Origin of the sequence: Methylophaga marina (assembly GCF_030296755.1) — a bacterium.
Taxonomy (GTDB): domain Bacteria; phylum Pseudomonadota; class Gammaproteobacteria; order Nitrosococcales; family Methylophagaceae; genus Methylophaga; species Methylophaga marina.
The window spans coordinates 2,768,015-2,825,685 of sequence record NZ_AP027741.1; the positions used below are offsets into that span (position 1 = coordinate 2,768,015).

Consider the following 57,671-nt stretch of genomic DNA (forward strand, 5'->3'; position numbering starts at 1 on the left):
ACTCTGCTGAGCCATTCAGATAGGCATTCGTCAAGCCACGATGTTGAGGCAATTGTTGATAGAGTGGTGTGATGGTTTTTATGTATTCCAAGCCTGATTGTTCTTTATGGCTTTCATTAACGATGTTGTTTAATTGGTGAATCAGTAGCAAAAATGTCACCGTGATAGGAATAAGCAGAAGCACTGTTATCAGTGACATTTTTTTGGGGTAGCTTAGCGAATTCATGAGTTTGGTCGCCAGATTCATTAGGGTCACCCTAAATTGTATGGATATTCAAAATTTTTATTGGCATATAGTTCGTTTTCTTTAGTATGTGATGAGTGACTTTGTCGCCTCTCCACAGTGAGCATATCAAGTTGTTATTGCTAAGCCGTCTATTGCAAGGTGTTAATAGTGGCTGTCATTTGATGACGTATTCTGGAGTGATAAATTACCACTTAAGTAATCGACATTATTGCCGTAAAGTGATGAATGGAATATTGTGGTCCTGGATTGACCTAAATTTACAACGATTAGAAAGGATATCTAGTAATTCGGGTTTCTTTCTTTTTAGACAGTGAGTGATTGGATTGATAAAGGACTTAGTTACACCGTATCAGACTAGGGTTGTGCCAAGTTATGGTTTGCTAGTCGTATTTTTGTCGTTGCTCACTATCTTCCCTCCCGTCTTTGCTATGCAGCAGTATGAGAGCGAGCAGGTTACTGCCTGGCAATATCGCTGGGGTGATTCCGAATTTGTAAATGGTGAGCCTGAGTGGATTGTCACACCTGAACTACATAGTAGTGATTGGAAAGATATTGATTTCCCTTGTATGCCGCCTGATCGAGGGCAATATAATACCGTTTGGTTTAAGGCAACATTGCCGGATTCTGATCATGATTATTTGCATCCTGTTCTTTACGTCACCAGCATTGACTTAATGGCTGAAGTTTACCTGGAAGATAAAAAGATTTATCAATTTGGTGACTTAAATAATAAACAGCACAAGTCGTTTTATGGTTGGCCTTGGCACTCGATTGATTTGCCAGATGATTATGCGGGTAAAACTATTTATTTCAGGGTTTTTTCAAGCTACCGAGACATTGGTTTGTGGGGTGAAGTCAAACTATTTGAGAAAACACACCTACTGTTTTATCTTTTAGAAAAAGCGTATTTTGAAGTTCTAGTCGCTTTATTCTCATTGTTTGTCGCTATTATTACCTTGGCATTCTCGATGATGCATAGAGGGGAGCGACATTTTCTCTATTTATCATTATTTTCACTGACCTCTGCTGTAATGTTGCTGGCTGAGAATCCAGCTGTTCAATTTGTTTTTAATTACCCTCTAGTACGTGTTTATTTATTAGCGATCTCCTATTACGCATTACCCGTTATTACGAGTTTATTGTTGTCATCATGGTTTGATGACTGGCGACACAAATGGTTAATAAACATCGCTGTTGTCCATCTCATTTATCTTATTTCAGTGATAGGCCTATCTTTAGCGGGCCTAATAGAGCTTGCTGTTACATTCCCTATTTTTGATGCCATATTCGCTATCACGATACTTCTGATAATAGGCCTTGGCATCAGTAAGCGATATTCGTTGGCCTCCGATCAACATCTAGTCATGCTGTCCTTTACGGTATACGGCATATTTCTTTTATTGGATATGGGCATTGCTAATAGTGTTCTTCCCTGGATGCATTTGGATATTTCTGTTGGCGCGTTATTGTTTGCGCTTGTATTGATGCTTATTTCTTTACGTCATTATTCACATGTACAAAGCGCCTTAAAAGAACTGAATGAACACCTCGAAGTGAAGGTGGCTGAACGAACAGCTTCCTTGCATGCTTATGCCGAAGCTGAACAAGAACGTGCTGAACAGCTGCAGCGTCTGAATGTGCTCGGAGCCAGATTAGAAGAACTCAATAGTCGGTTACAAACCGTTGACAATCTCACTGAGGCAAGACATTTACTCATTAAAAAGCTTCCGGACGTTTTTATGCCTGTAGAATTGAGCGTAACAACATCACTTGACGGCGTATCTTTTGAGAGGCAATTGGCTCAAGTAGAACTGCAAGAGCTGGATGGCAGCTATAACGTATTTGTTTATCTGGTTTTAAATAATCTAAGTTCAAAAAAACTAATCAAACAAGACAACCTGAATGATTTCATCAACCGGGTTAAATTGCGTTTAGGTGTGACGCTTAGCAGTATCAAGTTAAAAGAAGAGCTGCATCGTTTTTCATTTGAAGATGCGCTGACAGGGCTTGCTAATCGACGTTTTTTTGATCTGGCACTGCATAGAGAAACTCAGCTGGCAAACCGACAGAAAAACCCATTGTCGCTTCTTATATGTGATATCGATCATTTCAAACATTTTAATGATGAATACGGGCATGAAGTCGGTGATTTTGTACTGAAAACATTAGCGCAATTGATGAATGAGTTTTTCCGTGAAACGGATATACCATGTCGTTATGGTGGTGAAGAATTTGTTGTGATTATGCCTGGCGCGACAATAGATGATGCGACAGAAAAAGCCGAGCTATTAAGGCGTATTGTTGCCGACAAACAGATGGTGTTTAACGGCAAACACATAGACAGCATCACCATTTCCATCGGGATCGCTGATTTAACCCCAAGTAGAAGTGAATCAGAACAGTTGTTAAGTGATGCAGATAAAGCCTTGTATATAGCAAAAGAATGCGGAAGAAACAGGGTAGAAACGACACACCCATAAATAAATTTCCATCTATATCAGAACTATATCAAACTTAATCTGACCAATATTCGCATGATTTTCACATGTCACTTGTTGAAATAATCATATACATAGAGAGGAGAAGTTATGAAAATGATGAAAAAAGTTTTATCTGGCGCTGCTATTGCAGGTTTATTCTTGTCAATGAATGCTTTTGCTGCTGACCATACTGTTACCGCACAAGGTCTGAAATATACGCCGCTCGTTGTTAAAGTGGCCCCTGGAGATAGTGTGAGCTGGACCAATATGAGCACACACAATGTAGAAATGATCGATAACTTGATTCCTGAAGGTACTGAAGCCTTTAAATCTGACATGAGTCAAGATGTCACACATACGTTTGATAAAGAAGGTATCTACATTTACAAATGCACTCCACATATCGGTGCAGGCATGGGCGGTGCGGTCATTGTTGGTAACCCAACCAACTTAGATGCGATTAAGGCTCAAGATGTTTCTGGTGGTATCGGACGAATTGTCAAAAAAGCCATTAAAGAAGCGGAATCAATGTAAATTCATTGAGCACCCACTGTAAAAAGCCGGTCATTACCGGCTTTTTTTATGGGTATAAGATGTGCATGAAAAAAGCGTGTCTTCTGAGGAATGAGTATGGATAAAGTGAATCAGATTTTTTCATCGTTACCAGAATGGTCAGTCGCTCTTGTGGTTATCATAAGTTTATTCATTCTCATGCTGATTATGAAAAAGTTCATTTTGCTTAGAGTTAGCAAAATCACGGCTAGAACAAGCTTTTTTATGACAAGTTAGTGGTGAAAGTAATGAGCTTTCCTCTGACATTGTGCTTATTGGCATTAACGATAACACTGGCAGAGCACACGCTTCAGTATTTTGATATAGAAACAGAATTTAAATTTTTTCATGCTACTGCACAACTATTGATCGTCGCCGCACTGGTATTGTTCATAGATGGTTTTTTGACTGGTACGGTCGGTCATTATGCCGATAAGACGGCTACCTTAAAAAATAGCAGCTCTATTGTGCAAGGTATTACCCGTGCCATCATCCTTGGACTCGGCTTGTTGATTATCCTTGGCACGATGGGCATTGCCATCACGCCTATCATTGCTTCTTTAGGTATTACTTCACTGGCCGTTGCTTTAGCTTTGCAACCAACATTAACCAACTTCTTTTCAGGTGTTCAGCTTGTCATCGACAAACCAATACGTGTTGGTGACTTTATCGAGTTAGATTCGGGAGAGCAAGGCTTTGTCGAGAAGATTGGCTGGCGCACTACCTGGATTAGGATGTTACCCAATAACTTTATTATTATTCCAAATAGTGTTTTATCGCAGTCAAAAATCATTAACTACTATTACCCTGAAAAACAGCTTTCAGTACCAGTAGAAGTAGGTGTGCATTATGATTCTGATTTAGAGCATGTCGAAAGAGTCACGCTGGAAGTGGCTCGCAATATCCTAAAAACACATAAGTGGGGTGTGCCTGATTATCAGACATTTGTTATTTTTCACACTTTTGATAATTCGAGTATTAATTTCACGGTCATGTTAAGAGCGAAAGAATATTTCAATCGCTTCTTCATTAAATCTGAGTTTATCAAGGCTTTACATCAGCGTTTTAAGGAAGAAAATATTACGATTCCTTATCCTATCAGGGCAATCAATTACCAGCAGGAGAATCCTCAATCAACCGTGGATGATAAGTCTGTATAACGTTTTTATTTATTATCGATTTAAACCAGGGAAAACGATTTTGCTAACTGATTCACTTATCTTGGCGAGCAATTCAGCTTTTTTTGTTTCGTCAGCGTGGATTCAGAATAATAAATCACCAGTAAATAAGGTTTACCTGTTTCTGGCCAGATAATCGCTACATCATTAAAGGCTCCGTTAGGACCAGAGCCCGTTTTATCACCTACTAGCCAGGTGGACGGGACGCCCGCACGTATTTTGTCATCACCTGTTTGATTGCCTATTAGCCATTGAATAAGCCGTTGTTTGGATACGTCGGATAAATGATCACCAAGCAACAGGGTGTTCAGCGTCGCCAACATCGCTGCAGGTGTTGTTGTATCTCTAAGGTCGCCTGCCAAGTTGCTGTTAAGAGCAGGTTCTATTCTGTCGAGTCTTGTGGTGTTATCGCCTATCGAACGCAAATAGTCGGTTAATGCCTCTGGGCCACCTATTGTTTTTAATAATAAATTGGCCGCAGTGTTGTCACTGAGTTGTAATGTCGCCTGGCTTAACGCTGCTACCGACATGACGCCTTCATCAAGATGTGTTTTGGTGACCGGGGCATAATCCAGTATGTCAGCACGATCGTAATGAATCGGACGAGACAGACTTTCTTGATGCTGATCAATTCGGTGTAAGACATTAGCAACCAGTAAAACTTTGAAGGTGCTACACAATGCAAAACGTTCATTAGCACGATAATGCAGTTGAAATTGGTGTTGTAGGTCATAAGCGGCAATGCCCAGTCTCCCGCCATATTCTTTTTCTAATTGGGCAAATGTTGTCTGCCAATTTATGCCTTCATTATCAGCAGAGCTGACACTATTTACCGTGAATAAAAGACTAAAAAAGGTGGCTAAGCTGAGTAAGGATTTCATTGTGATAGGCGGTTTCTGGTGAACAAGGGGGCATATATTAACCGATTTCAGAGAGGGATAGGGCTGACATAGGGAAACGATTGTATTGTGCTTTGGGTGTGTTAAGCACAGATGAAACCTAGATAACTGGTTAAGCGTCAACTATCAAGTGAGAAAACAGAGCAGTGTTGTAGGACCTTCAGACGTAAAATCAGATTTTAACCGCATTCATATGTTGGTTTATGTATTTATTAAACTCTTCCATCGGCATGGGTTTGCCAAATAAATAACCTTGATAATTCAGGCAACCATGTTTAGCTAGGAATGCTTCCTGAGCATCCGTTTCGACCCCCTCAGCGATGACAGTCATGCCCATGTGACTACTCATATTGATAACGGTGCGAATGATATGAGCATCATTGGCATTTTTTAGCATATGATCCACAAAACTTTTATCGATCTTTATTTCATCCAGTGGAAAACTTCGCAATATGGAGAGTGATGAATAGCCTGTCCCAAAGTCATCCAGAGATAAAGTGATGCCATGAGACCGTAATTTGTCTATTTTTATAGCAAGTTCATTAATGTTCTTTAGCATTAGGCTTTCAGTGATTTCCAGTCGCAAACGTGAGCCGGAGCACTGATGTGTTTCAATGCTGGATAAGACCGTATCAACAAAATTCTTTTGCATAAATTGGCGAGCGCTGATGTTGACCGATAAAACTAAATTAGCCGTAGCCGGGTCTTGTTGCCAGACAGCTAATTGTCTACAAGCATGTTGAAGTACTTCAGTGCCTATGCGGTTAATAATGTCTGAGTCTTCTGCAAGAGGAATGAATTCGGCCGGTGAAATCATGCCATGTTTAGGATGCTGCCAGCGTAGTAGAATTTCAGCACCAATAGGTTCATGCAGGTGGTTCAACTGGGGTTGGAAATAGGGGAGAATGTCGCGATTGAATACGGCATCTCTTAGATCATTTTCCAGACTGGCTTTGAATTCAATACTGGGCTGAAGCGCTTCATCAAAAAATCGAAAACAACTACGACCATCTGACTTGGCCTGAAACATAGCGTTATCAGCACGTTTAAATACTTCATTAACGGATAAGGTTTCGCCCTGAAATGTGCAAATGCCTATGCTGCATGAGGTACGATATTGCACGTTACCAATATTATATATATCACTGATACCATTAATAATTTTGTTGGCAATAACTTCAGATATTTCTTTGCTTTTGTTAGCGGTGTTACCAATATTTTGGATCAAAATAACAAACTCATCTCCACCAAAACGGGCAATGGTGTCTTCATCCCTTAAAATGGTTTTCAGTCGAGTGGATACCGATTTGAGAAGCATGTCACCCACTGAGTGCCCATGAAGATCGTTAATGTTTTTGAAGTTATCTAAATCAATAAAAAACACGGCACAGTGAGATTGGTTGCGACTACTGGTGTGCATGGCCTGTGTGACGCGATCGGTCAGCAAACGTCGGTTGGGCAAATCTGTTAGCGTGTCATAGTAAGCCAGATATTGGATTTCATCCTGTTAAACTCGGTTTTATTTTGAACCAAGGTTGCCAAGCCAACGACATGGTTATGATTGTCACGCAAAGCGGTGTAAGTCCATTCGCAGAAAATAATGTCACCCTCCTTGGTCAAATTTTCATTTTGACAATGACTGGAGCTTCCCTCAGCGATAAATTCCTCCATTTTTTGGATGACATGATCCTGAATGTCGATTGGCAACAAGAAACGGGCATGCTGATGAATTGCTTCATCTTGTTGATAGCCAAATATTTGCTCAGCTGCAGCATTCCATGACACAACCTGGAGGCCCAGGTCCCACTCAATTACTCCCATCGGTGTGTGGTCTAAGTGAATGCGTTGATGTTGTGATAACTTCTCAATTTCAGCTTGTTGTTTTATCGCCGCATGATGCAGCAAGATATTCTCATGTAGTTTTTTACCCAGATTTGATGATGCAATAGAGATATAAACAATATATACGGCGAGTAAGACCGCCATGGCCAATGATAATTCTGTTTCATTGCTAAAAAAACCGGGTAATGACAGCAAATAGATACTGCCGGAAAATAATTTCGACGTTATCGCATCGACTGAATACACGACCATCGCACCACCTGTGACACCGAGAATAACGAGTGTGATAAAGGCTTTATGAGCGACATCATTGGTTTCTGAAAGAAAGTAATAACCAGCCAGCCCCCATGCCATGCCACAAGCTAAAGTGGATAAACGGAAGATATTGAGCCAAGTGTCAGGGTTTGAGTTATTGGTGTTGTGTTGTTTGAAATAAATGGTGGAGTACAGACGTAATCCATAAACAACGCTAAAGATAAGACACCAAGCGATTAAGATTGTCTTGTTAACCTGGTCATACTCAACAAAAGCCAATGTGAAGGCAACAAGACTGGCCACGATAACGGATTTAAGATTGCTGCTATAGAGCATATTGATGATATCGACTTTCAATGCCATTTTTTCATCATGCTCGCTAGGGAGTAATGAAACCGTGTTTGTATCCAAGCGCAAAAATCCTCTCTACATAACCATTTCGTGAGCATTTTTTATCTGTTTTCAATTATCTAGTTGAAAACACGTAATGTTCAAATGGTTTTAGCACAGAAAAAAATGGCTGTCTATTTTGTCGCAGATTGTCTACTTCTCGCCTGCATGATCAAATTCGTCTTGACAGCATTGTTTGTTAACTCTTGTAACCAAGCCATAAATAAACTCAGACGTTTAGGTACTTGACGACGAGAGGCATAAATAATGGATAAAGGAATGACCGGGGCGGGATAGTCAGGCAAAATCTCGACTAATTCCCCACGTGCAAGGTATGGCTCTGCACTCATGGCGGGTAGTTGCGCGATACCCAGTCCGGATAAACAAGCATATAAATAGGCATCCGTATTGTTGACTTGTAGTCTGCTTTTCATCTCAACTAGCTGAAGATGATGTTGAGCAATATGTTCAAATACTGCGGTCTGTGTTTGCAGGTTTTGTGCATAATCGATGAGGTAATGGTGTGCTAAATCATTTACTGATTGGGGTTTACCATACTTCTCTGCATAATCAGCGCTAACACAGTTAATCACGGTTAACTGAGTCAATGGCATGGCAACTAATTCACTATCGCCAAGGTGACCTGCACGAATAACACAGTCCACACCATCTTTGATCAAATCTGCCCGTTGGTCATTGCAACGCAGCTTGATTGAGATGTCAGGATAACGCTCGTACCAACTGTTTAAATGAGGCAGAAGAATATTGGCTGCAAAGCGGCTGGGCATGTCAACATGCAAGCAACCAGAGATTAATGAAGGCTGTTGAAACTCGCTATCAAGACTATCTACCTGCTCCAGAATGGAAAGACATTTTGTGAGATAGCGCTCGCCATCACGTGTGAGGTTTATCTGTCTGGTACTTCGTTGTAATAGGCGTGTATTGATTTGTTGTTCGAGTGATTTTATTGAAGCCGATACGCTGGACTTCGGTAAACCAAGCATCTCGGTGGCTCGGGTAAAACTGCCGACTTGTGCCACTGTGACAAACCGCTTCATTGATTCAAACTTATCCATTTTTCTTCTACTGTTAGTTATTTACGAACAATGATATCGGATTTTGTCTGTTTATCATGAATTAATAGCGGCATAAGATGTCACCTCATTCAATGGAAAGGAGGTAATCAATGAATAAATTAGTATTAATTACAGGTGGTAGCAGAGGGATAGGCCGTGAAAGTGCGCTTTATCTGGCTGAAAAAGGTTGTGATGTCATTATCACTTATCATTCAAATAAAGACGCAGCTGATGACGTGGTTAGCAGGATTAAAGAAATAGGTCGAAGCGCGACAGCGTTGGCATTGGATGTCAGCCAAACAGATACATTCAGTCACTTTGCTGATGTTGTAGAGACTCAGCTTAAATCAGAGTTTAGTCGAAAAGAGCTGGACGTCATTATTCATAATGCAGGTATGGGCATATATAAATCTTTTGAAGACACCACCGAGTCCGACTTTGATATTTTAATGAATACACATCTGAAGGCGCCGTTTTTTCTCAGCCAATTGTTATTATCGATGATCGCTCCTCAAGGTCAAATCATTCATATTTCATCAGGTCTTGCGCGTTTCTCACTGCCTGGTTATACGGCTTATGCCACGATGAAAGGGGCAGTGGAGGTATTAACGCGCTATCTGGCAAAAGAGCTCGCTACTAAACAGATTCGGGTTAATACGCTGGCGCCCGGTGCTGTTGAAACTGATTTTGGCGGTGGTGCTGTTCGTGATAACACTGAGTTGAACCGCAGCATTGCTAATCAAACTGCATTAGGCAGAGTGGGGTTACCTGATGATATTGCTAAGGCATTGGCCATGCTGGTGAGTGATGACAGTTCATGGGTTACGGGTCAACGAATCGAGGCGTCTGGCGGCATGTTTTTATAAAAAATTCAGTGTCCGCCGGTATTAGAAAATAAGTTAATGACAAGTACGCCTGAGATGATTAACCCCATGCCGACAAGGGCAGGTAAATCGAGTTTTTGCCCATATACTATCCACGAGATGATAGCGATGAGCACAATGCCCAAGCCTGCCCAGATAGCATAAGCAATACCGACAGGAATCACTCTTAACGACAATGTCAGAAAATAAAAAGCAGTCAGGTAACCCGTAACAACGATAAGTGTCGGAACAAGTCGCGTAAATTCGTGGCTGGCTTTCAGCGCTGAGGTCGCAATGACCTCAGCGATGATGGCAATGGCGAGATATATCCAGTGTGGCACTGACTTACCTTTTGAATGTAGTGATATAAAGCTGCTCGACTTTTTTCCTTGCCCAATCTGTTCGACGCAGAAATTTTAATGACGACTTAATAGAAGGGTCGTTTTTAAAACAGTTCAGGTTAATTCTCTGAGCGAAACCTTCCCAGCCATAATGATCGACCAGTTCAGTGACAATGGTTTCGAGGGTGATGCCATGCAGTGGGTTGTTAGGTTGCTGATTCATAAATAGGCTTTTTTCTAGATGTCATTTCAAGTATGAAGTCATGTTTACTTTAAAGCTTAATCATGACGGCTACTGTATGACTTAAGATTAACATTCAAACAATAAACGCGTTGTAATATCTTTTGCTGCCGGCATGATGAAACTAAGTCATTCATAACGCTGGGTTAGGCTAATGTTGTTTTTGCGTATGTGGCTGTGTTCATCTCCACCGTTTCTGCGGTGATAGTGATATCGAATAAAGGTAATGTTGTACAAAGCCGTTCAACGATTAAATTATTTAAACGTTTCTTTTGCTCCAGGGTGCGCCCTTGATGCAGTCTGACAGTCACGTGCAAAAAGTGTGTGTGATGATCGCCGAGCCTAAACGTTTGGTAAGCAATACTGCGTGTTTTGATATGCTCAGGTTTGAATAAAAGAGAATCTATCGCTGCCTGATGAACAGTATTCACTAATGTCTCAGCTGAAGTGATGTCAGCCAGTTTCGTTGAATATTCGATAATACAATGTGGCACCGGAATTCTCCTGGCAGTATCTGTAGAAACGATATGACACCACTAAAAGAAAAGGCCGCTTAAAGCGGCCTTAATAGCAATGACATCAGTTATTTGATAAATAACATCTCGCGATATTTAGGCAGTGGCCATAAGTCGTCAGCCACTTCACCTTCAAGCGTATCAACATGTAAACGCACTTTATCCATCAACTGACGGATATCATTTGCACAGAAGTTCATATGTGCTTCAATTGAATCAAAGTCATGCTTATTTAAAGCCGCTTCAAGTTCGCTGACCGTGGCCAACATAGCATTGGTTTCCTGAGCAATCAGACTCACCACGGAATTATTCATTTCTATTCCCATGTCCGCCATACTGGTATGGGTGACGGACAGTTCTGTCAGATACTGCGATGCGGATGGGTAAATCAGCGTTTTTGCCATCTCAACTACGAGCTTGGCTTCCACTTCAATAGAAAGAATATATTGCTCGGCGTATACCTCAAAGCGGCTTTCCAGTTCGACAGGTGTGAATACACCAGTGCGAGAGAATAACTCACGGATAGCCTCATCACGAAGGTAAGGCAGAGCATCAGCAGAAGTCGGTAAGTTTTTCAGACCACGCACGTCTACCGCCGCTTTGTGCCATTCTTCAGAATAGCCATCGCCACCGAAAACAACATTACCGTGTTGTTCCATTAACTCTTTCAGAACGGCCAGTACTGCAGTGGTTTGATCTTTGCCGCTATCTAATTCAGCTTTTAACTTCTCAGCAGTCCAGTCAAGCGAGTCAGCCAGAATTGTATTCATGGCCACTAAGGGGCCAGATACCGATTGGGATGAACCCACAGCACGGAACTCAAAGCGATTACCGGTGAAAGCAAAAGGGGATGTACGGTTACGATCACCTGGATCACGTTCAAATTTTAGAATTTGTGACAGGCCCAGATCCATCTCGCCACCTTTTTTCGAGGTCGCAATATCACCCGCTTTAATGTCATGGAATACTTTTTCTAACTGGTCACCAAGATAAACCGATAAAATCGCTGGAGGCGCTTCATTCGCACCCAAACGATGATCGTTTGAGGCAGAAGCAATCACTGCACGAAGCAAGGGGCCGTATTTGTGTACACCACGAATAACTGCGCCACAGAATAATAAGAAATTCAGATTATCATGCGGTGTTTTACCTGGATCTAATAAATTACCTTGTGTGGCATTGCTGACCGACCAGTTAACGTGTTTACCTGAGCCATTAACACCAGCAAAAGGTTTTTCATGTAGCAGACACATGAAGCCATGTTTTTTTGCTGTGGCTTTCATCAAGGTCATCATTAATTGTTGATGGTCTGCAGCAATATTGGCTGACTCAAAATAAGGGGCTATCTCAAATTGACCGGGAGCGACTTCGTTATGGTGGGTTTTAGCAGGAATACCTAAGCGGTATAACTGGTCTTCGAAGTCTTGCATAAAGACCTGGACACGTTCCGGGATAGCACCGAAGTAATGGTCATCAAACTGTTGGCCTTTAGCTGGTGCAGCGCCAAATAATGTTCGACCAGCTAAAAGCAGGTCAGGACGTGCTAGAGCAAAATTACTATCGACCAGGAAATATTCTTGCTCAGCGCCACAGCTTGAGTTAAGCGGCGCAATCTCGGTTTCACCCATTAAAGCCAGCACTTTCCTGGCCGCACGATCCATGGCTGAGATGGACCGTAGTAATGGGATTTTCTTATCAAGTGCTTCACCGGTCCATGACATGAAAACACTTGGGATCATCAACGTAGAGCCGTTTTCTGTGTGCATAATGAACGCAGGGCTGGTTGGATCCCAAGCAGTATAGCCTCGAGCCGCATTGGTCATGCGTAAGCTACCGTTAGGGAAAGACGAACCATCAGGCTCGCCCTTAATCAATAAGCTGCCAGAAAATTCTGTAATCGCATTGCCTTCAGCATTGGTCACAATAAAACCATCGTGTTTTTCTGCGGTGATATTGGTCATCGGGTAGAAAATATGAGAGAAAAACTTCACACCTTTAGACAAGGCCCAGTTTTTCATGGCTGCAGCCACAACATCGGCAACGGCTGGATCTAATGGGGCACCTGTTTGAACAGTCTGTTTAAAGGCTTTGAAGGCAGACTTATTTAATGCTTCCTCCATTTTTGCCAGATTGAAAACATCTGTCGCCCAGATTTTATCTATCGGTTCAGATTTGTGAACAGTTGTTTTTTGACGGTTTGTAATGTTTGAAATCGCTTGCAGGCGAGATTCATTTCCACTCATTTTCTATCCCTTAATCGCTGATGATTAATTGTTAATGTGATAAACGCAGTCGCTTTTTGGCGCATCAATTTTATTGATTGCGCATGTAATAGTGCTGTCGTTAGCACGGTTGTATCCCGACGCGAGCATCCCATCGTCTTTGTTTATGTAACACTAAAATAGAAAATAACCATATCAACATATTGATTATCAATATAAAGATCATCAGTGATATGAACGGCACGACATTTAGCGGAAAGGTTTTCAAGCGTGGTCGATATGAGTCTTTATTGAACTATTTAATGTGTGACAGCTATCAATATAGAGCAAATAATTTCAGTTATGAAGACCTATTTTTGTCACATAAATCGTGTATGGCAGAAAGAGATGTTTTCGTTTTTTTCAAACAAATGTTAAAGAAATACATGTTGTTGTCGATGCAAAACATAATGGACGCTAATGAGGCATGGTAGGGAGTCATATATGAATATTGATCTGTCATCTGTTCGAAGCAATGGGACGACTAAACACGCTGCCTCAACAGGCTCATCTCTGGACGCGCGTATAGCGGCTTTAAAGAAAAAGATGGTGGACTTGTTTAATGAGCTCAAAGCATTGTTGAAAAATCCTGGTGAAGATTCCGAAAAGCAAGCAGAAGCCATACAACAACAAATTCAATTACTTCAGCTTCAAATTCAACAGCTGGAAGCCTTGAAAAAACAACAAGAAAAAGCAGCAGAAAAAGATCAAGCCATTGCTACGCCATCCAACACCACGGTCAATTCGTCAGAAGCTACATCGGACACCAAAGTTGGCACTACGATAGACAGTTATAGCTGATAAAACAGTAATCGAGCCGCTAATAAGGTAAAGATAAGGGCGGTGAGTGACTGCAAGATGCGCTGAGCTCGACTGGAAGCAATTAACCACCTACCCATACTGGCTGCAGTCAATGCCATAACGCTGAATATCATCAATGCAGTCAGCATAAATATCAGCCCTAAATAGACAATTTGCCACGATACAGATACGCCTGATGTATCAATAAATTGTGGTAAAAATGCCAGGAAAAAAGCGCTACTTTAGGATTGCTGACATTCATTAAGAATCCGATTCTAAGCAAGCTGAGTGAAGTGTCTAATCTCTTTGTATCAGTCAAAGCTGTTATTACTGGTGTCCTGAATGCACGCCATGCTAGATAGAGCAAATAGCCAGCCCCAATGATTTTTAGCCATACAAATGTCATGGGTGAAGTGATTAACCAGGTAGCCAGGCCAAACACTACCGCCGCAATGTGAATAATCAAACCGCTGCATAAGCCCAGCGTGATGATGAGCCCAGTTCTGGCCCCGTATAATGCTGATTGTGAGATGACATAAAGATTATCCGGCCCAGGTGCAAGGGCCAGTACTATCGATGTCACTATAAACATCATCAAATTATCACTCATCAGCGTCATGATTACTTAGTACTGGAACTCAGATTTAACCAGCTAAATGAGGATTTTAAAAATGTCACTGCTTGCTCCTCAATCACTTCACCATGGGCCATGACAATTTTTTCTGGCTGCCAGTCAATAATTTGCTGCAGATGCTGGCGGGCAATTGGCTTCTTAAACGTTAATCGCCAGTCAATCGGCATCTTGCCGTTAGGGGCTAAAACATCGGCGATTTTAGCGAGCAAGCGCTTGATAGGAGTGAAAGAGTGTGCCTGAAAGTTCTCAATTAAATCGGTCACAATGAGTGTTCTGCTGCTGCGATGAAAAAACACACACTCCTGCATCACCTTTGAGCCTGTAAATAAGAGCTGTGATATGTCATCACGCCATGGTGGAACCCAATCAGCAGTAAGTACACCATTGAAGTGAATATCCGGGCGTTTCTGGCAGACTTGTTCTGTGCCAAATACTAAGGCTGATGGGTAATGCTGTTGCCAGTCTTTTAAAAATAAATGATGTAATTTATTGGGTGCAACCAAATAACGTACTTCACCCAGTGCATCTATTTGTTTAGCTAAATCAGACGTGAATTGAATGGGACTATGCAACCATAGCGAACCATCTGCTAAGCGAATGACGACCATTCGCGTGGTGTATGGGAGGGTATAAAAGCGGACGCTATCACCATCAATGTAGCTTATTTTCTTCCCCAGGCTGTGCATAATTACTCCATGGTTCAAGATGAACGATATCTATGTCATCGCTGATTTCTTCTCAACGTGTTAAGTTCTGATGTGACAGAATATCGCTATTGCGAATCAATTATAGCTGAGGATAAAGCGACCAATGACACTGCGATCAATTTTACGCAAATGGACAGAACGTTATTTCTCTGATGAAGAAGCCGTTATTCTGCTCATTGTTTTAGTGCTGGGCTTTGCTGTGGTTATCTGGTTGGGCGGGATGTTGGCGCCATTTTTTACGGCGTTGGTGATTGCTTTCCTGTTACAGGGGGTCGTGAATATGCTGACCCGCAGGCGTGTACCCAATATGGTGGCGGTAGCCATAGTCTTCCTCGGGTTTATCGGTTTGATGTTGGCTTTGGGCTTTTTATTAATGCCATTGTTGTGGAATCAGTTGGTTAACCTGGTGCAGGAAACGCCTAACATGTTGTCCAATGGTGAGGACTGGCTGGTCAACCTTCATTATCATTATCCTAATTTAATCAAACCTGATGAAATTCAAAGCTGGATTTCCAGCACCGCAAAACAATTCACGGTTTATGGGCAAAGGGCGGTGTCTTTGTCTATTGCTTCGCTGGGTAATGTGATTGGTTTGATTATCTATCTGGTATTAGTGCCTATTCTGGTTTTCTTTATGCTGAAAGATCGGGAAAAACTGGTTGGATTTGTACTGTCATTCATGCCGGAAAAACGTGGGCTGATGAACCGCATCTGGAGTGAAATGGATGATCAAATTGCTAATTATGTGCGTGGCAAAGTGGTCGAGATTGCGATTGTTGGTACGGTGAGTTATGCGACATTCTCATTCTTTGGCTTGCAATACACCGCACTGTTGGCTGTCTTGGTGGGCTTCTCTGTGTTAATTCCATTTATTGGTGCTGCTGTCGCTACATTACCTGTTGCAGCGGTAGCGGGATTTCAATTCGGGCTCACCGAACAGTTTGCTTATATATTGATTGCTTACGGTATTATTCAGGCGCTTGATGGCAATGTGTTAGTGCCGGTTTTATTTTCAGAAGCTGTCAATTTGCATCCTGTTTCTATCATTCTTGCCGTTTTGTTTTTTGGTGGAATATGGGGTGTGTGGGGTGTTTTCTTTGCCATTCCACTGGCAACATTATTAAAAGCCCTGATAACCGCCTGGCCAAGAAGCTTACATGAGACGCCCATACAGAAAAGCCCCTAAAGCTCGTCAAACCGGGCTTGTTGATGGTGAAAAATTGTCAGTAATTGCAGCAAAAACATCAGCGTTGGCTACAAAAGGGCATTTGACTGAGATGAATTTATCTAAAACGTAATCATCATATGCTTATCGTACAAACTTTCTTGACACAGTGGGATAAAAGTCAGCGCAGTGAAGCTGATAAACGACAGCGTTTGCATCAGCCTGACAGAGCCTTGGTGTGTCTTGCTTCAGCAAATACACTAGCGGATGAACGCATTGTGCTGGATATGCATGGTGAGCCTGAGCAGCATAAGCGTATTCAGTTTCATTTAGACACTGAGGATTTTTATATTGACCGCTTTCATTTTTCTCTGACTGAGCGGACATTGGCATATAAAACAGCACAGTCTGCACCCAGGCTGATTTCAGCATTGGAAGAGGGATGGGTGCAGTGTCGATATAATTGGCGTCGCCGAGTAGAACAAAGTGGCTATATCTATTGGCTTTATGAGGATGTTACGCTAAACGCCTGTTTTGTAGATAACTTTAGAGAAGATGTGTTTATGAGACAAGCAGCTGATCACGTCTTCACTGACTTAACATTACCTGCAGAATGAATTGAAGCCTTTAAAAAAGTTGTATATCCGCTTTACCCCACAACGTTGTCACTTGTTTTTCAAAAACTGTTTTATGGCTATTACTTAACATCAGCACTGATCCCAGATCAGATACTTCAGCGTGAAGGTTGTCCATGGTTAATCGTCTATCGACCTCACGGGCGACAGCCTCTTCCGTGCTGATGATGGTGATATTCGGTCCGGCAACCTGTTGTATAACGGCTTTGAGATGAGTGAAATGTGTACAACCAAGGATGAGCGTATCGGCACCTTTATCCAGTAAAGGTTGTATATAACGTTGAACGGTGTTGTATGTGTCCTTATAACTTAACGCTAATGTTTCTACTAAAATCACCAGATCAGGGCAGGGTTGTATTTCAATCCAAGCACCCATAGCGACGCGCTCAGCTAAATCATGAAATGACTGGCTGGTGAGTGTTTTTGCCGTGGCTAACACACCGATGACGCCCGTTTTTGTATTCAATGCAGCCGGGCGTAACCCTGGCTCCACGCCGATAAACGGCAATGAATAACGTTCCCGTAGTGCTTTAATACTGACCAGGGTCGCCGTATTACAAGCGACTACAATGGCCTTGACTTGCCGACGGAGTAACTCTTCGGTAATCGTGACGGAACGCTCGAGGATGTAGGCTTCGCTTTTTTCACCGTAGGGTGCATGCAGCGTATCAGCCAAATAGATGAGATGCTCGTTTGGCATACGTTCTCTAATCTGTTTGGCAATAGGCAAGCCGCCGATACCAGAGTCAAATATACCAATCGGTCTTGCGTCAGCCATGATGAGTTCTGTTTATTATAGAGAATAAAAAATCGACGATTGTACTTGATCTATTCGTAGATGGTGTTAATGGTTAGCGTTGCAGAGCCACAAATTCACCCTGAAACAAACCCACACGGTCAGTCTCAAGTCTTAGTGTCGATACCACAGTAATTCGTGCTTTTCCCATTCGTGCAAAAGCACGTAAAAACTTTTCCCAGTTTTCAGTGATGGGTATGTACGCAGTCGCAGTAAACTCGCCCTTTATTGGCTTTTCATACTCCATCGAGTTTCGTTGAATGACTAGTGTGCAGTCCAGACCGGCGTTATGGAGTCGTGTATTTAATAGTGACCATGCAGATAAGATGGCTAATGTTGAGGCACTGCCACCGAATACGGTTTCATGGTAGTTAATATTGGGCGTCAGGGGGCTTGGAGTGTGACATGGTCATCTGCCAAGGTTGTGACAGAAACCTGCATGGCTGCTGATAAAGGAATGTGTTGATACAGGTACTGCTGTAGTTGTTCAGGTGTCATCGTTTCACTGCTCGGATGGATTGTCAGAATAATAACGTCTTCTCACTAGTTGAAAAAGTCTTTACGCTATCCCTCATATTCAGCAGCCAGTTGAGAAGGTTCACATCACAATGAAAACATCTCTGCAAAGAACACGATGGTCAATTTCTGGCGTATTGTTGCTACTTGCGTTTTATACTGGCGTTGCTTTTGCAGACGACGTTCAGGATGGCATTGCGGCATATAAAAACAGAGATTTTCATACTGCTTATCAAGCATGGCATAAAGCGGCAGAGCAGAATATCGCTGAGGCGCAATGGATGTTAGGCATTATGTTATTAAACGGCCAGGGAGTGAAACAAGACAATGCTGCTGCCTATTCCTGGTTAACCCTAGCCAGTGAAAAGAAACATAAACAAGCCTCCATTGATCGACTAGCAATACGAAACCGATTAACGGTTGAAGAGCTAGCCAAAGCAGATATGTTGACGGCGGCATTCAGAGATAAACAAACCTCAAAAACAGTCATAGAACAGCAAAAAGAACAAGCCTTTCAATGGTTTGAAAAAGCCGCCAGAAAAGGCGATGCTCATGCGCAATACCAACTGGGTGAAATGCTACTCAGTGGCGATGGTGTCAGGCAGGATAACGTTGCTGCCTATTCCTGGTTTAGCTTGGCGAGTCAACAAAACCACCCACAGGCTATTGTGAAACAGGCACAACTGAAAGATGAGTTAAGTGCTAGCCAGATCGAAAAAGCGAATGCTTTGATGTTAACTAACCGTGAAAACCACTCGATTAACGATGCGCCACCTGGATTACCTGAAATCACAGAAAAATCTGACGTTAAGGTTGTTCAGCCAACGTCAGAAGTAATGGCACTATCTACTGTCCAATCAGTGCCTGAAAAGCTAACGGCGCTCACAACCGAAAAGCCTGAAAAGTCTCATAAAGTTAAAGCCGAACAAAAGGTGTCTGATGACAAGCCGCAAGCAGTGACTGTTTATCGTGTGCAGGTAGGGGCATTCAAATCAAGAGAACAAGTTGATATCGCCTTGGCCCAACTAACAAAAAAGCTGCTTTGAAAGGGCAAACATACCAAACAACCATTACCGAACCCGTTGAAGATACTGTTAAGCCAGATTTTTATCGTCTACAGCTGGGTAATTTTGCAGATAAGCCCGAGGCAACAAAACTGTGTCAATTTCTTAAGCAGAACAAGCAGCCTTGTTTTGTTGTTTCCAGCGAGTCAGATAAATAAAGATGATTTATTTAACTTTGCCAGATTTTATAGTGGATTAATTTTTTGATTTCTTGGTAGAGAGGAGACATAAAATACTCAGGACCACCAATAAAATTGCCATCAACAATCAAGCCTGTTCTTTCTAGTCGATGCAGCAAAGCCGCTGTATAAACAGCAGAAATATTATAGCGTTGGCATATACGTTTTTTTGCTTTTTGATTACGCTCAAGAACAATGGTTGATTCTTCTTGAGCTTCTTCGATGCTTAGCTCTTCACTTAGAATGAATAGGATTTCTATTTCGCGAATAGATAAGTCAGAAATGATAGAAAGAGTCTCTTCATACAACGTGGGTGTATTTCGAATTACTTGAGTTTCGATGCCATTAATAAACAAGTTCTCTAAAATAGCTACCTTTTCTTTTGAAATAGCTTTATCAATAGCATCAATGGTTTTAATGAAACATGCAATAAAATCGTCTGATTGGAGTTCATTATCAGTTAAATTTATTTCACCTGTCTCTAATCGTTTAATTAATTTATCAAACTTATTGTTTCTATAAGTTTTTATTACTTTGTCTAGAGCCGTTCTAAGTGCTACTTTTCCGATGCCTGTACTCAATGAATCCATTTTTCATGCCTTTGTTGTGTATGGCTTATTAGCTTACTTATTCTTGAAACAACCTTTTCAGAAGAACATACAACGCGCCCGTGCCGCCATCGTCGATAGTTGCACTACAGAACGCAAGCACAATCTCACTTTGGCGCAGCCAATGGTTCAGTTTGCTTTTTAAGACGGGTTTATTATCACGCGAACCCCAGCCTTTTCCGTGGATGATGCGTACACAGCGGATTTGTTGTTGCTGGCAAAACTCCAGAAACTCAGACAATGATGGTTCGGCTTTGGCAATGGTCATGCCATGTAAATCTAACTCCGCTTCAATGTGGACTTTGCCATTACGTAACTTGCCGAACAGTTTGTGCTGAATTCCTGGACCACGGTATTCAAGATATTCTTCATTACCAACCGTCTCTGGAGAGAACATATCTGAGAAGGTTTCTCCCTGATATTCATCATCCATGATTTTTTGGCGAATGGCTTTAGCAACCGGTTTCGGTTTGTTATGAATCAGACGATTTTGGCGTATACGGGTGGCATCGCGCATTTCCTCTCGGAATAATGCAAATTCATCTTCTTCAGAGTCGTCTTTTTTATTGGCCATGAACCTGATGCTGCCTGCGTGTTTGGAGAAAAAATAGTAGACCATTGTGCCAGATGAGGCTTGTGTAAAAAATCCTTTTTGATTTACCATGCAAAGCACTTGTCGGGGTGCCCGACCGGAATAATCCGGAAAGGCTGAGATGAAACCCGTTGAACCTGAAGAGGCTAGAACCTCCGTAGGAAACAAGCAGGACACCTGTTTTTCCACTCGAGATCCATTTTCGTTTGGTGTCTGTTTTCTTGTTCGCTTTCGCGCAACGATCTCATCTTCCCCGTCGTGGTTTTCATTTAGGGGAAGAAACGTGTCTACACAATCCAATAAAGTTATTAACATTAAAGACCGTAGCGGCATTACGACTGAGCCTTTGGCGGGGAGTGAGAAGTTTTACATCAAAGGTAGTCGCGACGACTTGCTAGTGCCATTTCGTCAGATTCATTTGACTGATACACCAAATGCCAATCCTGAATTGGCGGCTATTCCCAACGAGCCTGTTGTCGTATATGACACATCTGGTTTATACACCGATCCCAAAGCAAGCATTGACATCGAAAAAGGATTGCCGCTCATTCGCCAAACCTGGATTGATGAGCGTGATGATACTGAACAACTAGCTGAGTTCAGTTCAGCCTACACACGTGAGCAAGATGCTCAGGACTTTGATATTCCTTTGTTCGATCATCGTCGCTTACCACGCAAAGCGAAAGCCGGTAAAAACGTCAGCCAAATGCACTATGCACGCCAGGGTATTATCACACCAGAAATGGAATACATTGCTATTCGTGAAAGTATGGGACGTGAAGCGTTAGCCCAGCGTGGTGAGTTACCCGAGAATATGGAACACTACATTACGGCAGAGTTTGTGCGTAAAGAAGTGGCAGAAGGTCGTGCCATTATCCCAGCGAATATCAATCACCCGGAAACCGAACCGATGATCATCGGCCGTAACTTCCTGGTAAAAATAAATGCCAATATAGGTAACTCAGCGACTACCTCCTCAATTGAGGAAGAAGTCGAAAAAATGGTATGGAGCACCCGCTGGGGTGGTGACACCATTATGGATTTATCGACAGGTAAACATATCCATCAAACCCGTGAGTGGATCATCCGTAACTCACCTGTGCCAGTAGGAACTGTACCGATTTACCAAGCACTGGAAAAGGTTAATGGTGTGGCTGAAGATCTGAGTTGGGAAGTGTTCAGAGATACTTTGATTGAACAAGCTGAGCAGGGCGTCGATTATTTCACGATTCATGCGGGTGTGCGTTTGGCACATATCCCACTGACCGTGAATCGCACAACAGGTATCGTTTCACGTGGTGGTTCGATTATGGCAGCATGGTGTCTGGCGCATCATGAGGAGAGCTTCCTCTACACGCATTTCGAAGATATCTGTGAAATCATGAAAGCCTATGACGTGTCATTTTCATTAGGGGATGGTTTACGTCCAGGTTCTCAGGCTGATGCGAATGATGAAGCCCAGCTGGCGGAATTAAAAACCTTAGGTGAATTGACCACGATTGCCTGGAAGCATGATGTACAAGTCATGATCGAAGGTCCGGGTCATGTTCCGATGCATAAGATCAAAGAAAATATGGATCTGCAGTTGGAGTGGTGTCATGAAGCACCGTTCTACACCTTGGGTCCATTGGTGACCGATATCGCACCAGGTTATGACCATATTACCTCTGGTATCGGCGCAGCTATGATTGGCTGGTTTGGCACGGCAATGCTGTGTTATGTCACGCCAAAAGAGCATCTCGGTCTGCCAAATAAAGATGACGTCAAAACCGGCATCATTACCTACAAAATTGCAGCCCATGCAGCGGATTTAGGTAAAGGTCATCCGGGTGCACAAATCCGTGATGACGCGATATCAAAAGCCCGTTTTGAATTCCGTTGGGAAGATCAATTTAATTTGGGTCTGGATCCGGATACAGCACGTGAATATCACGATGAAACTTTGCCACAACCTAAAGCAAAAGTGGCTCACTTTTGTTCAATGTGTGGTCCCAAGTTTTGTTCAATGAAAATTTCACATGATGTGAAAGCGGCCTTTGCTGAGAAATCTCAGGAATTCAAGGAAGGCGGCAGCAAAATTTATCGCCAGGTTTGATGAGCCATTATCTCATCATCGGTAGTGGCCTGATCGGACGCCTGACAGCTTGGCGTCTGATTCGGGCAGGCTATCAAGTGACATTGTTATCGAAAGACGACAAAACCGGTAGCGATAGTGCTGGTTTTGTCGCCGCTTCGATGGTTGCACCATTAACTGAAGCGGTGACAGCTGAACCCTTAGTGAAAACGATTGGTATGCGTTCTTATCAGCTATGGCCTAAATGGCTCAGCGAGTTAGAAGCCCGGGTGTTTTATCAGAATGAAGGCACTTTAGTCGTAGCACATCAGGGTGATAAAGCCGAAATGGAACGGTTTGATAGACGGGCCAAACATGTACTGGCAGACAGTGATTATGTTCAGCTGGATAAAGCGGCACTGAGTTTACGCGAGCCAGAATTAGCTGAACGCTTCGATCAAGCCATGTGGTTTGAAAAAGAATCATGCATTGATAATCGCCAGCTTTATCAGCAATTGACTTCGTTCCTCGAGTTGCATGCTAATTGGCTGATAACAGATGAGATCGGTGAGTTGAATTCGACCGAGATCGAAAAGCTCACACAACGTTATCTGCAGTGTTCAGCAGAAAGCTTTGATGTGGTGTTGGACTGTCGCGGCAATGGCGGTAAAGCAAATTTAGCCGAATTGCGCAGTGTGCGTGGCGAAGTGATTCGTGTATCAGCGCCTGAAGTGAACTTCAAACACGCGATACGATTGATGCATCCACGTTATCCGTTTTACTTGGCGCCACGTCCAAATAACGAGTATGTACTGGGTGCCACTGTGATAGAAAGTGATGATCGCTCTCAGCTAACCGTCAGAAGTGGTTTGGAGTTAATGTCGGCCTTGTACAGCTTGCATAAAGGCTTTGCTGAAGCACGCATTCTGGAAATGGCTGCACATTGTCGACCTGGCCTTCCCGATAATCTTCCCACGATAAGACGAACCGACTGGGGTTACGTTATCAATGGTTTTTATCGACATGGCTATTTGTTTGCGCCGGCCGTTATTGATGATTTATGTCATTTGTTAGCAGGGCAGAGTGGGCAAATACAATTTGGAGCGTTGTATGACATCTAATGTAATCGTACAGATTCAATTCAATGGTGAGTTACTGGATATTGATGCAGAACACACCGTGGCACAGTTTGTTGAAGGTCAACAAGTGCAGGGCCGTTTTGTGATTGTTATTAATGATGAACTGCTACCTAAATCTCGTTGGCAGGATGTAGTGATTCATGATGGAGATCGTATTGATATTGTGTCTCCAATAAGTGGAGGTTGAGATGAAAGCATCTGATTGGCAAGTCTATGGACAAACACTCAGTAGCCGATTATTTATTGGCACGGCGTTATATCCCTCACCTAAGGTGATGATCGATGCCATTAAAGCATCTCAGGCGGAAGTCATTACAGTGTCATTACGACGACAAACCTCTGCTGATAAACAAAGTGGGGATCAGTTCTGGCAAATGATTGAGCAGCTCAACTGCCATCTTTTGCCTAATACAGCTGGTTGTTATAGCGTCAAAGAAGCGGTTAATACGGCACATATGGCCAGAGAGTTATTTGATACCGACTGGGTTAAGCTTGAAGTGTTGGGCGATAGCTATAATTTGCAACCGGATCCATTTGCTTTGGTTGAAGCCACTAAAATATTAATCGAAGATGGATTTAAGGTGTTTCCATACTGCACAGATGATCTGGTGTTATGTCAGAAACTGGCAGAGTTGGGGTGTGAAGTATTAATGCCTTGGGGAGCACCCATTGGTACCGGTCAGGGATTACTCAATCCTTATGCCTTAAAGACATTACGTGAACGTTTGCCAGAAATGACTTTATTAGTTGATGCGGGCATTGGTAAACCTTCTGACGCGGTTCAAGCTCTGGAGCTAGGCTACGATGGCATTCTGTTAAATACAGCGATTGCAGAAGCGCTTGAGCCAGAGACAATGGCTCATGCCTTTGCTGATGCCATCAATGCCGGTCGTTTGGCTTATGAAGCCGGTGTTATGCCTAAACGCGACAATGCCAAACCTAGCACACCCACCTTAGATCAGCCCATTTGGCAACAACATGCCTAAGTATCGGCCGGCAAATAAGGTGATGCCAGCAATACAGAGTGCTTATTTCAAAGCGCGCTCTAAAGAATTATTCACATGAGGTAATACGTGGACGCCACACAGAATCAAAAACCGGCTGTTTTACTGATTGGAGGATTGGATCCCCAAGGTTGTGCTGGCATGTCGGCAGATATCATGACGGTTCTGAATCATGGTTGCCATCCACTCTCATTAATTACTGGCTTAACAGAACAAAGTGCAGAAGGATTAACAGAGTTTGGCCTAGTCAGTCCTGCTAAAGTGAAAGCACAGTTTGAAAATTGTCAGGCAGACTTTGATATTAAAGCGATAAAGATAGGTCTAATTCCACATCTTGAGATAGCTAAATGTATCAAAGATATTCTGAATAAATTTAACGGTCCGGTTATTTTTGATCCCGTACTTGGGAGTACCAGTGGTGGCATGACTGTACCGGAGGATGTCAAAAATTACATCTATAAAGAGATTTTGCCTCTGGTGACGGTGGTGACCCCCAACTTGCCTGAGCTCTATGCGCTCACAAAGCCTGATATCAGTGTAGAGATGGGTGCACAACTACTGCGTCAAGAAGGTGTTGATGTCTGTTTAGTTAAAGGTGGGCATAGCGACAATGCTTTGGCCATAGATTTCGTTTCTTCTACATTAGCTGATTTTTATCTCTATAACGAAAAAACAGCTGTTCAGGTAAGAGGAACAGGATGCGTTATGGCTTCATCTCTGGCTTCACATTTAGCATCAGGACAAGATATACGAGATGCTATGGTATTAGCCAAAGCCTATGTCGCACGTGGCATAAGGCTTTCACACAAAGTGGGGCCATACCAGCTTATCCATCATAGCCAGCAAGATATCGCGTTAGTTGATTTTCCCAAATTGTGTTATCAGCCTGAGTTGATTGGTCAAACATTGGAATTTCCAACTTGTCCTGAGCTTGGTATTTATCCGGTCGTGGAGAGTGCTGATTGGGTTAAAAAGCTGGTTGATGAAGGTATCAAAACGATACAGTTAAGAGTGAAAGAGGCTGATCAAGACTTAATACAGCAGCATCTGCAGTCAGCCATGAGTACGGTAGCAAACAAACCTGTTCATTTTTTCGTCAACGATCACTGGGAAATGGCGATTGAAGCTGGCGCTTATGGTGTTCACCTTGGTCAGGAAGACCTGCATGATGCGAATATAAAGCAGATTTCAGAGGCTGGTTTGAGATTAGGTGTCTCTACTCATTCATATTGGGAGCTTGCCAGAGCGCTGGCGGTGAATCCAAGTTATATTGCTTTAGGTCCCATCTATGAAACGACCAGCAAACAAATGCCTTTCTCGCCACAGGGTATTGAGCGTCTGCAGCAGTGGGTTGATTTATTGAACGGGCATTATCCCATCGTGGCTATTGGTGGCATTAATGTTGAAAGAGCTGAGCAGCTCAGAAAAACTGGGGTGGGCTCAGTGGCCATGATTACAGCCATCACAAAAGCAAATGACTATCAACACGTGACCCAGCAATTGTTAGCAATGTGGCAATAATCATCACTTGTCTACATTGGGGTTAACCTCACCCCATTGTGGCCCTATATTGAGTTTGTGTTGCTGGCTATAACGATAGTCCTGGTACTGAATGGGTTTATCGTTATCTGACTGAGCTTCATTATTATCTGTGAATGAAGGTGCCGCCGGTGCCACATAATTGCTTGCTGTTAGATCTTCATTTTTCAGCGATTTATTTTCATTTGATAACTCTTGTATCTGCCTGATCAGTTCTTGATTAGTCGACTGCTGCTTATTGAGCTGTTGTTGTAATGCCATCACTTCTTTCAGCAATTTGTCTGGTGAACTACCGTCAATATTGGGGGCTGTGGAATCCGTTGTGATGGATGGTAATGTGTCCGCTTCATTATTTTGCTGGTTGGCCATTTCGCTTGAAGCAGTATTCTCGTTCAAAGCGGTCTCGTCACCTGGCATGGGGTCAATAAGGTTTTCTGTTGGGATGACGTTGCCATTTTCATCCGTTTGTTTTTTTACCACTGTCGGTAAGACCACACCTTCTTCTTCATCATCTTCTAGATTGATATCCACTTCAGGTAAGACAGCGCTTTGTTCATCTGCTGATGAGAGGTTATCCGTATCTTCATTGTCTGAATCCGTGGGAGCATCCAGCAAAATAGGTTCTGCTTCTTCCTCTGTATCTGAAGAATCCATCAGAAAAAATAGGGCTAAGCCTGTGATAAGCAAGAGGGCAGCCACACCGATCCCTATTTTTATTAACAGTGATTTTGATAAGCCAAATAACAATGGCTTATCTTTGCTGTTGGCTTTGGCTGTATCGTTATCTTCAGGAGCCACCTCTCGCTCAGGTGTGTCGTCTGATGCGGGAGGTGTCTCTGTTTCTTCTTCAAGAATGTCGTTATTGTCTTCAGCCATGGTATAACTTTACCCTTACTTCAACTCAGTGTTCCTAGTTGATATATCGGCCTGAAAGCTGAATTCTTTTGTTATGTTGGTAAACGATTTTCATCAAGACTACCATCAACTTCTGGTGCACTCATTTCTGCTGGCGTCAGATCAGTTTCATCCTGCACTAAGGCCACAATAGTCCAACCCATTTCAGGCTGTAATGATTCTGCTGCGGTGAAAAAGCGCAGACGTTTCCGAGGATTGAAGGCAAATAACGGTGTCACACGACGACCATGCTCACGCAAGTAATCAGCGAAACTGAAGTTTTCAGTTAATTTAGTTTGTTTGATTTTGGCACCTTGGGAAATCAGGCTGGCCATTTTGGCATAGGTGATTTCACTGCCAAACAAGACATGAGAGTCATGACTTATTGCTTTTCGTGATTTAACAACACTGCGTTCCTTATCTTTTTCTTTATCTGTTGATAGAAAGTAAACGCGGTTGCTGCCGAATTCTGACTTATAACGCATACAGGCTAAAGCGTTGAGTTCACTTTGTGGTGTCAGTGCGAGTATCTGGCCAAGACCTATCAGATCCAAGTGACGATCGGCATGCTCAGAAACGGCATTACCGTAGTAAGTATCCATGCCTTTCATTCGAGCCTCTTTGACATTACTCCAGCTACCATCAGTAAGACGAGTTCTGAAGCCGTTATCATTGAGTGCCTGTGCCACCACACGCGCGACAGAGTTGGCACCCACAATCAGGAAACCACTATCTTCTGGCTCTGCCACACCGAGACGTTTTGCAATAAATTTAGCTGTGGCACCTTGCACCAGAACTGTACCGATAATGATGGCAAACGATAAGGGTACTAACAAGTCGGCTTTTTCGTAACCGATATCTTGTAAACGCAGAGCAAATAATGCCGTAACGGCTGCAGCTACAATACCACGAGGTCCAATCCAGCTAATCATCGCTTTCTCTTGCCAAGTTAAGTCTGAGCCGATGGAACAGACAAACACTTTGACGGGACGCACAACAAACTGAATAAATAAAAATAAAATAACCGCGCCCAGACCCAATTGAGTGAATGAGTCCAGATTAAGGCGTGCAGCCAGCAGAATAAATAAGCCAGAAATCAGGAAAATACTCAGATCTTCTTTGAAGTCTAAGATATTTTCTACCTGAACATTTTTCATATTGGCTAACCAGATACCCAGCACGGTAACCGTCAGCAAGCCTGATTCTTCAGAGATTTCGTTGGACACAGCAAAGGTACCAAATACCAGTGCCAGTGCTGCCACATTATGCAGATACTCAGGTAATAGATGACGGCGTAATAACAAGCCAAAACTGTAACCAGCGATAGCACCAATGCTGAGTCCGACTACAATCGTTTTGGCAAACATATAGAGAGTATGTCCGACTTCGGCATGCCCCTGAAGCTGGATAGATAAGAGTACTTCAAATACTAAAACGGCCAGAATTGCACCTAATGGATCGATAACAATACCTTCCCAACGTAAAATATTAGAGATTTTGGCATTGGGACGCACAGTCCTGAGCATAGGGACGATAACAGTGGGACCTGTTACGACCATAATGGCACCGAATAAAATAGCCAGAGCCCAGGGGAAATCTAATAAAAGATGGGTCGCGATGGCGATGGCAGACCAGGTGATCATCACACCCAGCGTCAAAATATTGCGGACGACTTTTTGAAGTCCTCGAATTTCTTCAAATTTGAGGGTCAGGCTTCCTTCGAACAGGATGACAGCAACAGCAAGTGAGACAGTAGGGAAGAGCAGGTCACCGAATAATGCCTCGGGATCCAACCAACCTGTCACAGGTCCCAGAACAATACCCGCGATCAGTAACAGGACGATGGCAGGCAGTTTTATCCACCAAGCTAGCCATTGACATACAATGGCGATAATTCCAATGACTGACAGTGCCATGACTGCTTCGTGATTCATTCTCTTCCTTTAGCTCACTGGAGCACGATTAAACGGAATGTAATGGTGACACTAATTGGCTTCGCCGAAAAGCCTTTCACCGGATTAATTCGATTTCAGCGCGACGATTGTAAGCACGCCCTTTAGCGGTTTTATTCGTAGCTGCGGGATCATGATCGACAAACGACCGCATGATAATTTTTTCTGCCGGTATCTCATATTGGCCGACAAAAAAGTCTCGTATGGTTTTTGCTCTTGCCTCTGAAAGTGGGACATTTAAACGTTTGCGACCAAAACTGTCAGTGTGACTGGTGATAGTGATTTGACTGACACTGTCATCCACTTTTACGTACTCTGCTACACGAGTGAGTGCTTGAAGAGAAGCTTTGTCTAAATTGGTCCTTTCCGACTCAAAATAAACAGTCAGTTTTCTGATGTCAGAAAAACTATCTGGGTAGAGGTTGTTTAAACACTGCTGAAACGCTGGTAATGAGTCACTGAACTTAATAGTGGATAACTTTACAGTGATCTCATCAGCGTATGCTTGAGAACGGTAACGAATGATAGGAAATCGGCCATCCTGCATTTTTACCAGTGCTTGTTGTGCCAGGGGCCCTTCGATTTGGAATTGTCTTTGTCCTGAAGAGGTGGGTATACGCTTTAAAGTGTCAAACTCCTCAGTGTTCTGCCACGGCGCTGCAGACATTTCAAATGACACATGACTATTTTCAGCAGGTTGATTATCGGTATCAAACGTCAGTTGTAATGGTTGTCCATTTCGTCTATAAAAACCGGCTTTGCCAAAACTGGGAATGGTTTGCATTAATGAACACTCAAGCGGTGATTCAATGACTTGCCAATTTGTATCGGTAACGGGGGCCTGAAATTCTTCAGCAAATAAAGGTGACGAGACTAAGAGTGCGGCGATAAAGAGTTTCAACATAATCTTAATAGCTTATTAGAGTGTGGATAGGGTATGGGGCTAGGACATCACGACCATGCAAAAAACCAAGCTCCATGACAAAGGCACAGGCAACCACCTCGCCCCCTAAGTTTTGTATAAGTTCACAGCTGGCTCGTGCCGTACCCCCTGTGGCCAGGACATCATCTATGACTAGTATTTTATCGCCAGCTTTAATTGCGTCGATATGTGCTTCCAGAGCAGCTGAACCATATTCAAGATCATAGTCGATACGTTGAACATCGTAAGGTAATTTACCTGGCTTACGCAGTGGAATAAATCCAACACCCAATTCCCATGCTGCTAATGAACCAAAAATAAAGCCTCTTGCTTCCATTCCTGCGACAGCGGTTATCGCCTTTCCCTTGTATGGTTGAATTAATGCTGCTACACATTCTCTCAACAAGATGGGGTCCTGTACCAGAGGGGTGATGTCTTTGAACACGATGCCTGGTGAAGGAAAGTCATTAACATCTCTGATTTTAGCTTTTAGCTTTTCCATAATAATCTCATTGAGCGAAAAGGTGATTAGCGTCTATTATATCGGCAGTCATTGCCCGGTTTTTAATGACACAACAAATTAACCCAAAAGGAAGTATGTTGACTTTACACTCACGATTGATTTTTTCTGTTTTTATTATGTTGTCATCACTGTTTTTAAGCTCGTGCTTTAGCTGGGGTGGTGAAGAAAAAGATGTCGACATGACACCGCGATATTATGCACTGGACGTAGACCGCACGGATATAGCCTCTGACTTCCCAGCAGAGCGTGTATTACTGCTGAAGCCAGTCCGTGTTGTACCTCATTTCAGAAGTAAAACCTTAATCTTTCGAATCGGTGAAAATGAATATAAAGCTATTGAGCCTCATCAGTTTCTGGTTGACCCTGAGGTGATGTTCACCAATATCGTTAAACGCTGGTTACAAAAAAGTGGTCAATTCAGTCATGTGGTTACAGATGATTCTATACCCGCGGATTTTGTGATGGATGCCGCGGTCACGGCTTTTTACGGCGAAAAACGTCCTGCCTATTCTCCACAATCAGTCATTGAAATGCAGTTCTTTATGTCACCTGCCGACAACCCGGAAAAATTGTTATTTCAGACAGGGTTACGCGTGGATGTCGACATTGAACAAGCCACCCCGAGTCATGTTGTTACTGGCTGGAAACAAGGAACCGAAGAACTTCTAACGACTTTAGAGCAGGATTTAAGCGCATATTTTTCAAAAGTAGATGCTAGGTAGCATCTTGACTTTAGCGTGCAGGATATAGGCTTTAGTGGTAGGATAAGAGGTTTGGTGGTTTAGACACGTTTACCCGGATTCTGGCGTGAGTGTGTTTTCCAGAGCACGACGAAGAAGTTGGTGTTTTTCTCAACGTTGTGGCTGGAATTCTTTCGACTGGTTTCCTCTTCTGAAGCTGGTTGGTAAACCATACTATGTAGAACTGGCTACGCTACAAATGTGTTCAGAATAATCATACTGAGCAACAGCATTTGTAGCCTTATGCTTTATTTGGACGGTCAATAAATGAGTGAAATTGCCTTAGAACTGGATTCGATAGGTATCGAAACCGAGATGAAGCAGTCGTACCTTGACTACGCGATGAGCGTTATCGTGGGACGTGCGCTACCGGATGTTCGTGATGGATTAAAACCTGTTCATCGTCGTGTTCTCTACGCGATGAGAGAGCTAGGTAATAGCTGGAACAGCCCATATAAAAAGTCTGCCCGTATTGTCGGTGATGTTATCGGTAAATATCACCCTCATGGTGATACGGCTGTTTATGACACCATGGTACGTATGGCTCAGCCATTTTCCATGCGATACATGCTGGTCGATGGGCAAGGTAACTTTGGTTCAGTGGATGGTGACCCTCCGGCAGCGATGCGTTACACCGAAGTACGCATGGCAAAAATTGCTCATGAAATGCTGGCCGATCTTGAAAAAGAAACTGTTGACTTTGTTCCCAACTATGATGAGTCAGAGTCAGAGCCTGCGGTACTACCAACAAAAATTCCAGCACTTCTGGTCAACGGTTCTTCTGGTATTGCGGTGGGTATGGCAACCAATATTCCGCCTCACAACCTCACAGAAATTCTGAATGCCTGTATTGCTATTATCGACAATCCAGATGTCACAACACATGAGTTAATGGAATATGTACCGGGGCCTGATTTCCCGACTTCGGGCATCATTAATGGGGCTCGTGGTATTGCTGAAGCCTATCAAACTGGTCGTGGCCGAGTACACATTCGTGCGCGTGCTGACATTGAGACCAATGAGGCTTCAGGTCAACAAAGTATTGTTGTTAAAGAACTGCCTTACCAGGTCAACAAAGCCCGATTATTAGAAAAAATCGCCGAGCTTGTTAAAGATAAAAAAATTGAAGGGATCTCGGCATTGCGCGATGAGTCTGACAAAGACGGTATGCGCATGGTGATTGTCCTTAAGCGTGGTGAAGTCCCTGAGGTCATCCTTAACAATCTGTATCAGCAGACACAGATGCAAACTGTATTCGGCATCAACATGGTTGCGATTGTTGATGGACAGCCTCGTACGCTTAACCTGAAAGAAATTCTGGATGCCTTCATTCGCCACCGTCGTGAAGTCGTGACACGTCGCTCGATTTATGATCTCAGAAAAGCGCGTGAGCGTGCACACGTATTAGAAGGTCTGGCAACCGCATTAGCCAATATTGATGAAGTTATCGAGCTTATTAAAGCTTCTCCCAACCCTGCTGAAGCAAAAGAAGCTCTGTTAGCAAAAGGCTGGGCTTCAGGCATGATTCTGGAGATGTTAGGTGCTGCTGGCGCAGAAGCTTCTCGTCCAGAGGATCTGGCTGAACAATATGGCTTAGTGAACAATCTCTATCACCTATCGCCAGTCCAGGCACAAGCTATTTTGGATATGCGCTTACACCGCCTAACAGGTCTGGAACAAGATAAGATTCTGCAAGAGTACCGAGAAGTTCTGGAGGTCATTGCAGAGTTGTTAGCTATTTTGAGTGATCCGGATAATTTGATGGCGGTGATTCGTGAAGAGTTAGTTGCTATTAATGCCGAATACGGTGATGAGCGTCGTACAGAAATTCTGGCCAATCATCTTGATCTAACGCTTGAAGATTTAATTACCGAAGAAGAAATGGTAGTGACGCTATCACATGCTGGTTATGCCAAAACCCAGCAGCTTGATACGTATCAGGCACAAAAGCGTGGTGGTAAAGGTAAAGCGGCGACTGCCATGAAAGATGAAGATTTCATTGAGCATTTGTTTATTGCCAATACACATGACACGCTTTTATGTTTCTCCAGCGCCGGTAAAGTGTATTGGAAAAAGTCTATGAACTGCCACAAGGAAGCCGCGCTTCACGGGGTAAACCCATCATTAACTTATTACCGTTAGAAGAAGGTGAGAAGATTAATGCTGTTCTACCTATTCGTGAGTTTGAAGCGGATAAGTTTATTTTCATGGCGACAGCGTCAGGTACGGTTAAGAAAACACCTCTGGTAGATTATTCACGCCCGCGTGCAAACGGCATTATCGCCGTAGATCTGAAAGAAGACGACCAGTTGATCGATGTGGCTGTCACTAATGGACATTCTGATGTGATGTTATTTAGTAATACCGGTAAGGTTATCCGGTTTGCTGAAACAGATGTCCGCTCAATGGGACGTGTTTCTCGTGGTGTACGTGGTATGCGTATCGGCGATGATGAGAAAATTATTTCTCTGATTATTGCTGAAGAAGACGGTGCCATTCTAACGGCGACCGAATTTGGTTACGGTAAACGCACTAATCTGGCTGAATATCGTGTACAAGGCCGTGGTGGACAAGGCATCATTTCAATTCAGACATCTGAACGAAATGGCTGTGTGGTCGGCGCTGTACAAGTCTGTGATGAACATCAAATTATGTTAATCACAAATGGTGGCACTTTGGTTAGAACACCGGTGAAAGATGTGTCTTTGGTCGGACGTAACACGCAAGGTGTTCGATTAATTAATCTCAGCAATGGTGAAAAACTCGTCGGTTTGGAACGCGTTATTGAAGATGAAGACCCAGATGTCGATTTAGCTATCGATGATATGGATGATACTGACGAAACAACAGAAGAATAAATTTGAGAGCTTATAATTTTAGTGCTGGTCCTGCGATGTTGCCTGATGCCGTCATGGAACGGGCTCAGCAGGAAATGCTGGATTGGAATGGAACAGGTATGTCTGTGATGGAGATGAGCCATCGCGGACCAGAATACACTCGCATTGCTGAGCAAGCTGAAACTGATCTTCGTGAATTAATGGACATTTCTGATGACTACGCTGTGTTATTTTTACAGGGCGGAGCATCGCTACAGTTCCCCATGATTCCAATGAACCTGCTGCGTGGAAAAAAACAGCGGACTATTTCAATACTGGGGCGTGGTCTACCAAAGCTATCGCTGAGGCTAGACAGTTTTGTGATGTGAATATTGTTACAGATTCAACAGCTAACCATTTCACCACAATTGCCAACCCAAGCGAGTGGACTCTGTCAGATAAGGCTGCGTATGTTCATTACACACCTAATGAAACCATACACGGACTTGAGTTTGCGGAGATTCCTGATGTTGGAGATGTAGCGTTAGTCGCTGACTTGTCATCGACCATTTTGTCGCGTCCGATTGATGTGTCGCAATTCGGTATGATCTACGCAGGCGCACAGAAAAACATTGGTCCCGCTGGTTTGTGCATTGTCATTATTCGCAAGGATTTACTGGGTGATGTATTGCCTGGTACACCAACTATGCTCAACTACAAAACCCATGCCGATAACGGATCAATGTTTAACACACCAGCCACATATAGCTGGTATTTAGCTGGTTTAGTTTTTGACTGGTTGAAGCAGCAGGGTGGATTAGAGGCAATGGCTGCACTAAACAAACGTAAAGCAGCTAAGCTATATGCCACCATTGATGGAAGTGACTTTTACAGTAATCCTGTCGATATTCGATATCGTTCGTGGATGAATGTCCCCTTTACATTGGCAGATGATAAGCTTGATAAACTGTTTTTGCAGCAAGCCGCAGAACACAAGTTACTGACACTCAAAGGTCATCGAGACTTGGGTGGTATGCGTGCAAGCATATACAACGCTATGCCAGAGGCGGGTGTCGATGCACTGATCAGTTTCATGAATGAATTTGAGCGTAAGCACGGGTAATTATTGCCAATGAATGAAAAAGAAGCCTTAGCCAATATTCGTCAAAAAATTGATGATATCGATTTAAAAATCCAGCAATTGCTGAATGACCGAGCTGCGATGGCTCAGGAAGTTGCCCGGATAAAAATAGATAGTGGTGAACAGGCCGACTTTTATCGTCCTGAACGCGAAGCGATGGTGCTAAGAACGGTGATGGAACGGAATGAGGGCCCATTAGCTTCTGCTGAGGTGGCCAGATTATTTCGTGAAATCATGTCTGCATGTCTGGCAGCTGAAAAACCTTTACAAGTGGCTTATCTCGGTCCTGAAGGCTCTTTTACTCAAGCGGCGGCTCAAAAACAGTTTGGTGGCAGCGTTGAGCTTCATCCGATGAGTACCATTGCCGATGTTTTTCATGCTGTTGAAACCTCGCATGCCTGTTACGGCGTAGTGCCAGTAGAAAATTCAACCGAAGGTATGGTCTCGCATACCTTAGACCGGTTTATTTCCTCACCGTTAAAAATTAATGGTGAAGTCACATTACGCATACACCATTATTTACTCAGTAAAGAGAAGCGGCTCGAAGATATAAACAAAGTTTATGCTCATCCTCAAGCCATCGCGCAGTGTCGCCAATGGCTGATGGAGCAACTACCTGAGGCTGAGTTGATACCGCTCAACAGTAATTCCGAAGCTGCCAAGCGTGTTGCAGCAGAACCTCAAAATACTGCCGCTATTGCTGCGAATCGTGCAGCAGATATTTATGGTTTATCCATTTTAGCCAGTAATATCGAAGATGAGGTCGATAACACGACGCGCTTTTTGGTGATTGGATCACAGAATGTTGGACCTTCAGGTGTTGATAAAACAGCGCTTTTAGTTGCGACCAAGAATAAACCTGGCGCTTTGCAGACTCTGTTAAAACCATTAGCGGATTACAGCATCAGCATGACCCGTATCGAGTCGAGACCCTCGAGAAAAGGTATTTGGGAATATGTTTTTTTTATTGATATTGAAGGACATATTGACGAGCCAGCAGTAGCATCAGCGTTGACTCTATTAGAGAATGAGTCATCCATGTTTCGCATTTTAGGTTCTTATCCAAAGGCAGTATTATGAGCAAAGAACTTATCCTCGCCAATCCACGTGGCTTTTGTGCCGGTGTCGATAGAGCAATAGATATCGTAGAGCGCGCACTGGAGTTGTTTGGTGCCCCCGTTTATGTGCGTCATGAAGTGGTTCATAATCGCTTTGTGGTCGATGGTCTTAGAGACAAAGGCGCTATTTTTGTCGAAGAAGTGGATGAGGTCCCCGACGGAAGTACCTTGATTTTTAGTGCTCACGGCGTATCGAAAAAGGTGCAGAGTGAGGGGAAAAAGCGTGATCTAAAAGTGTTTGATGCGACTTGTCCTTTAGTGACTAAAGTGCATATGGAAGTGTCACGTTATGAAAAACAGAATATGGAATGTATTCTGATTGGTCATGCAGGACACCCCGAAGTAGAAGGGACTATGGGCCAATACACATCAACAGAAGGCGGCATGTACTTAGTTGAGTCGCCTGAAGATGTCGCCAGACTAAAAGTCAAAAATCCACAGCAACTGGCCTTTGTTACCCAAACCACACTTTCTGTTGATGATACCTCGGTTGTGATTGATGCTCTGCGTCAACACTTTCCCGACATTATCGGCCCAAGCAAAGATGATATTTGCTATGCCACACAAAACAGACAAGATGCCGTGAAAAAACTCGCAAACGAGTGTGATCTTGTTTTAGTGGTAGGCTCGGTAAATAGCTCTAACTCGAATCGTTTACGTGAATTATCAGAGAAGTTAGGCACGCCTGCTTTTTTAATAGACAATGCCGATCAAATAGATCCACAATGGCTTGTAGATAAAAATCGAATTGGTTTGACGGCAGGTGCATCAGCACCAGAAATACTCGTCAACCAAGTTGTTGAAAAATTACGTGACTTAGGTGTTGATTCGTCATACGAAGATGACGGTTTAAAAGAGAACATTGAATTCTCATTACCACGAGAACTAAAGATTGATACATCAAGTCTGAAAAAATAAACAAGGCCGACCATGTCGTTTTTGCCCGTATTTCTTTGGACAGACATTCTCATCTTCCTGCTGGTAGCCGTTATTGCTGTAGCAGCCTTTTATATAAGAACACAGCCTCATTTAAGTACGCCCTGGAAATCAGTAATAAAGCGCAAGCGAGGCATGATTTCCGTTATGATCCTCGGTGTGTATATCATCGTTGGCCTGCTGGACTCTTTACATTATCGTCCGGCATTAGACGCAACAAAGAACGCAAAAGAAGTTTATTATTCATCAGAAGTATTCAGTGTATTTGATTGGCTTGTTTTACCACTGAAACAACAATTAGAAAAAACCTATTCAGCGCCTTTTGCTGATCGTTTGTTTGTTAAAGAAATACAGACGATGGATGATGGTTCCATTAACTATGATTATCCGAAATTGAAATATGGCGCTGCCCATTTAGCAAGTTCTGATCACAAAACATCTGATATTTACCAAACAATTTTAAAAGCCAGTCTGTTAAGCCTGTTATTGCTGTTTCTGATTTATGTTTGTCATACTGCCATTGCCTCGCGTGCTCATGTAAGCCAGATCTTCCCGCAAACCAAACGCATCTTTCTCAATCACTCCGACTATCCACTTCATACTTTTTATTTCACCGCTTTTTGTCTTTTATTACTCATCTGTAACTTAGCTTTACTGAGTCAGAACTATCATGTGTTTGGTACGGATAAAGTGGGACAGGATGTTTTATACCAGTCCTTAAAGAGTATCCGTACAGGCTTAGTGATTGGGACGTTAACTACCTTGGTGATGTTGCCTATGGCCATTATGCTGGGCATTGCCGCAGGTTATTTCCGAGGCTGGATAGACGATCTTATTCAATATATTTACACCACTTTGAACTCCATCCCAGGTGTATTACTGATTGCTGCAGCCGTATTAATTCTTCAGGTTTATATGAATAATCATCCTGAGAACTTTAAAACCATTGCTGAGCGTGCAGATATTCGGCTGTTGTTTTTATGCATTATTTTGGGCATGACCAGTTGGACTGGTCTGTGTCGAATTCTACGAGCAGAAACACTTAAGTTACGTGAAGCAGAATACGTCATGGCATCTCGTGCTTTAGGGGCGGGGAGTTTTAGTATTCTACGTAAACATATTTTGCCGAACTTGATGCATTTAGTACTTATTGCCGTGGTCTTAGACTTTAGTGGCTTGGTTCTGGCGGAAGCCGTGCTTTCTTATGTTGGTGTTGGTGTCGACCCTTCCATGATTAGCTGGGGCAATATGATTAATAGTGCACGCCTTGAAATGGCAAGAGAACCTGTCGTCTGGTGGTCTCTAACTGCAGCATTTATTTCAATGTTTGTGTTGGTGCTTGCTGCGAACTTGTTTGCAGATGTTGTTCGCGATGCATTTGATCCTAGAATGCAAGGTACATTATGAGCGCATTACTAGAAGTCAAAGCATTAAAAACATGGTTTGGAAATGATAAGGCGCCATACCGAGCGGTTGATGGGGTGGATTTTTGTATTGAGAAAGGTCAAACCTATGCGCTAGTGGGAGAGTCTGGCTGTGGCAAATCCATGACAGCATTGTCTCTTCTGAGGTTGAACCCTTATCCAGCCAGCCACATTGTGGCTGGCGAGGTCCGTTTGGGTGGACAAAATATTCTTTCTCTTTCTGAAGCAGAAATGGAAAAAATTCGTGGTCGTAGAATAGCCATGATTTTTCAAGAACCCCAAAGTTCACTAAATCCTGTTCTCACTGTAGGACAGCAGATTGCTGAAGTATTTAAATGGCACTTCAATCTTGATAAGGAAGCGATTCATCACAAAACGATAGACTTACTTGGATCGGTAGGTATTCCTGATCCTAATGAACGCATCAATGCTTACCCTCATCAGTTGTCTGGTGGCATGAAACAACGCGTGATGATTGCTATGGCGCTTGCCGGTGAACCTGAGTTATTGATTGCAGATGAACCAACAACCGCCTTAGATGTGACCATTCAGGCTCAAATACTTGATTTGCTGAAAGCTATTCAGCAGAAAACAGGTATGGCCATTCTACTGATTACGCATGACTTAGGTGTTGTTGCTCAGATGGCCGATCATGTAGCCGTGATGTATGCCGGGCAAATTGTCGAATCAGCCAGCCGAACACAATTCTTTAATAATACTCAACATCCATACACTCAAAAGCTTTTTCAGGCTATTCCCTCAAAGCAGAAGCGGGAAGAAAAACTCACGGTGATACAAGGAAGCGTGCCGCCATTAAATCGCCAGTTTCATGCTTGTCGTTTTGCTGAACGTTGTGAGCTGGCTTGGGATGACTGTCATGAAGTTGAACCACGTTGGATAAGTAATGAGGCACATGGTGTTCGCTGTCATTTATATGATAGTGATGTCCATGCTGAGCAAAAAGCCCATCAACAGTCTTTCCATAGCTCAAAGCTTTCACAGGTTGTGCCAGCAGATAATGCGATACTGCAAGTCAACGACTTAAAAGTTCACTTTCCTATCAAAAAAGGATTGTTCCAACGGACTATTGGTGCAGTGAAGGCGGTTGATGGCTTAAGCTTCGAGCTTCGTTCTGCTGAAACGTTGGCATTAGTTGGCGAGTCTGGCTGTGGCAAAACTACAGTTGGCAAAGGAATATTGCAACTCGTGCCTGTCACCTCTGGCAATGTTATTTTTCAGAAACAAACGCTTAATCGATTGTCATCTAAAGCCTTACGTTCAGCTCGCGCTTCTATGCAGATTATCTTTCAAGATCCTTTTGCGTCAATGAACCCGCGAATGACCATTAACAATGTCATCAAAGAGGGGATGCTGACATCTTCAATTAAAGATCCTGCGTTGCAGGAAGCAAAAGTGGATGAATTACTGCTTCGAGTGGGATTGAGGACAGATATCAAACATCGTTATCCACATGAGTTTTCAGGTGGTCAGCGCCAACGAATATGTATAGCAAGAGCATTAGCCGCTGAACCAGAATTAATTATCTGTGATGAACCCACGAGTGCACTGGATGTATCTGTTCAGGCACAGATATTAAATTTACTAAGAGATATTCAGCATGAGTTTGGATTATCATTTTTATTTATAACCCATAACATCAGTGTGGTAGATTATTTGGCTCATCGTGTGGCAGTAATGTATCTTGGCCGCATTGTTGAGCAGGGCACACGGGATGAAGTGTTAAATAATCCAAAGCACCCATACACTCAGGCATTACTTGCAGCGGTTCCCAGAATTCATGCAGATGAGAATGTGGTGGTCGCTCATCAACTTGATGGTGAACTGCCTTCGCCAGCGAATCCACCTAAAGGCTGTCACTTTCATCAGCGCTGTCCACATGCTATGCCTATATGTTTGGAGCTATATCCTGACTCAACGCCGCTCAGTCCAACACATCATGTGAAATGTTTTTTATTTGAGGAAAATTATGGATCAGCAAACACAAACTGAACTTGAAGCCGCCGCGTTCAGACGTTTACTTGAACATCTGCGTGAAAATACCGATGTACAAAACATTGATTTAATGAATCTGGCAGGATTTTGCCGGAATTGTTTATCAAAGTGGTATCTGGCTGCAGCAGAGGAAAAGCACATTGATATGGATTACGATCAAGCGCGTGAGCATATTTATGGCATGCCATATAGTGAATGGAAGGACAGATATCAGACAGGCCCAAAAAAATAATGGATGAAATGCGCGCTTATCTGGGCTTTGACTCAGATAATGTTCGCAGCTTTTCTGCCAGCGCTTTGGTATCTGTAGCATCTTCTTCTGTTGGTCGAAGTGTGGCAACAGTCGAAATGGTCTGACGAAGTTGTTGTAGATAATTTCGGCAGCAACTACAGACAAGCAGGTGTAAAAATAGACCGAGTCGCTTTCTAATAGGCAGATCACCTTCAAGATAATTACTGGCTTCTTCTGCCACATCTTTACATTGAAACATCTGTTATCTTCCTCGGTATTCTTCGATTTTGTGGTGTATGGTCGTGCGGGCCCGATGCAAGAGCACTCTAGCATTAGACGAACTGATATCCAGAATGTTACAGATCTCTGACATTGATAAGCCCTCCATATCATACATAGTTAACAAAGCACGCTGGTTTGCGGGTAATTGACGAAAGCTTGTTTCAATCAGTTCTTTTAGTTGTTCGTTTTCAAGAAGGGCATCAGGTGTCTCCTGTTCCCAGGGTAAAACATCATCTAAGCGATGGCCTCGTTGATCAAATTTATCTCGAGGGACTGATTCCCAGCCTTCATCCAGAGAAACTTGTCGTTGCTCTCGCTTGAACCGAGTCTTGGCAGCATTACTGGTGATTTGCAAAAGCCAAGTTTTTAAGCTGGAACGTGCCTCGAAGTTTGGTAATGCTTTGATGGCTGACAGCCAGGCATCTTGAACAATCTCATCAGCGAACGCTTCACCCACAATAGCTCTGGCAGTCGTGAGCATTAAGCCATGGTATTCAGATACAACATAGTCAAACGCTTTAGCTTCACCCTCTATCAACTGCTGAATTAAGAGGCGCTCTTGTGTTGGACTATGCTTCACATTTTTTTCATTATGTTTGTAACAATCCTTCGTGAGGCTCGTCTACTATGCAAGACGGACAACAATGCCCGTTTATTTTTTTAATAACAATAGAAGGAAGTAATCATCATGGCAACCTTAAATAAATCATCAGTCGCTATAGCCACATTAGCAGCAGGTATGGCTTTGTCACCATCTTTAGCCAGTGCCGACAGCAACCCATTCTCTTCAACAGAACTTTCGAGTGGTTATATGCAACTTGCTGAACATCATGCAGACGAAGCGAAATGTGGTGAAGCAAAGTGTGGTGGTGATAAAAAAGCTGAAGAAGCCAAATGTGGCGCGGATAAAAAAGCAAAAGAAGCTAAATGCGGTGGCGATAAAAAAGCTGAAGAAGCCAAATGCGGTGCAGATAAAAAAGCACATGAAGCCAGCTGTGGTGGTAATCACTAAAATACACTGGCAGTTTCTAAATAAGGGCTCTTTGAGCCCTTATTTATTAAGGAGAACAGGTATGTCTATCTGTCATATTTATCATGGTGTCTCAACCAGCTTAAATAAAACGCGTGCCGTCGATTTTATGGCACCACTATTATTACGTGTGTATCTCGCGCCTGTTTTTTGGGTGGCTGCCAACAACAAATGGAATCCGTTTGATGCTGATAGCTCTCTGAATAGCACAATCGCTTGGTTTGCGAATCCTGATTGGGGATTGGGGTTACCTTTTCCTGAATTGATGGCTTATCTGGCCTGGGGAGCGGAATACTTTGGTGCAATTTTTCTCATTCTGGGCTTGGGCATTCGCTTAGTCACACTACCGTTAATGTTTACTATGATTGTCGCTGCTGTCACTGTCCATTGGCAAAACGGTTGGCAGGCAATACATGACACGATGAGTCCTTTTGCATCAAATGATGTCAATGAAGCTATAGAGCGTCTTCACAAGGCGAAAGAGATTTTGCAGGAATATGGGCATTACGACTGGTTAACACAACATGGTAATTTCGTTGTGCTTAATAATGGTATTGAATTTGCCGCCACCTATTTCCTGATGTTGCTAGTGTTGTTTTTTATCGGGGCTGGTAAGTACTTCAGTGTTGATTACTGGATAAGCCAATACTGTCAGCCGAGCGAGGAGGGTAAGTAAATGTTTTTTAGAAAACAAAAATCCTGGGAAATAGCTGAATCAGAAGTCACTGACTTTGATATTTATCAAAACCGTCGACAGTTTCTCAATACCAGCATATCGATTGGTCTAGCCAGTGCATTTCCATCAATGGCGTTAGCTGCGACCGAAGATAATCCGACTCAACTTTTCAAAGGCTTGAGTAATAGTCCTTTTTCTACAGAAGAAGAAAAAACGGATTTTGAGTCAATCACGACATATAACAATTTCTATGAGTTTGGCACATCAAAAACGGATCCCGCACTGAATGCGACCGCTTTTCCAGATAAGTTTGAGTCATGGAAAGTGGTTATAGATGGTGAGTGTGAAAAACCTGGTACATACGATTACGATGAATTGATTAAACCCTTCTCTTTAGAAGAACGAATATATCGAATGCGCTGTGTGGAGGGGTGGTCTATGGTGATTCCATGGATTGGTTTTCCGCTGGCTGATTTGCTAAAAAAAGCGCAGCCAAATGCGAATGCAAAATTTGTTGAATTCACGACATTATATGACCCAGAACAAATGCCGGGGCAGCGACGCGCTGTGCTTGACTGGCCTTATGTAGAAGGCTTACGCATTGATGAAGCAATGAATCCTCTTACACTCTTGTCAGTGGGGCTCTATGGCAAAGAGTTATTAGGACAAAATGGGGCACCAATTCGATTAGTTGTGCCTTGGAAATACGGTTTTAAAAGCATTAAATCGATTGTGCGTATACGGTTTGTAGAAAAAATGCCTCAGACGGCATGGATGAAAGCTAATGCTAGAGAATATGGCTTTTATTCAAATGTGAATCCAAATGTTGACCACCCACGTTGGAGTCAGGCAAAAGAACGCCGTATCGGTGAATTCTTGAAGCGTAAAACGCTGATGTTTAATGGTTACGGCGAGCAAGTGGCAGATCTCTATGCTGGCATGGATCTTAAACGTTATTTCTGAAAACTAGATGTCAGCAAAAAACAAAGCAAGCATGGTCAAGGCAGGAGTGTTTTTTATCTGTCTTGTGCCACTCATTTATCTAATCTGGGGACTCTTTACTGAGAACCTTGGTGCTAATCCAGTTGAGACATTAACCAGAAGCTCTGGCTTATGGGCATTACGTTTTTTATTAATCACTTTGCTGGTTTCACCTATCCGTTGGTATACAGGTCTGACGGCAGTCGTCAAATATCGACGCATGTTAGGTCTCTATGCCTTTTTCTATGCCTTTGTCCATATGCTGTTATATCTTGGTCTCGATCAACTTTTTAATATTCATGACATTTGGAAAGATATCATCAAACGTCCATTCATCACTGTGGGCTTCATCAGTTTTATTTTGCTGTTACCCTTGGTCGTAACCTCAACTAATAAAATGATAAAAAGGTTGGGTGGTAAACGCTGGAAAAGGTTACACCGTCTGACATATTTAGTTGCTTCTTTGTCGTGTCTTCATTTTCTTATGCTGGTAAAGGCCGATATTCGTGAACCAGTCATTTACATACTGTTGCTTTTAGCCTTGTTTTTTGTCAGGTTTTTACATTCATTTAATAAAAAAAGCTGGTCACTCGCTGATTTTTTTCGCAAACTGATATACAACACCTCAACGTTGTGGTGTGAACTAACCATAAGTCAGTAAACAAGTTTCTGTTTAAATTCTGTGTCAAGTGGCATTGTATATAGTGGTTTGAGTCATGAATTCAAACAAAAACTGTTACAATGTTCCGCTGTTATTCATCGCGTTATGATTTGAGAAGGTATTTATGACTGATTTTGTCGATCACGATCCACAGGAAACTCAAGAATGGCTCGACGCCCTTGAGTCTGTAATTGAGGCCGGTGGTGAGGAAAAAGCGCACTTTATCATTGAGAAGCTCATTGATATGGCTCGTCGTACTGGGATTAACCTCCCGTATAGCGCTAACACTGCATACGTCAACACGATTCCTGTTGATCAGCAAGAACGCATCCCTGGTGACCAGGCGATGGAACACAAGCTGAGATCTTATATTCGCTGGAATGCTATGGCGATGGTAGTGAAAGCTAATATGAAACCCGGTTCTGTCGGTGGTCATATTGCGAGTTTTTCATCAGCAGCCACCCTTTACGATGTGGGCTTTAACCACTTCTTTAAAGGTGATGAATATGGCAATGGTGCTGATATGGTTTTTGTTCAAGGCCATTCATCTCCAGGTATTTATGCGCGTTCTTTCCTTGAAGGCAGACTGACTGAAGAACAATTAGAAAATTTCCGTTTTGAAGTAGACGGTAAAGGTCTGTCCTCTTATCCACATCCATGGCTAATGCCTGACTACTGGCAGTTCCCAACTGTATCAATGGGGCTTGGTCCTATTTTAGCCATCTATCAGGCTCGCTTCATGAAATACATGCAGCACCGTGATATTGTCAAAACAGAAGGCCGTCATGTCTGGGCTTATCTGGGCGATGGTGAGATGGATGAGCCAGAATCATTAGGTGCGATTACCTTGGCTGGTCGCGAGAAGCTGGATAATCTTATCTATGTCGTTAACTGTAACTTACAGCGCCTTGATGGCCCTGTACGTGGTAACGGCAAAATTGTTCAAGAATTAGAAGCTTTATTCCGTGGTGCGGGCTGGAATGTTATTAAAGTTTTATGGGGTAGTGGCTGGGATCAGTTACTGGCTCGTGATACAAAAGGCTTACTGCTTAAACGAATGGAAGAAGTCGTTGACGGCGAATACCAGAACTATAAAGCCAAAGATGGTGCTTATGTGCGTAAACACTTCTTTGGTAAATACCCTGAATTGTTAGAAATGGTTTCTGACATGACAGATGAAGATATCTGGCATTTAAGTCGTGGTGGTCACGATCCAAGAAAGATTTATGCTGCCTATAAACGTGCCGTCGATCATGTTGGACAACCTACCGTTATCTTAGCTAAAACCGTTAAAGGTTATGGCATGGGTGAAGCGGGTGAAGGTCAAAACACGACGCATCAGCAGAAGAAGCTGGAAATTGAACAAATGAAACGGTTCCGTGACCGTTTCAACATTCCTTTAACAGATGAAGAAGTAGACAACGTCCCATTCATCAAACTTAAGGATGACAGCCCAGAGAAAAAATATTTACTGGAACGCCGTAAAGAATTGGGCGGTTTCTTACCTAAACGTAACAACAGTGCACCTGCTCTGAAAATTCCTGAATTAAAACTGTTTGATGCTGTATTGAAATCAAGCGGAGATCGTGAACTTTCAACCACAATGGCGTTTGTTCGCGTCTTGACTGCACTGATTCGTGATAAACAAATCGGTAAAAATATCGTTCCAATCGTGCCGGACGAAGCCCGTACTTTTGGTATGGAAGGCTTGTTCCGTAGTGTGGGTATTTATTCTTCTTCTGGCCAGCGTTATGAGCCCGAAGATTCAGGAAAAGTCATGTGGTACCGTGAAGATACCAAAGGCCAGATTCTTGAAGAAGGGATTAACGAAGCCGGTTCAATGGCTGAGTGGGTATCAGCTGCAACGGCTTACAGTAACTACAACGTTAACATGGTGCCGTTCTATATCTATTACTCCATGTTTGGTTACCAGCGTGTTGGTGACTTATGGTGGTTAGCTGGTGATATTCAGGCCAAAGGTTTCCTCATCGGGGGGACTGCAGGTCGTACGACATTGAATGGTGAAGGTTTACAGCATCAAGATGGTCATAACCTATTGATGGCAAATGCTATTCCAAACTGCATCAGCTACGATCCGACTTACGCCTATGAAGTTGCGGTGATTGTTCATGATGGTATGAAACGTATGTATGAGAAGCAGGAAAATGTTTTCTACTACATCACGGCCATGAATGAAAATTACAAACACCCTGAAATGCCCGAAGGCGTTGAAGAAGGCATAATCAAAGGGTTGTATAAGCTCAAAACTGGCGGTAAACATAAGCTTAAAGCCCAGCTTATGGGTAGCGGTACTATTCTGCGTGAAGTGGAAGCAGCTGCAGAGCTGCTTGAAAAAGACTGGAAAGTCTCTGCTGATGTGTGGAGTGCGACTAGCATGAACGAGTTGGTTCGAGATGGACAGGAAGTTGAACGCCATAATCGCCTCAACCCAACCGCACCGAAAAAACGCAGCTATATTTCTGAATGCTTAGATGATGCGGCTGGTGTCGTGGTTGCTGCAACAGACTACATACGTTTATATGCAGAACAAATCCGTCCGTGGGTTAAAGCGAGCTATACCGTTTTAGGTACGGATGGTTTTGGCCGAAGCGATACTCGTGAAGCATTGAGAAGTTTCTTTGAAGTGGATCGTTATCATGTCGTTGTTGCAACACTACATGCATTAGCCGACGAAGGTCAGATCAAATATGACGTGGTTGCTGATGCAATCAAAAAGTATGAGATTAATGCAGAAGCAATCAACCCAGTTAAGGCATAAATAATGGCAGAATTAATTGAATTAAAAGTTCCTGATATTGGTGACTTTGAAGCAGTTGAAATCATTGAAGTGCTTGTTGCTGAAGGCGATAGCATTGATGAAAATCAAGAAGTCATTACTGTAGAGTCTGATAAAGCGATGATGGAAATTCCAGCATCGCAAGCAGGCACGATAAAAGAAATGAAAGTGGCGGTTGGTGATAAGGTCAGTGAAGGTACCGTTATTGCTATGCTTGAAGTGGCTGAAGGCGCTTCTGCTGCAAAAGAAGACGTTAAACCTGAAGAAAAAGCTGAAAAACCAGCTGCGCCCGCATCAGCAGAAAAAACAGAAGCCAAAGCGGAGACTAAAGTTGACTTAACTCCGGCTCCTGCAGCATCCACATCTGAGGCAATTCCCTACGCACCTGACAATAAAGCAGGTGTTCGTCGTGCTCATGCCTCGCCTTCAGTGCGTCGATTTGCTCGTGACTTAGGTGTTGTGCTGACATCGGTCAGTGGCTCTGGTCCAAAAGGGCGTATCACTAAAGATGATGTTCAAAACTATGTGAAACAGGTGATGACGACACCTGCCTCTGCGCCAGCACAAAGTGGTAGTGCAATCCCATCAGTACCGGTGGTTAATTTTGAACAGTTTGGTGATATCGAGACACAAGAGATGTCTCGTATCAAGAAAATATCTGGCAAACACCTTCACGCATGTTGGTTAAACATCCCACACGTTACGCAATTTGATGAAGCCGATATCACTGAGTTAGATGCTTTCCGCAAAGAAAATAAAGAAATGGCAGCGAAGAAAGGTGTGAACTTAACACCTTTAGTTTTCATTATGAAAGCGGTGGTTGCTTGCTTAAAACAATTCCCAGAATTTAATGCCTCACTTAGTGAAGATAAAGAAAGCCTGATTCTGAAAAATTATTACAATCTGGGTGTGGCTGTGGATACACCAAATGGGCTTATGGTGCCGGTTATCAAAGATGTCGATAAAAAAGGCTTTTGGAATTAGCTGGTGAACTTGGCGATATTAGTGCCCGTGCTCGTGAAGGTTCATTAACAGCCAAAGATTTACAAGGTGGCACGTTCTCTATTTCAAGTCTTGGTGGTATTGGTGGTCAGTTCTTTACGCCTATCGTTAATGCGCCGGAAGTGGCGATCTTGGGTGTGAGCCGTCATCAAATGAAACCGGTCTGGAATGGCAAAGAATTTGTTCCACGACTGATGCTGCCATTATCTGTCTCTTATGACCATCGCGTAATTGATGGTGCGGCAGGTGCACGCTTTACCGTGATGCTCAGCCAGATGTTGTCTGATATTCGTAAGGTGCTGCTATGAGTGAAATAGAAGTAAAAGTCCCTGATATTGGTGATTTTGATGCTGTTGAAATCATCGAAGTACTTGTGAGTGAAGGCGATATTGTTGAAGAGAATCAGGATATTATCACTCTTGAATCAGATAAAGCGGCAATGGAAATTCCTAGCACAGCCAAAGGAAAAATTGTCAGCTTAAAGGTATCTCTAGGCGATAAGGTGGCTGAAGGTGATGTTATCTTAACGTTAGAAGCTGAGCAGGCCGAGGCTGATACTGAAGACACCGAGTCAATACCTGAAGCAACGGAAACTAAAGCAAGCTCGCCAGAAAAAGCAGCGCCAACACCAGCGGCTGTACCGCATGGTGATGCGGATCTGCATGCCGAGGTATTGGTGCTCGGTTCTGGACCGGGTGGCTATACTGCAGCATTCAGAGCGGCTGATCTGGGTAAGCAAGTCGTCATGGTTGAACGTCACGAACGAATTGGTGGTGTTTGCTTAAATGTCGGCTGTATTCCTTCTAAAGCATTGTTACACACAGCGCAGATTATTAATGAAGCCGAAGAAATGTCACATCATGGGGTGAAATTCAATAAACCTCAGATCGATATTCGCGAATTAGAATCTTGGAAAAGCAGTGTTGTTAATCAGTTAACTGGCGGCTTAAAAGCATTAGCTAAAACACGTAAGGTCACCATAGTGCAAGGCGAGGGTAGCTTTACCAGCCCAAACACTTTGAAGGTTGAAGGGCCTGACGGTGAGAAAACGATCTCGTTTGACCACTGTATTATTGCTGCCGGTTCACGCGTAACAAAAATCCCTGTATTCCCAAATGACGATCCAAGAATGATGGATTCCACGGATGCATTAGAACTGGAAGATGTACCAGTGAAATTATTGGTCATTGGCGGTGGTATCATCGGACTTGAAATGGCGACTGTTTATGATGCTTTAGGCTCCAAGATCACTGTCGTTGAGTTACAAGATAGTCTGATTCCGGGGGCGGATAAAGATATTGTTAAACCATTGCTCAAGCGTGTAGAGCAAAAATACGACAATATATATCTGAACACTAAAGTCAGTAACATTGAGCCAAAAGAAGATGGTTTACTCGTCACTTTTGAGGGTAAAGATGCACCTGAACAAGCGATGTTTGACAAAATACTGGTTGCTGTTGGTCGTTCACCAAACGGTAAACTGATTAATGCTGAAGCAGCAGGTGTCATCGTGACTGATCATGGCTTTATCGAAACGGATGGCCAGATGCGTACGAATGTGCCGCATATCTTTGCTATTGGTGACATTGTAGGTCAACCGATGCTTGCCCATAAAGCAACGCATGAAGGGAAAGTGGCTGCTGAGGTGATTGCTGGTCAGAAATCCGTATTTGAACCTATGACGATACCATCTGTTGCCTATACCGATCCTGAAGTGGCCTGGATGGGAATGAGCGAAGACGAAGCCAAAAAGCAAGGCATTGATTATGTGAAAGGTGCCTTCCCCTGGGCTGCCAGTGGTAGAAGCTTAAGCCTGGGTAGAGATGAAGGTCTGACAAAAGCTATCTTTGAAAAAGAAACTGGCCGATTAATTGGTGCAGGTATTGTTGGTCCTAATGCGGGTGAATTAATTGCAGAAGCTGTTCTCGCTCTCGAGATGGGAGCAGATGCTGAGGATATTGGTTTGACTATCCATCCTCATCCAACTTTATCTGAGACATTAGGATTTGCTGCAGAAATGGCCGAAGGATCAATCACCGATCTGATGCCGCCACGCAAGACTTTGCACTCTAAGTAACAATGCGTAAACTGGCTGTTGCCAGCAATTGATGAGGGTATATCTGTGTTCAACACAGATATACCCGTTTTTTTGCCTATTATTTTTTTGAGTTAATGACAAGCAAGGGCCATTTTGATGCCACGTTAAAACCGCCACTCAAGTGGGCGGGTGGGAAACGTTGGTTATTACCTGTTCTTAAACGCTACTGGAATAAACATCAGCCGAGCAGACTGGTGGAACCTTTTTGTGGCGGGCTTTCGGTTGCGCTTGGTTTAGCCCCAGATAATGCATTACTCAATGATGTAAACCCCTCATTAATCAATTTTTATCAGCATCTAAGCCAAGGCCTGGAAGTCGAAATAGCGTTTATTAATGATGAGGCAAACTACTATCAATGTCGTGACGAATTTAATCGGCTTAATGCTAAACAAAGTGATCTATCGCGGGCGGCACAACTCTTCTATTATCTGAATCGCACTGGCTACAATGGTTTGTGTCGGTTTAATAGTCAGGGCGGTTACAATGTCCCTTTCGGACGTTATAAAACCATCAATTATTTAGAGAGTTTTGTTCACTATCAGCCAATCCTGTCTCGATGGCAATTTTCTTGTGAGGATTTTGAATCGATACCACTCCAAGCGAATGACTTTGTATATGCCGATCCTCCATATGACACACCTTTCCATCAATACTCACAAAAAGGATTTAAATGGGAAGACCAGGAGCGTCTGGCATATTGGTTAAGTCATCATGAGGGGCCAGTTCTTTTGTCTAATCAGGCGACAGACAGAGTCATCAAGCTTTACCGTCAGCTGGGTTTCAGGCTGCGTTACCTTGATGCACCACGTTTAATTAGCTGTAAAGGAAATGGGCGGAAAGCGGTGAAAGAAGTGCTTGCGATCCGCGGTTTTTGATACAATACGCGTTCTTTTTTATTCAAGTTAATGCCAAGATTGCCGATGCTATAACTATGGTGATTTAGGGATTAAGTCAGTTCATTTTTTACAGGAATACATATCACCCATGTCTAAAATCAACAAAGTCGTATTAGCCTATTCTGGCGGATTAGATACCTCAGTTATTTTGAAGTGGTTACAAGATAAATATGATTGTGAGGTGGTCACTTTCACAGCTGACTTAGGGCAGGGTGAAGAAGTTGAACCAGCCAGAGCAAAAGCACAGTCTTTAGGTATCAAAGAAATCTACATTGAGGACTTACGTGAAGAATTTGCTCGTGACTATGTCTTTCCTATGTTCCGTGCAAATGCTATCTATGAAGGTGAATACTTATTAGGTACATCTATTGCTCGTCCACTGATTGCTAAACGTTTAGTTGAAATTGCTCAACAAACTGGTGCAGAAGCGGTTTCTCATGGCGCGACCGGAAAAGGAAATGATCAGGTCCGCTTCGAACTTGGCGCCTACGCACTAAATCCGAACATTAAAGTGATAGCCCCTTGGCGTGAATGGGACTTATTGTCTCGTCAGAAATTACTTGATTATGCAGAACAACACGGCATACCTGTAGAAATGAAACAAGGTAAAAAATCACCTTATTCAATGGATGCTAATCTGCTGCATATCTCATATGAAGGTGGCATTTTAGAAGATCCATGGGCTGAGCCTGAAGAAGCGATGTGGCGTTGGTCAGTTTCTCCAGAAAATGCTCCAAATAAAGCGACTTACCTTGAACTGACCTATGAAAAAGGTGATATCACCGCTATCAATGGTGAGGCTATGTCACCAGCGACAGTCATGACTTACCTGAATAAAGTAGCGGGTGAAAATGGTATTGGTCGTCTTGATATCGTTGAAAATCGTTATGTCGGTATGAAGTCACGTGGATGTTACGAAACACCCGCTGGGACAGTGATGTTGAAAGCTCACCGTGCTATCGAGTCATTGACCTTAGATCGTGAAGTAGCTCACCTTAAAGATGAATTAATGCCTCGTTATGCCAAATTAATTTATAACGGATATTGGTGGGCACCTGAGCGTGTGATGCTGCAGAAGATGATTGATGAATCTCAGACCACCGTTAACGGTAAAGTCCGTGTCAAATTATATAAAGGTAGTGTTTCTGTTGTTGGACGTGCTTCTGAGACGGACAGCCTGTTTGATGAATCTATTGCTACATTTGAAGACGATGCGGGGGCTTATGATCAGAAGGACGCTGAAGGTTTCATTAAACTGAATGCGCTGCGTTTGAAAATTGCTGGTAAAGCAAAACGTAAGTTCTGATAGCGCTTAATAAGGCCAAACTGAAATATGGACTACAACGAATTATCTGATAAAGCCGCGGAATATATGCGGCTTGCGTTGCCCCTAATGCGAAAGCATGGGGTGCCAATGACGCCAGATAATTATACCGTATGGTATGAACATGTTTCCGGTGCCAATGAAGCCCTTTCTTTAGCTATTAATTCCATGGTTAAAGAAACGCCAGTATTAACGCAGAATCAATGTCAGCATTTATTTAAAAGCTATTTCAATATTGAAAAAGAGCGCGAAGAAGTGTTCCAAATGCGTCTTGAACTGGCGCGTTTGCTGAAAGAAGTGATCAACTTCATCTACAGCAGTGTTATGCATACTGACAAGACAAATCAACGCTTAAATGATTTGTTAAGTCGAATTAACCGTGATATGTCTGCAGCCGAAATTCATCAAATAGTTGATGATATTTTGGCTGAAACACGCCAAGCCATGAACAGTGGTGAGTTATTAACTGAGCGCTTAAACACGGCGATGTCTGAGTTACAAAAACTCAAGAAAGAATTTGATGTGTCTAAGCAGGAAGCGAAAACCGATACACTTACTGGATTGGCAAATCGTAAGGCTTTCGATGAAGTGGTGACAAAGGTGACACATGATGCAGATGACTCTGGCTTAGATGTGTGTATTATTTTTGCTGATTTGGATTTATTTAAAAATATCAATGATAAGCATGGACACCTGGTCGGCGATCAGGTGTTACGTGTTGTTGCTAATTCACTAAAGGATAGTGTTAAGGGGCGAGATCTGGTGGCGAGATACGGTGGTGAAGAGTTCGCTATAGTCTTATTGAATACCAGCTTGCAAAATGCTAAAAACGTTGCTGAGAATATTCGTTTGGAGATTGCCTCAAAACGAATTCAGCGTAAAGATACCCGGGAATCCTTAGGCACGATTACTTTGTCTTTTGGTGTCGCTCGTTATGTACCATCTGAAGGCAGTGAAAGCTTTATGCAACGTGCAGATAGAGCGCTTTATATGTCGAAGAGGAGAGGGCGCAACTGCGTATCAGAAGCGCCACCGCCTATTATTTAGTTTGTTCTGGGAACGTATTTGTAAAAAATACTTCCTCAAGATCAAGCTGTCCTGAACGTGGACGTGCATCCTGTAGTTTCTTACCTATCGTGATCATCATTACGATCACGTGATCATGTGGCAAGTTAATTAGTCTGGCGACTTTATCAAAATCAAAGCCATCCATCGGGCAAGAATCATAGCCCATACCTTTAGCCATCAGCATTATTGTTCCTGCAGCAATGCCTGCTGAACGAAAACATTCGTCACGTTGTCCTTGGTGATGATTAGTGTAATAGCCCTCAATAGCGGGCAACATAAAATCTTGAACTTCTTTTGGCGCATGTCGCCAATAACGTTGCGGATCTTTCTCCCAGGCATTTAAGTCAGCACATAAAATTAATAACATTGAGGCATCAGTGACTTGCGCCTGGCCATAACTGGCTTCACGGATAGCTTGGCGCAGAGCGTTGTCTTCAACATTAACAAAACGCCAATGCTGAAGATTAAAGGCTGTTGGAGATAAAATCGCATGCTCCATCAGCATGTTGACTTCTTCTGCGGTCATTTGATGTTCAGGGTCATAATGCTTAACAGAACGACGTGTAAGAATCGCTTCTTTAATATCCATAAATACTCTTGTGATTAATTTGAAGATGTTTCAACTTTCAGATAGATAATTTGCTGTTGTGCTTGATGTGATTGATAACGTTTCATCCCGTTTTGCTGGGCGTGTTGATCTTCTGAAACAAAGGCCAGTTTTATCCAATTACCTAACTCACCTTGTACCGAAGTCATCACTTCACTTGAGTTAATTTGCCCTTGTTGAGCTCTATCTGAAAAGAAAGGGTGAATATCGATTTTAACTCTGTTATCAGCCAATAAAAATGGGACAGCATTAAAACCATTTGCCGTTGACGTATAGTATGTATTGGTAGCCAAACCAATGTCGCCGCTGCCGTTTATGAAATAAAGATAGTCTTTCTCAGGTTTTGCATTACCTAACTTAATGGTGATGGGCTGACCAGCAATCCCCTGAGCTTGATATTGATTATCTTGATCGTCTTTACCTTTTGTTGACCATGCCTTGAGTTTGACTGAAGCATTTGGCTTTGAATCTGAAAGTGTAATATTGGCTTCACTCCCTGATTGTTGCTGAAGTTCTTGTGAGGTTTGCAAGACAGTAATGACGACAGACTTTAATGGTGTGTCGAGTTTTTTGATGAGCTGTTCAACATTAGCAAGCGTGGCACGATCCGACTTTAAAATCAGCATGTCATCATAGGCTCTTATCGTCGCTGTCTCAGGCAAAAAAGGTCGAACTTGCTCTACGACTTCATTAGCGAGACGATGTTTCAATGCAATGGTATGGATGTTTGTATCTGCTAATATCGTTGAGCAGAACATGAGTAACGCAATTGTCAAAATGTGATTTTTCATAACTGCAGACGCCTCGTATTCAAATCAAACTCACTTCTGGCCCACATATCGTCGAAGTCTTTCTTGCGATTACTGACCTGACCCGTGGCATCAAAATCAACTACACCTTCGTAGCGATTAGCATTTGGACAATATAAAAAGGCTTTTTTATCAACCAACAGGCTCATATGCCGTAGTTTTTGATCTTGTCTGTCAGCAATATGAATCTGAATTTTACTGGAGAGTCTTTGAGCAAGGGGTATGAGCAGATGCCTTTGTGCTGTAGATTGCCGCGTATTGTGAACAAGTAACCGAACTGTACAGCGCTGACTCTGGTTGATAAATGTGATTAACTTATCGATGAGCATTTGATTGTTGAATAAAACACTATCCAACTCAGGACCGAAAAAACAAATTTCTTGCCTAGCTGACTCAATGAGTTCGATAGTGTATTGGCTTGCATATTCCCGACTGTCGAATGGGATTGCTGTATCGTCAGTCGGGATAGCTTCAATCATTGTTAACCGTTTGTTGCTTGTTCTGCTGCGTTACCCAGATAATTAGCGGGCGTCATTGCCTTTAATTTATCTTTGGCTTCTTGAGGCATATCCAGTCCATCAATGAATGCTTGCATGATGTCTTTATTAACGCGCTGGCCGCGAGTTAAATCTTTCAGCTTTTCATAAGGATTTTCAATACCGTAACGACGCATCACTGTCTGGATTGGTTCAGCTAATAATTCCCAGTTAGCATCCAAATCAGCGGCCATAACTTCTGGTGCTGGATCGAGTTTACCAATACCTTTCAAGGCTGAGCTATATGACAATAAAGAGTGTGCGAAACCGACACCTAAATTACGTAACACAGTGGAGTCTGTCAGGTCACGTTGCCATCTGGAAATAGGCAGTTTCAGGGCCAAATGATCAAACACGGCATTCGCTATACCGAGGTTACCTTCAGCATTTTCAAAGTCGATAGGATTGACTTTATGAGGCATGGTGGATGAACCAATTTCGCCTTTCACTGTTTTTTGCTTGAAATAACCGATAGAAATATAGCTCCAAACATCACGGCAAAAATCAATCAATACTGTATTGAAACGAATCATTGCCTGGAATAATTCAGCCATGTAGTCATGGGGTTCAATCTGTGTGGTGTATTTATTCCAACGCAGTCCCAGTCCTGTAACAAACGCGTTTGCCATCATCGGCCAGTCAACATCAGGGTAGGCGGCATAGTGAGCGTTGTAGTTACCGACTGCACCATTCATTTTCCCGTACAGTAAAACTGCAGCTACATGAGTACGTTGTAACTCGAGACGTTGAACCACATTAGCCAATTCTTTACCCAGTGTAGTTGGCGAGGCTGGCTGACCATGAGTGCGTGACATCATCGGTGTATCAGCGTGCTGCTGTGCAATCTTACGAATAGCAGCAATGACCGTATCCATTTCAGGCAAAATGACTTTTTCACGAGCATTTTTCAGCATGATACCGTAAGCGGTATTGTTAATATCTTCTGAAGTACAAGCAAAGTGAACAAACTCGCTAACAGCGTTCAGTTCTGCATTGTCTTTAAATTTTCTTTTGATGAAATATTCAACGGCCTTAACGTCGTGATTGGTTTCACGTTCGATATCTTTTATTTCTTGGGCATCTTCAACAGAGAAGCTATTGATGATGTTGTCTAAAAAAGCTTCTGCTTCTTGACTAAGTTTCGGTACTTCCTGAATACTGGCATTGTTACCGAGTAAATGTAGCCAGCGAAGTTCTACTTCTACACGGGCGCGCAGAAGTCCATACTCACTAAAGAATGGGCGTAGCGCTTCAGTTTTTCCGGCATAGCGGCCATCAACCGGTGAAATCGCGGTCAAAGCGGTTAAATCCATGAATACTCCGATGAAAGATTTAGTTAATAAATTTGTGCGAAATTATAGCAGAGTTCGCTCGTGCTAAACGCTTTCAGGTAAAATGTCACCGTTTCATTCTCAAACTTTGGGGTACACATACGTGCTGAAAGAATATCAATCGCAAGTTGAAGAACGCGCCAAACTTGGCTTACCACCGTTACCACTTGATGCTGAACAGGTTTCTACCTTAGTTGAACAGCTCAAATCCGGAAGCGATGACAGTGAAGAATTATTAGAACTTCTTATTCATAGAGTACCGCCAGGTGTAGACCAAGCGGCCTATGTGA

The 57,671-nt window shown here is 43.0% G+C and carries 57 protein-coding genes, 3 pseudogenes and 1 riboswitch (2 of these 61 running past the window's edge); of the genes and pseudogenes, 33 read left to right on the forward strand and 27 right to left on the reverse strand.

Annotated elements, in window-relative coordinates; all coding sequences use genetic code 11:
- Positions 1–247: the 5' end (the start) of a methyl-accepting chemotaxis protein gene (locus QUE24_RS14000; protein WP_286304408.1), read on the reverse strand. 1,766 nt of this gene lie to the left of the window's left edge; only the first 247 of its 2,013 coding nucleotides appear in the window; it begins with the start codon at positions 245–247; the stop codon falls past the left edge of the window.
- A 362-nt stretch (positions 248–609) separates the two neighbouring features.
- On the opposite strand from QUE24_RS14000, the gene QUE24_RS14005 reads away from it, so the two are divergent.
- The 3 genes from QUE24_RS14005 to QUE24_RS14015 all read left to right on the forward strand — a co-directional run bounded on the left by QUE24_RS14005 (position 610) and on the right by QUE24_RS14015 (position 4,439).
- Positions 610–2,727 (forward strand): sensor domain-containing diguanylate cyclase, encoded by a 2,118-nt coding sequence (locus QUE24_RS14005; protein ID WP_286304409.1) that lies wholly within the window; start codon positions 610–612, stop codon positions 2,725–2,727.
- Between the two features lie 114 nt (positions 2,728–2,841).
- On the forward strand, positions 2,842–3,261 hold the full coding sequence (locus tag QUE24_RS14010; RefSeq protein WP_286304410.1) for a plastocyanin/azurin family copper-binding protein: 420 nt from the start codon (positions 2,842–2,844) through the stop codon (positions 3,259–3,261).
- Positions 3,262–3,527: 266 nt separating this feature from the next.
- Complete coding sequence (locus QUE24_RS14015) at positions 3,528–4,439, forward strand: mechanosensitive ion channel family protein (RefSeq protein ID WP_286304411.1); 912 nt, start codon at positions 3,528–3,530, stop codon at positions 4,437–4,439.
- Between the two features lie 56 nt (positions 4,440–4,495).
- Here the strand turns inward: QUE24_RS14015 and bla are convergent, their stop codons facing one another.
- The 4 genes from bla to QUE24_RS14035 all read right to left on the reverse strand — a co-directional run bounded on the left by bla (position 4,496) and on the right by QUE24_RS14035 (position 8,919).
- Positions 4,496–5,338 carry a class A beta-lactamase gene (bla, locus tag QUE24_RS14020; protein ID WP_286304412.1) on the reverse strand — a complete coding sequence of 281 codons (843 nt, stop codon included), beginning with the start codon at positions 5,336–5,338 and terminating at the stop codon, positions 4,496–4,498.
- Positions 5,339–5,528: 190 nt separating this feature from the next.
- A complete protein-coding gene (locus QUE24_RS14025; RefSeq protein WP_286304413.1) occupies positions 5,529–6,818 on the reverse strand; it encodes a putative bifunctional diguanylate cyclase/phosphodiesterase in 1,290 nt (429 codons plus the stop codon).
- Positions 6,819–6,823: 5 nt separating this feature from the next.
- A complete protein-coding gene (locus QUE24_RS14030; protein ID WP_286304414.1) occupies positions 6,824–7,864 on the reverse strand; it encodes a PAS domain-containing protein in 1,041 nt (346 codons plus the stop codon).
- A gap of 113 nt (positions 7,865–7,977) precedes the next feature.
- The gene (locus QUE24_RS14035; protein WP_286304415.1) at positions 7,978–8,919 is read right to left on the reverse strand and encodes a LysR family transcriptional regulator; all 942 of its coding nucleotides are present in this window, start codon (positions 8,917–8,919) and stop codon (positions 7,978–7,980) included.
- A 110-nt stretch (positions 8,920–9,029) separates the two neighbouring features.
- Here QUE24_RS14035 and QUE24_RS14040 point away from each other — a divergent pair, with 110 nt between their 5' ends.
- On the forward strand, positions 9,030–9,785 hold the full coding sequence (locus QUE24_RS14040) for an SDR family NAD(P)-dependent oxidoreductase (RefSeq protein ID WP_286304416.1): 756 nt from the start codon (positions 9,030–9,032) through the stop codon (positions 9,783–9,785).
- Positions 9,786–9,790: 5 nt separating this feature from the next.
- Here QUE24_RS14040 and QUE24_RS14045 read toward each other — a convergent pair whose 3' ends face one another.
- The 4 genes from QUE24_RS14045 to QUE24_RS14060 form a co-directional block, all read right to left on the reverse strand.
- Positions 9,791–10,123, reverse strand: coding sequence for a DMT family transporter (locus tag QUE24_RS14045; RefSeq protein WP_286304417.1), 333 nt, complete (start codon positions 10,121–10,123; stop codon positions 9,791–9,793).
- A 4-nt stretch (positions 10,124–10,127) separates the two neighbouring features.
- A complete protein-coding gene (locus QUE24_RS14050) occupies positions 10,128–10,346 on the reverse strand; it encodes a VF530 family protein (protein ID WP_286304418.1) in 219 nt (72 codons plus the stop codon).
- A 164-nt stretch (positions 10,347–10,510) separates the two neighbouring features.
- A complete protein-coding gene (locus QUE24_RS14055; protein ID WP_286304419.1) occupies positions 10,511–10,858 on the reverse strand; it encodes a 5-carboxymethyl-2-hydroxymuconate Delta-isomerase in 348 nt (115 codons plus the stop codon).
- Between the two features lie 89 nt (positions 10,859–10,947).
- On the reverse strand, positions 10,948–13,122 hold the full coding sequence (locus QUE24_RS14060) for a glutamine synthetase III family protein (protein WP_286304420.1): 2,175 nt from the start codon (positions 13,120–13,122) through the stop codon (positions 10,948–10,950).
- 462 nt (positions 13,123–13,584) lie between these two features.
- Between QUE24_RS14060 and QUE24_RS14065 the strand changes: the two genes are divergently transcribed.
- Positions 13,585–13,941, forward strand: a complete 357-nt coding sequence (locus tag QUE24_RS14065) for a FlxA-like family protein (RefSeq protein ID WP_286304421.1) — start codon at positions 13,585–13,587, stop codon at positions 13,939–13,941.
- Here the strand turns inward: QUE24_RS14065 and QUE24_RS14070 are convergent.
- From QUE24_RS14070 to QUE24_RS14080, 3 genes are read right to left on the reverse strand one after another with little or no spacing between them, the layout of a single operon-like run.
- The gene (locus QUE24_RS14070; RefSeq protein ID WP_350226590.1) at positions 13,932–14,090 is read right to left on the reverse strand and encodes a hypothetical protein; all 159 of its coding nucleotides are present in this window, start codon (positions 14,088–14,090) and stop codon (positions 13,932–13,934) included. The genes QUE24_RS14065 and QUE24_RS14070 overlap by 10 nt on opposite strands.
- An 11-nt stretch (positions 14,091–14,101) precedes the next feature.
- The gene (locus QUE24_RS14075; RefSeq protein WP_286304422.1) at positions 14,102–14,551 is read right to left on the reverse strand and encodes a LysE family translocator; all 450 of its coding nucleotides are present in this window, start codon (positions 14,549–14,551) and stop codon (positions 14,102–14,104) included.
- An 11-nt stretch (positions 14,552–14,562) separates the two neighbouring features.
- Entirely contained in the window at positions 14,563–15,261 is a 699-nt protein-coding gene (locus QUE24_RS14080) for a DUF4336 domain-containing protein (protein ID WP_286304423.1), read from the reverse strand.
- Positions 15,262–15,385: 124 nt separating this feature from the next.
- Here QUE24_RS14080 and QUE24_RS14085 point away from each other — a divergent pair, with 124 nt between their 5' ends.
- Positions 15,386–16,468: an AI-2E family transporter gene (locus QUE24_RS14085; protein ID WP_286304424.1), complete on the forward strand. Its 1,083-nt coding sequence runs from the start codon at positions 15,386–15,388 to the stop codon at positions 16,466–16,468.
- A gap of 119 nt (positions 16,469–16,587) precedes the next feature.
- Positions 16,588–17,064 (forward strand): hypothetical protein, encoded by a 477-nt coding sequence (locus QUE24_RS14090; protein WP_286304425.1) that lies wholly within the window; start codon positions 16,588–16,590, stop codon positions 17,062–17,064.
- A gap of 10 nt (positions 17,065–17,074) precedes the next feature.
- Here QUE24_RS14090 and murI read toward each other — a convergent pair whose 3' ends face one another.
- The 3 genes from murI to QUE24_RS14105 all read right to left on the reverse strand — a co-directional run bounded on the left by murI (position 17,075) and on the right by QUE24_RS14105 (position 18,376).
- Positions 17,075–17,860 carry a glutamate racemase gene (murI, locus tag QUE24_RS14095; protein ID WP_286304426.1) on the reverse strand — a complete coding sequence of 262 codons (786 nt, stop codon included), beginning with the start codon at positions 17,858–17,860 and terminating at the stop codon, positions 17,075–17,077.
- 73 nt (positions 17,861–17,933) lie between these two features.
- Positions 17,934–18,266, reverse strand: a complete 333-nt coding sequence (locus QUE24_RS14100) for a YiiD C-terminal domain-containing protein (RefSeq protein ID WP_350226619.1) — start codon at positions 18,264–18,266, stop codon at positions 17,934–17,936.
- Positions 18,263–18,376, reverse strand: coding sequence for a YiiD C-terminal domain-containing protein (locus QUE24_RS14105; RefSeq protein WP_286304427.1), 114 nt, complete (start codon positions 18,374–18,376; stop codon positions 18,263–18,265). Before QUE24_RS14105 ends, QUE24_RS14100 begins: the two co-directional genes overlap by 4 nt.
- A 110-nt stretch (positions 18,377–18,486) precedes the next feature.
- On the opposite strand from QUE24_RS14105, the gene QUE24_RS14110 reads away from it, so the two are divergent.
- Positions 18,487–19,440: an SPOR domain-containing protein gene (locus QUE24_RS14110; protein WP_286304428.1), complete on the forward strand. Its 954-nt coding sequence runs from the start codon at positions 18,487–18,489 to the stop codon at positions 19,438–19,440.
- Positions 19,437–19,616 carry an SPOR domain-containing protein gene (locus tag QUE24_RS15885; RefSeq protein ID WP_350226591.1) on the forward strand — a complete coding sequence of 60 codons (180 nt, stop codon included), beginning with the start codon at positions 19,437–19,439 and terminating at the stop codon, positions 19,614–19,616. Before QUE24_RS14110 ends, QUE24_RS15885 begins: the two co-directional genes overlap by 4 nt.
- Before the next feature lie 11 nt (positions 19,617–19,627).
- On the opposite strand, the gene QUE24_RS14115 is transcribed toward QUE24_RS15885, so the two are convergent.
- Positions 19,628–20,227, reverse strand: coding sequence for a hypothetical protein (locus tag QUE24_RS14115; RefSeq protein WP_286304429.1), 600 nt, complete (start codon positions 20,225–20,227; stop codon positions 19,628–19,630).
- A gap of 37 nt (positions 20,228–20,264) precedes the next feature.
- Positions 20,265–20,819, reverse strand: coding sequence for a Smr/MutS family protein (locus tag QUE24_RS14120; protein WP_286304430.1), 555 nt, complete (start codon positions 20,817–20,819; stop codon positions 20,265–20,267).
- 93 nt (positions 20,820–20,912) lie between these two features.
- A riboswitch (TPP riboswitch) is annotated at positions 20,913–21,018 on the forward strand.
- Positions 21,019–21,120: 102 nt separating this feature from the next.
- Here QUE24_RS14120 and thiC point away from each other — a divergent pair.
- From thiC to thiE, 5 genes are all read left to right on the forward strand, one after another.
- Positions 21,121–22,932, forward strand: coding sequence for a phosphomethylpyrimidine synthase ThiC (gene thiC, locus QUE24_RS14125; RefSeq protein ID WP_286304431.1), 1,812 nt, complete (start codon positions 21,121–21,123; stop codon positions 22,930–22,932).
- Entirely contained in the window at positions 22,932–24,011 is a 1,080-nt protein-coding gene (locus tag QUE24_RS14130) for an FAD-dependent oxidoreductase (RefSeq protein WP_286304432.1), read from the forward strand. The genes thiC and QUE24_RS14130 overlap by 1 nt, the downstream gene beginning before the upstream one ends.
- A complete protein-coding gene (thiS, locus tag QUE24_RS14135) occupies positions 24,001–24,216 on the forward strand; it encodes a sulfur carrier protein ThiS (protein WP_286304433.1) in 216 nt (71 codons plus the stop codon). The genes QUE24_RS14130 and thiS overlap by 11 nt, the downstream gene beginning before the upstream one ends.
- A gap of 1 nt (position 24,217) precedes the next feature.
- Positions 24,218–25,015: a thiazole synthase gene (locus tag QUE24_RS14140; RefSeq protein ID WP_286304434.1), complete on the forward strand. Its 798-nt coding sequence runs from the start codon at positions 24,218–24,220 to the stop codon at positions 25,013–25,015.
- A gap of 87 nt (positions 25,016–25,102) precedes the next feature.
- Positions 25,103–26,554 (forward strand): thiamine phosphate synthase, encoded by a 1,452-nt coding sequence (gene thiE / locus QUE24_RS14145; RefSeq protein ID WP_286304435.1) that lies wholly within the window; start codon positions 25,103–25,105, stop codon positions 26,552–26,554.
- Between the two features lie 3 nt (positions 26,555–26,557).
- Here the strand turns inward: thiE and QUE24_RS14150 are convergent, their stop codons facing one another.
- The 4 genes from QUE24_RS14150 to QUE24_RS14165 all read right to left on the reverse strand — a co-directional run bounded on the left by QUE24_RS14150 (position 26,558) and on the right by QUE24_RS14165 (position 30,848).
- On the reverse strand, positions 26,558–27,448 hold the full coding sequence (locus QUE24_RS14150) for a flagellar basal body-associated FliL family protein (protein ID WP_286304436.1): 891 nt from the start codon (positions 27,446–27,448) through the stop codon (positions 26,558–26,560).
- Positions 27,449–27,519: 71 nt separating this feature from the next.
- Positions 27,520–29,400, reverse strand: a complete 1,881-nt coding sequence (locus QUE24_RS14155) for a cation:proton antiporter (protein ID WP_286304437.1) — start codon at positions 29,398–29,400, stop codon at positions 27,520–27,522.
- Between the two features lie 76 nt (positions 29,401–29,476).
- Entirely contained in the window at positions 29,477–30,322 is an 846-nt protein-coding gene (locus QUE24_RS14160; protein WP_286304438.1) for a flagellar protein MotY, read from the reverse strand.
- Positions 30,323–30,326: 4 nt separating this feature from the next.
- The gene (locus QUE24_RS14165; protein WP_286306134.1) at positions 30,327–30,848 is read right to left on the reverse strand and encodes an adenine phosphoribosyltransferase; all 522 of its coding nucleotides are present in this window, start codon (positions 30,846–30,848) and stop codon (positions 30,327–30,329) included.
- Between the two features lie 89 nt (positions 30,849–30,937).
- On the opposite strand from QUE24_RS14165, the gene QUE24_RS14170 reads away from it, so the two are divergent.
- The 8 genes and pseudogenes from QUE24_RS14170 (at position 30,938) to QUE24_RS14205 (ending at position 41,283) form a co-directional block, all read left to right on the forward strand.
- Positions 30,938–31,585 (forward strand): ABC transporter, encoded by a 648-nt coding sequence (locus QUE24_RS14170; RefSeq protein WP_286304439.1) that lies wholly within the window; start codon positions 30,938–30,940, stop codon positions 31,583–31,585.
- Positions 31,586–31,870: 285 nt separating this feature from the next.
- A pseudogene (gyrA, locus tag QUE24_RS14175) lies at positions 31,871–34,461 on the forward strand (DNA gyrase subunit A).
- Positions 34,462–34,514: 53 nt separating this feature from the next.
- A pseudogene (gene serC, locus QUE24_RS14180) lies at positions 34,515–35,542 on the forward strand (3-phosphoserine/phosphohydroxythreonine transaminase).
- Between the two features lie 9 nt (positions 35,543–35,551).
- Positions 35,552–36,640, forward strand: a complete 1,089-nt coding sequence (gene pheA / locus QUE24_RS14185; protein ID WP_286304440.1) for a prephenate dehydratase — start codon at positions 35,552–35,554, stop codon at positions 36,638–36,640.
- Positions 36,637–37,596 carry a 4-hydroxy-3-methylbut-2-enyl diphosphate reductase gene (gene ispH / locus QUE24_RS14190; RefSeq protein WP_286304441.1) on the forward strand — a complete coding sequence of 320 codons (960 nt, stop codon included), beginning with the start codon at positions 36,637–36,639 and terminating at the stop codon, positions 37,594–37,596. Before pheA ends, ispH begins: the two co-directional genes overlap by 4 nt.
- A 12-nt stretch (positions 37,597–37,608) precedes the next feature.
- A complete protein-coding gene (locus QUE24_RS14195) occupies positions 37,609–39,021 on the forward strand; it encodes an ABC transporter permease (protein WP_286304442.1) in 1,413 nt (470 codons plus the stop codon).
- Positions 39,018–41,048, forward strand: coding sequence for an ABC transporter ATP-binding protein (locus QUE24_RS14200; protein ID WP_286304443.1), 2,031 nt, complete (start codon positions 39,018–39,020; stop codon positions 41,046–41,048). Before QUE24_RS14195 ends, QUE24_RS14200 begins: the two co-directional genes overlap by 4 nt.
- Complete coding sequence (locus tag QUE24_RS14205; protein WP_286304444.1) at positions 41,026–41,283, forward strand: DUF1244 domain-containing protein; 258 nt, start codon at positions 41,026–41,028, stop codon at positions 41,281–41,283. Before QUE24_RS14200 ends, QUE24_RS14205 begins: the two co-directional genes overlap by 23 nt.
- A gap of 16 nt (positions 41,284–41,299) precedes the next feature.
- Here QUE24_RS14205 and QUE24_RS14210 read toward each other — a convergent pair whose 3' ends face one another.
- Both QUE24_RS14210 and QUE24_RS14215 read right to left on the reverse strand, forming a co-directional pair.
- Positions 41,300–41,542: an anti-sigma factor family protein gene (locus tag QUE24_RS14210; protein WP_286304445.1), complete on the reverse strand. Its 243-nt coding sequence runs from the start codon at positions 41,540–41,542 to the stop codon at positions 41,300–41,302.
- Positions 41,543–41,545: 3 nt separating this feature from the next.
- Positions 41,546–42,145, reverse strand: a complete 600-nt coding sequence (locus QUE24_RS14215; protein ID WP_286304446.1) for an RNA polymerase sigma factor — start codon at positions 42,143–42,145, stop codon at positions 41,546–41,548.
- Between the two features lie 108 nt (positions 42,146–42,253).
- Between QUE24_RS14215 and QUE24_RS14220 the strand changes: the two genes are divergently transcribed.
- The 10 genes and pseudogenes from QUE24_RS14220 (at position 42,254) to QUE24_RS14265 (ending at position 54,077) form a co-directional block, all read left to right on the forward strand.
- On the forward strand, positions 42,254–42,577 hold the full coding sequence (locus QUE24_RS14220) for an HvfA family oxazolone/thioamide-modified RiPP metallophore (protein ID WP_286304447.1): 324 nt from the start codon (positions 42,254–42,256) through the stop codon (positions 42,575–42,577).
- 61 nt (positions 42,578–42,638) lie between these two features.
- The gene (locus QUE24_RS14225; RefSeq protein ID WP_286304448.1) at positions 42,639–43,271 is read left to right on the forward strand and encodes an HvfX family Cu-binding RiPP maturation protein; all 633 of its coding nucleotides are present in this window, start codon (positions 42,639–42,641) and stop codon (positions 43,269–43,271) included.
- Entirely contained in the window at positions 43,272–44,234 is a 963-nt protein-coding gene (msrP, locus tag QUE24_RS14230) for a protein-methionine-sulfoxide reductase catalytic subunit MsrP (protein WP_286304449.1), read from the forward strand. It begins immediately after the preceding gene.
- A gap of 7 nt (positions 44,235–44,241) precedes the next feature.
- Entirely contained in the window at positions 44,242–44,913 is a 672-nt protein-coding gene (gene msrQ / locus QUE24_RS14235; RefSeq protein WP_286304450.1) for a protein-methionine-sulfoxide reductase heme-binding subunit MsrQ, read from the forward strand.
- Positions 44,914–45,037: 124 nt separating this feature from the next.
- Positions 45,038–47,692, forward strand: coding sequence for a pyruvate dehydrogenase (acetyl-transferring), homodimeric type (gene aceE, locus QUE24_RS14240; RefSeq protein WP_286304451.1), 2,655 nt, complete (start codon positions 45,038–45,040; stop codon positions 47,690–47,692).
- A gap of 3 nt (positions 47,693–47,695) precedes the next feature.
- Positions 47,696–49,020: pseudogene (gene aceF, locus QUE24_RS14245) on the forward strand (dihydrolipoyllysine-residue acetyltransferase).
- Positions 49,017–50,789 carry a dihydrolipoyl dehydrogenase gene (gene lpdA / locus QUE24_RS14250; protein WP_286304452.1) on the forward strand — a complete coding sequence of 591 codons (1,773 nt, stop codon included), beginning with the start codon at positions 49,017–49,019 and terminating at the stop codon, positions 50,787–50,789. Before aceF ends, lpdA begins: the two are co-directional and overlap by 4 nt.
- Positions 50,790–50,884: 95 nt before the next feature.
- Positions 50,885–51,685, forward strand: coding sequence for a DNA adenine methylase (locus QUE24_RS14255; RefSeq protein WP_286304453.1), 801 nt, complete (start codon positions 50,885–50,887; stop codon positions 51,683–51,685).
- A 109-nt stretch (positions 51,686–51,794) separates the two neighbouring features.
- The gene (locus QUE24_RS14260; RefSeq protein WP_286304454.1) at positions 51,795–53,012 is read left to right on the forward strand and encodes an argininosuccinate synthase; all 1,218 of its coding nucleotides are present in this window, start codon (positions 51,795–51,797) and stop codon (positions 53,010–53,012) included.
- Between the two features lie 27 nt (positions 53,013–53,039).
- Positions 53,040–54,077: a GGDEF domain-containing protein gene (locus tag QUE24_RS14265; protein ID WP_286304455.1), complete on the forward strand. Its 1,038-nt coding sequence runs from the start codon at positions 53,040–53,042 to the stop codon at positions 54,075–54,077.
- On the opposite strand, the gene QUE24_RS14270 is transcribed toward QUE24_RS14265, so the two are convergent.
- Genes QUE24_RS14270 through purB form a run of 4 tightly spaced genes read right to left on the reverse strand, consistent with a single transcriptional unit; the run spans position 54,070 to position 57,363 of the window.
- A complete protein-coding gene (locus tag QUE24_RS14270; protein WP_286304456.1) occupies positions 54,070–54,687 on the reverse strand; it encodes a nitroreductase family protein in 618 nt (205 codons plus the stop codon). The two genes, QUE24_RS14265 and QUE24_RS14270, sit on opposite strands and share 8 nt — an antisense overlap.
- Before the next feature lie 14 nt (positions 54,688–54,701).
- Complete coding sequence (locus QUE24_RS14275; RefSeq protein WP_286304457.1) at positions 54,702–55,496, reverse strand: hypothetical protein; 795 nt, start codon at positions 55,494–55,496, stop codon at positions 54,702–54,704.
- Positions 55,493–55,993, reverse strand: coding sequence for a DUF7931 domain-containing protein (locus QUE24_RS14280; protein WP_286304458.1), 501 nt, complete (start codon positions 55,991–55,993; stop codon positions 55,493–55,495). Before QUE24_RS14280 ends, QUE24_RS14275 begins: the two co-directional genes overlap by 4 nt.
- 2 nt (positions 55,994–55,995) lie before the next feature.
- Positions 55,996–57,363: an adenylosuccinate lyase gene (gene purB / locus QUE24_RS14285; protein WP_286304459.1), complete on the reverse strand. Its 1,368-nt coding sequence runs from the start codon at positions 57,361–57,363 to the stop codon at positions 55,996–55,998.
- A gap of 121 nt (positions 57,364–57,484) precedes the next feature.
- Here purB and acnB point away from each other — a divergent pair, with 121 nt between their 5' ends.
- A protein-coding gene (acnB, locus tag QUE24_RS14290; RefSeq protein ID WP_286304460.1) for a bifunctional aconitate hydratase 2/2-methylisocitrate dehydratase crosses the window boundary here: on the forward strand, positions 57,485–57,671 show its 5' end (the start). The gene runs 2,345 nt beyond the window's last position; only the first 187 of its 2,532 coding nucleotides appear in the window; the start codon lies at positions 57,485–57,487; its stop codon lies off the right edge, out of view.

Bases quoted from the DNA above. Each gene is read 5' to 3' on its own strand.
- QUE24_RS14090 (WP_286304425.1), top strand. From the start codon at position 16,588: ATGCTTATCGTACAAACTTTCTTGACACAGTGGGATAAAAGTCAGCGC.
- msrQ (WP_286304450.1), top strand. From the start codon at position 44,242: ATGTCAGCAAAAAACAAAGCAAGCATGGTCAAGGCAGGAGTGTTTTTT.
- QUE24_RS14070 (WP_350226590.1), bottom strand. From the start codon at position 14,090: ATGCTGACTGCATTGATGATATTCAGCGTTATGGCATTGACTGCAGCC.
- QUE24_RS14050 (WP_286304418.1), bottom strand. From the start codon at position 10,346: ATGAATCAGCAACCTAACAACCCACTGCATGGCATCACCCTCGAAACC.
- bla (WP_286304412.1), bottom strand. From the start codon at position 5,338: ATGAAATCCTTACTCAGCTTAGCCACCTTTTTTAGTCTTTTATTCACG.
- aceE (WP_286304451.1), top strand. From the start codon at position 45,038: ATGACTGATTTTGTCGATCACGATCCACAGGAAACTCAAGAATGGCTC.
- QUE24_RS14040 (WP_286304416.1), top strand. From the start codon at position 9,030: ATGAATAAATTAGTATTAATTACAGGTGGTAGCAGAGGGATAGGCCGT.
- murI (WP_286304426.1), bottom strand. From the start codon at position 17,860: ATGGCTGACGCAAGACCGATTGGTATATTTGACTCTGGTATCGGCGGC.
- QUE24_RS14200 (WP_286304443.1), top strand. From the start codon at position 39,018: ATGAGCGCATTACTAGAAGTCAAAGCATTAAAAACATGGTTTGGAAAT.
- QUE24_RS14150 (WP_286304436.1), bottom strand. From the start codon at position 27,448: ATGGCTGAAGACAATAACGACATTCTTGAAGAAGAAACAGAGACACCT.
- QUE24_RS14105 (WP_286304427.1), bottom strand. From the start codon at position 18,376: ATGACACCTGAACAACTACAGCAGTACCTGTATCAACACATTCCTTTA.
- QUE24_RS14205 (WP_286304444.1), top strand. From the start codon at position 41,026: ATGGATCAGCAAACACAAACTGAACTTGAAGCCGCCGCGTTCAGACGT.
- QUE24_RS14120 (WP_286304430.1), bottom strand. From the start codon at position 20,819: ATGGCCAATAAAAAAGACGACTCTGAAGAAGATGAATTTGCATTATTC.
- QUE24_RS14265 (WP_286304455.1), top strand. From the start codon at position 53,040: ATGGACTACAACGAATTATCTGATAAAGCCGCGGAATATATGCGGCTT.
- QUE24_RS14280 (WP_286304458.1), bottom strand. From the start codon at position 55,993: ATGATTGAAGCTATCCCGACTGACGATACAGCAATCCCATTCGACAGT.
- QUE24_RS14065 (WP_286304421.1), top strand. From the start codon at position 13,585: ATGAATATTGATCTGTCATCTGTTCGAAGCAATGGGACGACTAAACAC.
- QUE24_RS14080 (WP_286304423.1), bottom strand. From the start codon at position 15,261: ATGCACAGCCTGGGGAAGAAAATAAGCTACATTGATGGTGATAGCGTC.
- QUE24_RS14010 (WP_286304410.1), top strand. From the start codon at position 2,842: ATGATGAAAAAAGTTTTATCTGGCGCTGCTATTGCAGGTTTATTCTTG.
- msrP (WP_286304449.1), top strand. From the start codon at position 43,272: ATGTTTTTTAGAAAACAAAAATCCTGGGAAATAGCTGAATCAGAAGTC.
- QUE24_RS14085 (WP_286304424.1), top strand. From the start codon at position 15,386: ATGACACTGCGATCAATTTTACGCAAATGGACAGAACGTTATTTCTCT.
- QUE24_RS14160 (WP_286304438.1), bottom strand. From the start codon at position 30,322: ATGTTGAAACTCTTTATCGCCGCACTCTTAGTCTCGTCACCTTTATTT.
- QUE24_RS14035 (WP_286304415.1), bottom strand. From the start codon at position 8,919: ATGGATAAGTTTGAATCAATGAAGCGGTTTGTCACAGTGGCACAAGTC.
- purB (WP_286304459.1), bottom strand. From the start codon at position 57,363: ATGGATTTAACCGCTTTGACCGCGATTTCACCGGTTGATGGCCGCTAT.
- QUE24_RS14275 (WP_286304457.1), bottom strand. From the start codon at position 55,496: ATGAAAAATCACATTTTGACAATTGCGTTACTCATGTTCTGCTCAACG.
- QUE24_RS14270 (WP_286304456.1), bottom strand. From the start codon at position 54,687: ATGGATATTAAAGAAGCGATTCTTACACGTCGTTCTGTTAAGCATTAT.
- QUE24_RS14220 (WP_286304447.1), top strand. From the start codon at position 42,254: ATGGCAACCTTAAATAAATCATCAGTCGCTATAGCCACATTAGCAGCA.
- QUE24_RS14195 (WP_286304442.1), top strand. From the start codon at position 37,609: ATGTCGTTTTTGCCCGTATTTCTTTGGACAGACATTCTCATCTTCCTG.
- QUE24_RS14225 (WP_286304448.1), top strand. From the start codon at position 42,639: ATGTCTATCTGTCATATTTATCATGGTGTCTCAACCAGCTTAAATAAA.
- QUE24_RS14060 (WP_286304420.1), bottom strand. From the start codon at position 13,122: ATGAGTGGAAATGAATCTCGCCTGCAAGCGATTTCAAACATTACAAAC.
- thiS (WP_286304433.1), top strand. From the start codon at position 24,001: ATGACATCTAATGTAATCGTACAGATTCAATTCAATGGTGAGTTACTG.
- QUE24_RS14210 (WP_286304445.1), bottom strand. From the start codon at position 41,542: ATGTTTCAATGTAAAGATGTGGCAGAAGAAGCCAGTAATTATCTTGAA.
- QUE24_RS14015 (WP_286304411.1), top strand. From the start codon at position 3,528: ATGAGCTTTCCTCTGACATTGTGCTTATTGGCATTAACGATAACACTG.
- QUE24_RS14140 (WP_286304434.1), top strand. From the start codon at position 24,218: ATGAAAGCATCTGATTGGCAAGTCTATGGACAAACACTCAGTAGCCGA.
- pheA (WP_286304440.1), top strand. From the start codon at position 35,552: ATGAATGAAAAAGAAGCCTTAGCCAATATTCGTCAAAAAATTGATGAT.
- QUE24_RS14075 (WP_286304422.1), bottom strand. From the start codon at position 14,551: ATGAGTGATAATTTGATGATGTTTATAGTGACATCGATAGTACTGGCC.
- ispH (WP_286304441.1), top strand. From the start codon at position 36,637: ATGAGCAAAGAACTTATCCTCGCCAATCCACGTGGCTTTTGTGCCGGT.
- QUE24_RS14130 (WP_286304432.1), top strand. From the start codon at position 22,932: ATGAGCCATTATCTCATCATCGGTAGTGGCCTGATCGGACGCCTGACA.
- lpdA (WP_286304452.1), top strand. From the start codon at position 49,017: ATGAGTGAAATAGAAGTAAAAGTCCCTGATATTGGTGATTTTGATGCT.
- QUE24_RS14170 (WP_286304439.1), top strand. From the start codon at position 30,938: ATGTTGACTTTACACTCACGATTGATTTTTTCTGTTTTTATTATGTTG.
- QUE24_RS14255 (WP_286304453.1), top strand. From the start codon at position 50,885: ATGACAAGCAAGGGCCATTTTGATGCCACGTTAAAACCGCCACTCAAG.
- QUE24_RS14260 (WP_286304454.1), top strand. From the start codon at position 51,795: ATGTCTAAAATCAACAAAGTCGTATTAGCCTATTCTGGCGGATTAGAT.
- QUE24_RS14155 (WP_286304437.1), bottom strand. From the start codon at position 29,400: ATGAATCACGAAGCAGTCATGGCACTGTCAGTCATTGGAATTATCGCC.
- QUE24_RS14115 (WP_286304429.1), bottom strand. From the start codon at position 20,227: ATGGATTCATTGAGTACAGGCATCGGAAAAGTAGCACTTAGAACGGCT.
- QUE24_RS14110 (WP_286304428.1), top strand. From the start codon at position 18,487: ATGAAAACATCTCTGCAAAGAACACGATGGTCAATTTCTGGCGTATTG.